We start from the raw sequence: 57,671 nt of genomic DNA, 5'->3' as shown, positions 1-57,671 counted from the left end.
CGCATAGAGCAGCGCCGCCATGCCCCAGCCCACGGCCCAGCCGGCCTGCACCATGCCCACCGCCTTGCCGCGGTCTTGCGCGCGGATGGCTTCGCCGATCAGCACCGCGCCGGCGGTCCATTCGCCGCCGAAGCCGAAGCCCATCAGCGCGCGCGCCACCAGCAGCTGTTCATAGCTCTGCGCCAGCCCGCACAGGAAGGTGAAGAAGGCGAACCACAGGATGGTCAGCTGCAGCGTGCGCACCCGCCCGATGCGGTCGGACAGGATGCCGGCGACCCAGCCGCCCGCGGCGGAAGTCAGCAGCGTGGCGGTGCCGATAAAGCCTGCGTCGGCGCGGCTGATGCCCCAGGTGGCGATCAGCGTGGGGATGACGAAGCTCAGGAACTGCGTGTCCATCGCGTCGAGCGCATAGCCGACCTTGCAGCTCCAGAAGGTGCGGCGCTCATTGGCGGTGATGTCGCGGTACCAGGAGAAAAAGCCGCGCGACGGTGCTGCCTCGGCGCTGGCGGGCGATGATGGCTGGGGGCTCTGGATACTGCCGATCTGCGTTTCCATGCATTCCTCTCGTGCGATGTCTGGCTCGGCCCTGGCAGCGCGCGTGGTACGCGGCGCTTGCCTTGATGTCCCGGCATGCGTTGCCGGCTACCGCTGGCGCGTTTCGGTTGCGTCTATCGTTGGCGCGGCGGTGCGCGGTTGCAGCGCCTCCTGCGGTGCGCCCGCTGACTGCATTCTTGAAAGGCACGGCAGTCCGCGTCCAACTAGTTTTTCGGGCGGCAGCCGATAAGAAAAATTGATTCCTGTGCTGAACGCCCGTCAATGCGCGGCTGGCGCCGGCCTGGCCCGTGGCGCCATCGCCACGGCCCGCGGGTTTTCCCCGATGCCGCGGCGGCGCGCGCGGGCCGGACCCGCGAGGGCATAAGCATACGGCGCGCCAGCGCATGCGGGTTGGCCATGGGCCTACGGAAACCCGTAGGCCAGGATCGCAAGCGCGGCCGCTACGAGCCTTCGGTAATGGCACGCAGCGCCGCGCTCGGCTAGGCTTGCACCCATTGCCCCGACCGTGCGCGTACCGCCTTGCCTATGTCAATTCTCGCCCGCCTGACCCTGCCCACGCTCCGGCTCGCCGTGCCTGCGCTGCTGCTGGCGTGGCAGGCGCCGGCGCACGCGCAGCTGATCCCCGTGGAGCGCTCGGTCGAGGTGCTGGCCGATCCGGCGCGGGTCTGGCAGCTGGCCGGCGGCTACTGCGCAGTGCCGCACTGGGACACCGTCTACAAGGACTGCCGCGTGGTGCTGGGCAGCGGCAGCCCGGGCACGGTACGCCGCATGGCCCACAAGGCCGGTGGCTTGCCGGCGGTCGACGTGCTGACCGACAAGGGGCCATTCTCCTACAGCTACCGCAAGCTCTCCAGCCATACGCGCGGGCGGCTGCAGGCCGCACCGGGGCAGGGCGTGGGCACCACGCGCGTGACCTGGCAGATGTGGCTGGACCCGTCGGCCGTGCCCGACGGCGCGCGCGCCGAGTACCCGGCGGCGCTGGGCGACGACATGCTGGCCGCGCTGCAGCGCATGAAGGCGCAGGCCGAAGCGGCCCAGCATGAGGCTGAAGAGGACGCCGCGCGCGGCCCGGCACTGATCCCGCCGCGCCAGCCGCCGACGCCGTCGCAGCCATCGCCGCTGGGGGCATGAGCGCTGCGCGCGGGCCATGCTTCGCGGCGTGCCGGCCATGCTGCGCGGCAGCATGGCACGCTCCCGAGCACCGCTGTCAAACGCTTGTTTGCCACCGTGTCATCGCGTAGATTCGGTGGCTCGGCTCCTGTCCTGATGCGCCGCCGCAGCGACCGTCCCTTGCGACCGACCCGCACCCATCGCCCATGAACCTGCGCTTTCTCGAAACCTTTGTCTGGGTGGCCCGCCTGCGCAGCTTCCGGCTGACCGCGGAGAAGCTGTTCAGCACGCAGGCCTCGATCTCCAGCCGCATCGCGGTGCTGGAAGAAGACCTGGGGGTCAAGCTGTTCCTGCGCGATTCGCGCGGCGTCACGCTGACGCCGGAGGGACAGCGCGTGCTGGAGTATGCCGAGAAAATGGTGAACACCATGCACCATATGCGGCAGTCGCTGGATCGTTCGCGCGCCATCGCGGGGCGCGTGCGCATCGGCGCAATGGACTCGGTGATCCATACCTGGCTCTCCACCGTGGTCAAGCGCGCGATGCAGGCCTACCCGGCGCTGGAGATCGAACTGACCGCCGATGCCGCGCTCAACCTGTGCGACCAGCTGCAGAAGGGCTATCTCGACGTGATCTTCCAGACCGACCTGCTGCGGCTGGAAACGGTGCGCAACGTCGAACTGGCGCGCTACCCGATCCGCTGGATCGTCGCCACCGGCTCCGCTTGTGACCGGCCTTATGCCTCGCTCGATGAGCTGGCCGCCGAGCGCGTCATCACCTTCGTCAAGAACTCGCGCCCGCACCAGGACATCCTGAGCCTGTTCCACCTGAACGGGGTGGCCTCGCCGCGCATCAACTGCGTGAACTCGGTGGCGGCGATGACACGGCTGATCGGCGACGGCTTCGGCATCGGCGCGGTGCCGCCGGCCCTGGTGCGCAAGGAGCTGGCCGACGGCACGCTGTCGGTGGTCGACGTGGAGAACCATCCGCCCGCGCTCGATATCGTCGCCTCGTGGCGCATCGGTGCGGGGCTGGAGGTCAACGAGTCGATCGTGGGGCTGGCCACCAGTGTGGTGGCGGAGTTCTGCGCCGAGGTCGGCGAGGACATGGCGGTGCCGGTGCAGGCGCCGGCGGCCGCGCCCCACGCGGGCTCGTAGTCATCGGATTCCTTTATCGCGCTCGATCCGAAAGATTTGTTGGACGCAGGCGCCGGCGGGCACCCAGAATCGGCAGGTCAACCCGACTTTTCGCGCCGCCCGGCGCCCGCCTGCCGACATGAACCAGCCGCTCCAGCACGCCGCCTCGCTCCTGCCCGAAGACCCCGCCGCACTGCGCCAGCTGATCCGCGAAGGCCGCTACCACGGCCATACCAGCGGCCTGGCGCGTGGCCACGTGCAGGCCAATATCGTGATCCTGACGCGCGACTGGGCCTATGACTTCCTGCAGTTCTGCGCGCTTAACCGCAAGGCCTGCCCGCTGATCGACGTGACCGACCCGGGCGACCCGGTGTTCCGCAACCTCGGGCGCGATGTCGATATCCGCACCGACGTGCCGATGTACCGGGTCTACCGCAACGGCAACGCCTACCACGAGACCACCGGCATCACCGAGCTGTGGCGCGACGACTTCGTCGCCTTTGCCATCGGCTGCTCGTTCTCGTTCGAGCAGGCGCTGCTGGCGGCCAATGTGCCGCTCAAGCACATCAACCTGGGCCGGAACGTAGCTATGTACCGCACCGCAATCGAGACCCGTCCGGCCGGCCGGCTGTCGGGCAAGCTGGTGGTGTCCATGCGCCCGCTCAAGGCCGCCGACGCGATCCTGGCCACCGAGATCACCGCGCGCTATCCCGACGTGCACGGCGCGCCGGTGCATATCGGCGACCCGCGGCTGATCGGCATCGAGGATATCGAATCGCCCGACTACGGCGACGCGGTGCCGCTCGACGCCGATGAAATCCCGGTGTTCTGGGCCTGCGGCGTCACGCCCCAGGCGGTGATCCGCGAGGCGCGGCCCGAGATCTGCATCACCCATGCGCCGGGCTGCATGCTGGTGACCGACCTCGACAACAACCGGCTGTAACCACCAATGCCGTTCAGTTTGCGACTGTCGTTCCCGCGAAGGCGGGAACCCAGTGACTTTATCCCCGAAGGGAACGTTAAAGACGCTGGATTCCCGCCTTCGCGGGAATGACGGTAGTGATTGATCCCTTAACTCAATGGCATTTGGCTGTAGCCATCGGTTCCCGCGGGCCTACGAATTCCCATAGTTGGCCTGCGCCGCAGACGCGCGCAGAATCGGCGCGCATGATGCCCGCGGCTTGCCCGCTGCTGGCGCGTGGCCCCGGCCGCGCGCCAGGGCATCGGCAACCGTCTGACCTGCCGGCACGCGCCGGCGTCGCCAGGAGACTTGCGTCATGCTGGATTTCATGGATGCCATCCGGGCTGCCGCGCGCGCGGCCGCCGAGGCCGCGGCCCGCGCCGCCGCCGAAGCCGCGCGCGAGGCCGCCGAACGGGCCGCCCGCGAAGCCGCCGAACGCGCCCAGCGCGCGGCCGAGGCGCGCGAGACCCAGCGCCAGCAAGACACCCAGAACACGCAACAGGCGCAACAGTCGCAACAAACCCAGCAAAATCAGCAGGCCAGACCCGCGGACCAGCCCGACAAGCCGCAGGCGGTCGTGGCGACGCCGGCGCTCTATACCGCCAATGCCACCGGCGCGCAGTCTCCCAAGGCCATGCAGGTCGATGCGCCCGCGCCGGAAAAGCCCAAGACCGATCCCGCCGAGGAAGCACGCAAGAAGAAGGCAAACGATGCGAAGGCGCTGACCGATGGCTGGCAGCAGGAAGCGCAGGACGCCTATGACAAGGTCGTGGCCGATCTCGACGGCCGCGCCATGACCGACAAGCAGTGGCAGCCGCTGGGGCTGAAGTACGGCAACGTGATGGGCGGCGCGCAGAACGAGCTGCGCGTAGCCGCCAACAACGCCGCGGCCACCGGCGGGGATGTCAAGGCCGCGGTCGAGGCCAAGGCCGAGGAGATCCGCAAGCGCTATGACGATCCCAATGTCGCGCTGAATATCGAAGAGACCAAGACGCAGTTCCTGAAGAACGAAAACACGCAGCAGGCGCGCGACACCCAGGGCGCGCGCTTCGACGTGGTGCTGGCGCAGGACAAGGAGCAGCAGGCCAAAGACAAGGTCGACGAGGAACAGGCCGCCTACCTGAAGATTCCGGGCGGCATCCGGCGCTTCGAGCTCGAGGCCGACGACGAACTCGTCGCCGCGCGCGACGCGCATGAGCAGGCACAGCAGGAACGGGTAAAGGCCGAGGAGACCTTCCTCGCCACCATGCAGAAAGAGATCGACACGGTCGCGGCGAATGCCTACAAGCAGGATGCCGACCAGGCGCTGAAGGACCTGCGCAACGATCCGCACGACCGCACCATCTCGATGGCGGACCGCTCGTACGACCTGACCCTGGCCAACGGCAAGGTCAGCGACGCCGACGCGCAGCTGCAGGCGCTGGCGTCGGGCCAGGGCGTCAAGGTGCCGGACAGCTATCGCCAGCAGGCGGTGCAGGACCTGAAGGCGCGCTACGGCACCGAGGGCGGCATGGGCCAGCTGATCGACCGGGTCGACCTGCGCGGGCGCATCGCCGGCGAGATGGAGCACCTGACGCCGTCCACCGACTTCGAGCGCAAGCTGGCGCAGAACGACCCCACCACGCTGGCGATGGCGCAGGCGCAGGGGCTGACGCTGGATCCCCAGGCCAAGACCGATCCCAACTCCACCACGCCGCGCGACCTGCCGCAGGCCGAGCGCGCGCTGATGGAGCACAACCCGGCCGGCTACGTCATGTTCAAGGCGCTGGGCGCGGACGGCCTGGTGCCGGCCGCCGACCTGCCGGCGACCGATCCCGCCCGGATCGCCTACGACAAGGGCGTCGCCGAGAAAGGCCTGCTCGGCTACACCGTCGAGCAGCTCAAGGCGCGCAGCCAGGATCCCAAGCTCAGCCAGGCGGAGCGCGACCAGGCCGCCAGCGGCCTGAACCGGATGCTCGGCTTCATGGAGGGCTCGGTGCCGCTGCGGGTGGATGCCATGACCCGGGGCATCGCGCAGAAGCTGGACAGCGGCGACGTCACCGGCGCGCTGCAGATCCGCAAGGCCGGTGCCGATGCCGCGCAGACGCCCGAGGAGCGCCAGCTCTACGTCGACGTGCACAATGACCGCTTCAGCAGCGACCTGTTCAAGGCGCAGATCGAAGCGTCGATGGACCAGGACCTGAAGAACAAGACCCACGACGACGAGGGCCGGCCCATCATCGGCCAGGAGAAGATGTATGCCGACAAGGTGGGCGTGTACCTGCAGGAAGTGGCGCCGCACCTGATCGAGGAGGACGCCGGCACGCTGCTCGATACGGTGAAGACCGAGTACAGCAACGACTGGACCGGGCGCAACAACAGCCAGTCGCCCGGATACAACGACTGGGACGACTTCTACCATGGCCTGTCGGCGGTGGTCGATGCGGCCGATGCCGGGTATTACGCGCGCAACCCGCAGGCCAAGCCCGGCACGGCCCCGGCCGCGACCAGCACGGCCAGCTGGCTGACCGATCGCGACAACGAGGTCAGCATGCTGATGATGATGAACCAGGGCGGCTCGTCGCGCCAGGGACGCATCTACGGCGGCGCCCAGGACGCGGCCGCCAAGGGCCACATCGGGCTGTCGGCGGCGTTCGAGCAGTCGCTGAAGTCGAGCAAGGACGCGCCGGTGATGTCCGACGTCTACCTGCGCAATGCGGTGCAGCGCGGCAGCGAGGACTACGCCGGCACTGACGAAGCGAAGGAAGCCAACCAGCGCTTCGAGCTCGACAAGGACGAGATCCTGCGACAGACCTTCGACAGCCTGGCAATGCGCAAGGAAGAACTCAGCGCGAAGGCCTCGGACGAGAAGGGGCTGTCCGAGGCCCTCGCCCTGGGCGCGCCGCAGGGGGACGCCAACGCGATCCGCGAACAGATCGCCGCCGACGCCAAGTCCGGCACCACGGTCAAGGCGATCCCGATGTACGTGGCCGGTCCCGGCGGCGTGCCGTACCAGACCGCGGTGTTCGAGTTCGAGGGCAAGGACGGCAAGACCCTGTGGGTGGACGACCAGGGCTCGGTCTACGGCAAGGAAGATCTGGACGCTAAGCGCGACTTCCAGGAGAACAACCTGCTCTCCGACAAGGGCACGGTCTACTTTGCCGAGAACCTGGAGCTGGGCCGCGACGGCCATGTCGACTACGCCGCGATGGACGCGCATATCGTCACCGACAGCGAGAAGAGGTGGGGCTGGGTCAACCTGGGCGCGGCTGCCGTGGGTGCGCTCGCGGGCGGGGTGCTGGTGGTGGCCTCGGGCGGCGCGCTGACGCCGCTGGTGGCGACGGCGTGGGTCGGCATGGTCGGCAGCATGGGGTATGGCATCGGCACCTCGTGGGCCGAGCTCGACAACATTGCCGACCACGGCCGCTCGATCAACCCGTTCAACAGCCAGGAGGCGATGTCGCAATGGCTGAACGTCGCCGGCTCGCTGGCGGGCATGGGCGGCATGGGCCTGGCCAAGAGCGGCGCGCTGGCGATGAACGCCGGCACCCGGCTGGCCGGCAGCACCAACCCGCTGCGCCAGATGGCGGGCGGCATGCTGACCCACAGCGCCGGCCACTACGGCAGCGCCAGCCGTGTGCTCAATGGCGTGGGCTTCGGCATCGGTGGCGTGCAGACGCTGCAGCAGGCCGCCATGTTCGCCGAGCATGGCAGCGAGATGAGCGTGTCGGAGAAGCTGCAGAACGGCGCCATGCTGCTGATGGGCGCGACGCAGATGCTGCCGTTCGCCATGCAGAAGCGCATCGGCGAATCGGTGCGCGACGGCTACCAGGCGATGCGCGGCCGCGGCGTCGGCGCGGGTGATCCGGCCGGCGTTGGCAGCCCCGGGCGTGGCGTAGCCCCGGAAGCGCTGGCCGAGTACAGCGCGGGCCATGGCGTGCCGGCCGCGGCGCGGCCCACTACCCGCCGTGGCCCGGCCGGCCGCGACGCCGAGGGCCAGCCGCTCGCGCGCACCGATGCCGACGGCCAGTCCGGCCGCTCCGGCAAGCAGGCCGATGGCGAACCCGCCCCGGGCGCGGCCCGGCCCGCTACCCCCGGGCCCGGCAACGGCGCCAGGCCGGCCACCGACGGCGGCGCCCCCGCGGCGCACGGCCCGCCCGCGCCGCAGCGGCTGACGCCCTGGCAAGCCACCAAGCGCGGTGCGGCGGCCGCCTTCGACCTGGCGGTCACGCGCGGCACGATCCTGCAGGAACGGGTGATCCACGGCATGATGGACCGCGCCATGGACCGGGCCATGGCGCGCTACCGGAGCGAATCGGCCGCGCGCAACGCGTCGGGCGAGCGCGGCGGCAGCAGCCGCGCCGACGCGCCGGTGCCGGCCTCGCGCCGCCGCCCGACCAGCGCCCATGGCACGCCGGCGCTGGCGCGCGCGCCGCGCCACCCGGCAGGCGAGGGCGAGGCGGGGGCGCAACGCCGCACGGTCAGCCACGGCCCGGCGCTGGCCGCGCATGCCGACGGCCCGGATGCCGCCGCGCGGATGTCCCTGCGGCAGAACGCGATCTCGCCGCTGGACAATGTGCTGTGGATCGACGGCAGCATGGAGAACATCGGCGTGCCCTACGGCGCCGAGATGGCCGCGCGCGCGCTGGCGGACCTGGACTCGGTGATGATCGTCACCGGCCCGCTGACCGCCCACGGCCGCGCCGAGACCAACGGGCCGGTCGGGGCGGCGTCGCTGGGCGCCTACCTGGCCTCGCTGGGCAAGGACGTGGTCTATGTCACCGACCGCGCCCATGCGCGCACGCTGCGCAAGATGCTGCGCCAGGACCTGAACCAGCCCAATGCGCGCGTCGAGACCTTCTCGGCGCGCGACTTTGCCAGCGCCGGGCGCCAGTCGCGCGCGCTGCTGGCGATGCACAAGCCGGAGGCGGTGGTGGCGGTGGAAGTGGCCGGGCGCAACACCAACAACGAATACCGGCTGCAGAGCGGCGAGCGGGTGCGCGGCAATGCCATGCTCGACCAGTTGCTGATCGACGCCAACGACATCGCCGACATGGTCACCATTGCCGTTGGCGACCACGGCAACGAGGCCGGCATGCGCGCCGCGCGCGACCGCCTGCTGCGCGACATGGCGGTGACCCAGCAACTGGCCGACAGCTGGTCCGACGTGGGCGCCGACTACCTGGTGACGGGCATGAACTCCAACCTGGCGGCGCAGGCGATCGGCTTCGGCGTGCAGCGCGCGCTGGGCCGCGACAGCGGCATGCCCAGCGTGGAAACGGTGGGCGCGCTGCTCGACACCATGGCGCGCCACAAGGCGCGCGACGGCGTCACGCTGGAAGTCGGCGCCACCAGCGTGCGCGGCTACGACAAGACCGTGCAGAAGGGCGTCTACGAGCTGCTGCAGAAGGCTGCCGAGCGCCTGCCCGCGGGCCTGGACCTGACGCAGCTGTTCGAAGGCATCCAGCGGCGCTTCCTGCCCGAAGGAATCGACCCGGCGGACTTCGGCATCCGCGTGCAGGACGATGCGATCGTCATCACCGCCTTCGATTCCAGCAACGGCGGCCTGCTGGCCGCGCAGAACATCGCGCGCCATACCTATGCCATGACCGGCAAGGCGGTGCAGGTGGTGGCCTTTACCGACCATGCCGCCGGCACCTACGGCGGGCGCGAGCGCGGCGACCTGGTCAACCTGGTCCACGCCGGCGTGGTCGCGGCGCAGAAGGCCAAGGGCGCGGTGGACCTGTTTGCCTGCAATACCGCCTGCACGGCGTTTCCCGAGGCGCTGGCCGGCACCCACCAGGCCAAGGTGGTGAACCTGATCATGCAGACCGCGCCCAAGATCGTCACCGAGGGCGGCGCGCGCCCGGTGGTGGTGGCCACGCCCGGCACGGTCAAGCTGCACGCCTACCTGCAGGCGGTGAGCGAGGCCAGCGGCGGCAGCGTCACCGTCAAGGAGATCGGCGCGACCGAGTGGGCCGATGCGGTCAACAACCTGATGCACCTGGCCGACGGCCCGCAGCTGGAGCAGCTCAAGGGGCTGGTGGCCAAGTACATCAACGCCGAGCAGATCCCGGCCGACGCCACCTCGCTGTGGTTCTGCTGCACCCACTATCCCGCGCTGGAGACGCTGGTGCGCCAGCAGCTCGATGCCATCGGCCGCAGCGACGTCAAATTGATCGACCCGATGCAGTACCAGGCGCGCAAGGGCGTGGAGATGCTGGTCGACCAGGGCCTGATCGACCGCAGCGCGCTGCGCGAGCAGCCGCTGGACCCGTCGGCCGTGCCCGACGACAAGACCTTGCCGACCATCGTCTTCACCACCGGCCAGCCGTCGCGGGTGTCCGGCCTGGCGCACGCGATGGGACGGCGCCCCGATATCCGCGTGTTCAAGACCGCCTTCGGCGAGGCCGCTGACGTGTCGCCGGCGCTGGCGCTGGTCGACGGCGGGCGCCACCTGTCGCCGGTCGACCGCATCAGCTTCAACTACATCGGCCGCGGCCTGCGCGAGTTCTACATGCCGGGCGGCGCCGAGCGCGCGGCGGCGTCGCTGGAAGACGCCAGCAATGTGATGCTGGTGACCGGCTTCTCGGTGGCCAAGGACATGCCGGAAACCGACGGCCCCCCGGGCACCGCGGAACTGGGGCGCGCGCTGCGGCTGCGCGGCAAGCAGGTGACCTACGTGGTGGATTCGGCCAACCGGCCGATCCTGGAAGGCATCCTGCGCGAAATGGGCGAGCCGCTCGACAATATCCGCGTGTTCGATGCCCCGGTGGACCGCGCCGCAGAACCGGCGCGCGCGCTGTTGCGCGAGGTCGGCCCGGACCGGGTGATGGCGATCGAGCTGCCGTCGCGCAGTGCGCGCGGCACCAAGCACAATATGCGCGGCATCGGCATCGACGACTTCAACCCGGCGCTGGACCAGATCGTGCTGGAAGCCAATGCCATCGACGGCATCGAGACCCTGGGCGTCGGCGACGGCGGCAACGAGGCCGGCATGGGCGGCGTGGGCGGGCTGATCCCGCGCGCGCTCGACGGCAGCGATATCGCCGCGGTGGTGCCGGTGGACCATGTGGTCACCGCCAGCGTGTCGAACTGGGGCGCGTATGCGGTGTCGGCGCTGCTGCTGCGCCGGGGCAATATGCCGGAACGCTTCCAGAGCCCCGAGGAACTGGGCCGCGTGCTGCAGGCCGCGGCCGATGCCGGCGCCGTCGACGGCGTCTCGCGCGAGCGGGTGGCAACGGTGGATGGCTTTTCGACCGAGGTGCACCAGGCGGTGATCACGCTGTACGGACGCGCCGCCGCCGGCGGCGAGCCGCGCGGGCCGGGTGCCGCGCGCGCACCGCTGCCGGGCGGGCCGGCGCTGGCGCGCACGCCGCTGGCGGACGCCGCCGAAGCGGTGGTCGCGCACGGCGGACAGCTGCCGCGCAAGGCCGCTTCCGCAAGCCGCGCCGACGACGCGGGCAGCCAGCCGGCGGCGATGCCCGCGGCGCGGCCGGAGATTCGCGACGGCAGCTGGTCGGTGCGCGACGGCGCGCCGAGCCGCGCCGCGATCGAGGCCACCGTCGACGGCATCCATGCCTCCGGCGGGCGCCTGGCCGGCGTGCACTACGTGGTGACCCATGGCGATGGGCTGTCGGTGCCGCTGCGCGCGGGGCTGCCGGAAGCGTCGTTCCTGTCGCTGCAGCAGGCCATGCGCGACTTGGGCCCGGCGCTGCAGGCGGGTGGCAACTTCCGCATCGCCATCGTGTCGCAGCGGGAGGCAGCGCGGCACGGGGCGGTCGACGCGCGCAGCGTGATCGGCACCGTGCCGCTGTCGCTGCGCGGGCACAAGCCGCACGCGGAAGGCTTTGCGCTCAATCCGGATTACCACGGCGAGATCCGCGCCGCGCTGCCCGACGACTTCCGTGCCGGCCAGCCGCTGGTGCGCCAGCAGGACGGCCGCCGCATCGACGTGCTGGCCCAGCTGGAGCAGTTTCCGCGCGGGCGCGCGGACCTGGACCTGGCGCAGCAGGCCGGGCAGAAGACCTTTGGCGACGAGGCGGTGGCAGTGTCGGTGCCGCAGATTCCCGGGCATTTCACCGTGCGCGCCGAGGGCCTGTTCGGCGGCATCGTGATGCGGGCCGGCGGCCGCGACGATGGCGCGCAGCCGTTGCTCGATGCGCCGGCGGTGATCGACCGCATCCGCGCGCATCCGGACTACCAGGAAGGCATGCCGGTGGTGCTGTACGGCTGCTATGGCCAGGACGGGGCGGTGTCGCTGGTGCAGGAACTGGCCACCGGGCTGAACGCGCGCGTCTACGGCGCCGACGGGCGGCTGGACGTCGACGCGTTCCGCGCGCCCGGCAGCGATCTGGCCCATGGCGCGCGCCTGCGCGTGGCCGCCGATCCCGCCACCATGGCGGCTTCCGGCGCGCCGGTACATGTGCAGGACGGCGGCCGCTTCCACGGCGCCATGCCGGCGCTGCCGCTGGTGGCGGTCACCCACCGCGGCAACCCGGTGCGCCAGCATGGCGCGCGCGCCGCGGGCGATCCGGTGCCGGCCAGCTGGGGGCAGACGCCGGACCGCTGGGCCGAACTGGCACTGGGCGAGCCGGCGGTGCGCGTCAACGCGCCCAGGGACCACCTGGTGGTGGTTGGCGCCGTGCGCCCGGAGGGTGGCCTGCGCGGCGAGGCGAGCGAAGGCATCGGCGCCCACGAGCTCGCCCTCCAGCTTGCGCACGACTGGGAGCCCGGCCAGCCCATCGTGCTGGCGCTGGACGGCGCGCATGCGCCGCAGGGCCGCATGCTGGCGCAGCAGGTGGCCGACGTGATGGGCACCGAGGTGCTGGTGCCGGAGTTCGCGCTGCGCCGCGGCGCCTACCCGCAGGATCCAGCCAGGAGCCAGATCGACCTGGCGCAGCCGGGCCGCTGGCGCCGCCTGTCGCCACAGCCCGATCCCTACGCCGGCCACAGCTTCAAGATCGACCACCACGGCAACGTGTTCCTGCGCCGGCCCGATGGCACCCGCGAACGGGTGCAGCTGGAGACCTACCTGGGCCCGCGGCTGGGCAGCGGCGGCGCCAAGACCGTGTTCGCGCTGGGCCAGGACCTGGCGGTCGGCATTGCCAACGAGGCCTGGCTGGGCGACATGGTGCACGGCGAGCGCGCCGCCATGGCCGAGGCCGCCGGCACGCACGGGCTCCAGACCGTGCGCAGCTTCGGGCCGGCGTCGTTCGAGGCGTTCGGGCGCCCGGCCATCGGCTATGAACGCTACGCGGCCAGCACCAAGGACCTGTTCGACGCCGCCGGGCAGTTGCGGCCCGAACATGCCGCGCTGCTCAACGACCACTCGGCGCGCGATATCGCCGCGCTGGCCGACACCATGAAGACGCGCAGCCTGCACCTGGGCGACGTGGAGTTCGCGCTGTTCCCGGACGGCGCGGTCAAGGTGGCCGACCTGACCCATGTCGAGACCGGATCGGACGCGTCCCAAGGGAGCGCGGTGTACCGCATGCTGGACGCGATGCAGGATGCGGCGCGCACCAGGGGGAACGACGCCATTCAGGGCCGCGAGGGCGGTGAGGGTGGGGTGGTGCGCGCCACCATCTCGCATGGCCCGGCTGGAAACACACCGCCGCCCGGCAGCAATGGCCCGCGTCCATGGAAGGTCCGCACCGCGCTGGCGGTGTCGGCGGCCGGCACCTTCGCCGCCGCCTCGGGCGCCGCGGCGATCTCGGCGCAGACCGGTGCCAACCTTGTGCTGACCAGCGCCAGCTGCTTCATCTACCGCGGCAGCGTGGCAATGGGGCGCACCGTGCATGCCAACAAGGTGATCCGGCGCGCCGGCACGCACACGCCCGCCGATATCGCCTGGCTGCGCCGCACACTGACCGAGAAACCCGGCACCACGGTGTGGGGCATCAACGAAGCGAACCAGCAGAAGTTTGCCAGGGCGCTCGACCAGCTCGACGCCTACGCCCACCATGCCGACAAGAAAGACCTGCCCGAGGCCGCGGACAAGATCCGCGAGGCGCAGGCGGTGATCGGCACTGTCGGCGCCTCACTGCTGACGCCCGATACCCGCGCCGGGCAGGTCAACGACGCGCTGCAGCTGACCACGCTGGCGATCAACAACGGCAACACCATGCTGTGGTTCGGCGAGCACGGCGTGACCCAGATCGGCGAGCCGCTGACCTACAGCAACGCGGTGTTCCTGGCCGCCAATTCGGTGCTGAGCACAGTCAATTTTGCCGCCCGCGCGGGCTATCACACCGGCCTGGCGCAGCCCGCGCTGCTGGGCGCGCGGCTGCGCAAGTTCGTGATGAACGCGTATTCAGTCGGCGCGGTGCCGCTGGCCGTGGCCGACATGATGCACACCGGCGGCGTGGTCGGCGCGATCGAGGCGGGCAGCCTGGCGGTGTTCGGCATCGGCGCGCACCTGCAGTCGCGCAACGAGCAGAAGCTGATCAATGCCGAGAAAAACCGGCTGGCAAAGGCCGCCGACCCCGACGCCGTGGACAAGCCGGTCACGCCATGGCTGGCGCAGAAATGGGATTTCTTCGGCCGTGCCATGCCCAAGGGGCTGGTGCTATTGGGCGGCGGCGTGATCGTCAACTTCGGCGCCAAGATTCTGGTGGAGCTGCTCAAGGACGAAGACAAGGGCGCGCCGCGGCCGACGCCGACGCCGACGCCCAGTGGCGGCCCGTCGACCCCGCCGGCGCCGCCGAAGGAGCCACCGAAAGAAACCCCGGCCGAACCGCCCACCGAGACCCCGAGGGAGCGCCCCGCATCCGGCTCGGTACGCGTGCAGCCTTACAGCCCGGACAACGTCGCCGATTCCACCCTATGGGGCATCGCCGGCGCGCATCTCGACACGCTGCTGTCCGACGGCCAGAAGGCCGAGGCGCAGGCCCAGGCGATGACGCCGGACCAGCTGGTGGCAAACTTCGCGCTGCGCGAACTGATCAACCTGAACCCGCGCTATCGGCTGGCCGACAACCCCGACCACCTGGAGCCAGGCTGGGAGCTCGACGTGACGCGATAGGGCAGCGGGGGCGCCGCGCTTCAGTTGCTGGCGTGGCGCTCCAGGTAGTCGGCGAACTCGTCGCGCACCACCGTTTCGATGCGGACGAGCTCGTCGTCGGTGATGTCCTCGAACAGCTTGCGCTTGCGCCGCGACAGCTCGCCGTGGTTCTGCACGATCAGGTCGATCAGGTTCGACAGCCGCGACTGGCGCAGGTCGAGCCAGCTTTCGAGCCGGCTCACGCTGGCGTCGTACGCGCGCAGGTACTGGATTTCCTGCGCCAGGTCCTGCTCGACGCATTGCTCGATGCACTCGAACACGAATTCGCACAGCGCGGTGGCGTCGAACGAGGCATAGAGCCACCGGGGCTGCGGCGACTTGATCAGGATGGTGTCGCTGTCCGCATCCAGTGCGTAATTGAGCAGCGCGGTACGCGGCGCGGAATAGGCCTTCAGCAGGCCGGCGTAGACGTCGAGCTGCTTGAGCATGCGCGCCGACACCGGCAGCACCACGCCCTCGGGCGTGACGCCGGCCTGGCGCAGCAGATGGTGGATCAGGAAACGATGCAGGCGGCCGTTGCCGTCATAGAACGGGTGCGCAAAGACAAAGCCGAACGACACGCACGCCGCCACCACGATCGGGTTTGCCGCATGGGATTCGACCAGCGCCGCGACCGCGGCAATGCCGTCCATCATCGCGCCCAGCTGCGCGGGCGGCGGCGGAATATAGTCCGCGATATTGCGCAGCCGCCCGCCGCGCGACAGCCAGTTCTGCTGGTCGCGGAAGCTGTATTCGGCGCGCAGGCCGGAGATGATCTCGTTCTGCCATTCGCACAGCTGGGATTCGGTCAGCGGCACGTGCTGGCCGGCATATTCCAGCAGCCGCCGGAACTTGGCGACGCGCTGGTTATCGGGAATCTCGTGCTCGATCGAATAGGTCGAGCGGGTCTCGGCGAGGTAAAGATAATCCACCGCGCGCGCCAGCAACTCGGGCTCCAGGCGCCGGATGGCACTGCCCACACGGCCGGGCAGGTCGGCGGCGATCCAGCGCGCCAGCTTCTCGGTGCGGCGCACTACCGGGCAGAATGCCGGCGGGCCGAGGTGATTGTTCTGGATGCCGAACTGCACGTCGGGTGTCGACGGGCCGGTCACGTATTCCGCCTCATCCAGCGCCAGCACCCGCGGTGCGCCGGCCGGCAGCTTGTAGTCGAACTGCGCCCCGGCCAGCCATTTGGCGTAGAAGGCGCTCAGCCGGGCATAGCGCGAGGTGGGCGTGGCGGCCAGCCATGCGCGCACGTCCTGCACCGCCTGCGGCTGTTCGAACAGCGCCGCCAGCACGGTCAGGTCCAGCTGTTCCTTCTTCAGCGCAAAGGTAAGGTGGTCCACCGTGGTGTCGCCGCCCCGATAGCGGTTGCGGGGATAGACCGTGCGCGTGGTGCCGTCCGGCCCGGTGTGCGTGCTGAGCACGCCGGTCTTGTCGCCAAGCGCCGAGGTGCAGCGCAACGGCGGCACGCGCAGGCCGAACTGGCGGATCAGGGCGTCGTAGCCTAGTGGTGCATGAGCCATGCGGAGGTCGGTGAAACGTAGGGCAGATTGCCCGCGGAGCTTACCATAGCTTCTACCGGGCTTACCAAAACATCTACTTCTCGCTGAGTTTTCATCAATTTCATCTATGAGACTGGCGCGCAGCGGGGCAAGTCAGCCAGCCGACGGGCCGGCTTTACGAGGCGCTCTACTGCGCTTGCTGTTTTATCTATTCCAGACGCCGGCGATGACGCTTTCGTCTACATGAGTCAGCCAGCGCCCCCAACAGCCAGGGTTTTTAAATGTCGGTCGAAAATGACAGCCTTGTCATAATCGAGGTACATTGCCGCATAATCGACGGCATGGAGGGAAGACCGGCTCAGGGTTTTCTCTGAGTTTGCCAATTAATCGGCGTAAAACCTATTTCCGCTATTTGACCGGCCGCATTTATCGCCTATAACTGCAACTACATGTTGCGGCCGATGTCACGCACCATGCCTCAGCCCGCCAGGTTCGCCTGCGGGCATTTTTTTTATCGCGGCACGGGTTTAATCGGAGGTATTTAGCCTGAATCTGCGTGTGCGGCAGTGGATAATCATGACAATTCTGTAATCATGACGCGTCTGTCATCATGACAATGTTGTAATGATAATGCGCCATTGTAACCGTGATGGATTCAGGAGAAATACTCATCGATGCCGCGGCGTGTGCCGGGTTTCCGCGCCAGCAAAGGGATCGGGGCCACCATTCGGTCCCGCTTCCAGGTTTTGCATACAGCTTCTGATGCGGTTTTGTCGTGAATATAAGGGTCCCATCCCGGGCCCGCATTAATTCAGTGAAAACCCTGCCCCGGCTTTCGCTTGACTTCGTTGATATATCACATACTGTGTATCCCATCGCCGCTCCAAAGTTTGAGAGAGAGGTGAGGGCGGAGACCTCAGGTCGCGTCGTAATAAGAGGCAAACAAATGCCAATGACATTAGGAGACATGAAATGCCAGCAGCCACCCCTAAGCTGAGGCGCAGCGCGACCGTATATTCCTCCGCCCTGTCGCGAGTTAATGGCCAATCTATTCAAGGAGCGCGCAATGAGTAATCCATCGGCAATGGGGATGGGCGTCAATCACCAGGTCCCGGAAGGCACACGCTGGATGCAGCTGATCGTGGGGGTGATCTGCATGATCGCCACCGCCAACATCCAGTACGCATGGACCCTGTTCGTCCCGGAGATCCAGGACACCTACGGCTGGTCCCGCGCCAGCATCCAGGTCGCGTTTACCGTCTTTGTGCTGGTCCAGACCTGGCTGGCACCGATCGAAGGCTACTTCATCGACAAGTTCGGGCCACGCATGATGGTGGCGTTCGGCGCGGTCTTCATCGGCGCGGCCTGGTGCATCAACTCGCAGGCAACCACGCTGATGGGCTTCTACGTCGGCGCGGCGGTGGGCGGGCTGGGCGTGGGCTCGATCTACGCCACCTGCATCAACAACGCCCTCAAGTGGTTCCCGGACCGCCGCGGCCTGGCCGTGGGCCTGACCGCCGGCGGCTACGGCGCGGGCTCGGCGGCGACCATCCTGCCGATCGCGGCGATGATCGAGTCGCAGGGCTTCCAGCACACCTTCCTGTTCTTCGGCCTGCTGCAGGGTTCGCTCGCCTTCGTCGCGGCGTGGTTCCTGCGTTCGCCCAAGTCGCATGAAGTCCGGGCGTCGGCCAAGCTGGCCCAGGCCACGCGCGACTACACGCTCAAGGAAGCGCTGTGCACCAAGCTGTTCTGGCTGATGCTGGTCATGTTCGTGCTGGTCGTCACCGGCGGCATGATGGCCGTGGCGCAGCTGGGCGTGATCGCCAAGGACCTCGGCGTGAAGGAGTTCCAGGTCGACCTGCACTTCTTCGTGATGGCCGCGCTGCCGCTGGCGCTGATGCTGGACCGGATCATGAACGGGATCTCGCGTCCGCTGTTCGGCTGGATCTCGGACAATATCGGCCGCGAAAAGACCATGGTGATCGCCTTCACGCTGGAAGGGCTGGGCATCATCGCGCTGGGCTACTTCGGCAGCAACCCGTACGCGTTCCTGATCCTGTCCGGGGTGGTGTTTCTGGCCTGGGGCGAGGTCTACTCGCTGTTCTCGGCGCTCGCCGGCGATGCCTTCGGCACCAAGCACATCGGCAAGATCTACGGCGTGCTCTACACCGCCAAGGGTATCGGCGCACTGTTCGTGCCGGTCGGGAACCTGATGATGGAAGCGACCGGCACCTGGTCCACCGTGCTCTACACGGTGGCCGCGATGGACCTGACCGCGGCCTTCCTGGCGATCATGGTGCTGCGGCCGGTGCTGAAGAGCCACGTCGCCACCGCCCGGAGCCTGTTCTCGAAGGAGACCGCGGCAGCCGGAACCCAGGTACCGGCCTGAGCGGGGATGACGGCGGCGACGCCGATCATTGCAGGGCTTACGTAGCAACACAGGTAGCAACAAAGGGCGGGCTTCTTCGGAAGCCCGCTTTTTTCATGGGGCCGGGTCTTTGCGACGGGGGCGGGGCGCCTGTGATAAAGGTATGCCCGTGCCCACCCCAGCGCCCCTCCGTCATGTTCCAGGTCCTCGCCCCGTGCCCATCCCTGTCGCCCTATGTCGACGGCTACTGGTTCGTGCAGGACCTGGAAGGCGCCTACGCCGGCAGCGATATCACCACCTGTCCATACCCGGGCGCGGTGCTGTCGGTCAACTTCGGCCGCCCGAACGCGATGGTGGGCGGCCCTACCGTGCCGACGGTATCGCTGCTGGGCTTCCAGTCGGCCAGCCGGCGCTGGCAGTCGTGGTCCGATACGTATTTCGTCATGGCGATGCTGAGCGGTGCCGGGCTGGCGCGGCTGTTTCCCGGCATCGGGCCCGAGTGCAGGGACCAGTTGCTGGACCTCGCGGGGTACCTGGGAGACCGGGACAGCCGCGCGCTCAGCGCCGACCTCAGTGCTGCCTGGGCGCCGGCGCGGATCGTTGCCCGGCTGGATGCCTGGCTGCTGCGGCGGCTGGCTGCGGTGCGGGAGCCGGCTGCGCTGCAATCGATGCGCGCGGCCCATGCGCTGTTGCGCCAGGGCCGGCAGGTACAGGAAGTCGCCAGCCTGATGGCGGTCAGCCGGCGCCAGCTAAACCGCTGGTTCGAGCAGCAGTTGGGGCTGGGCCCAAAGCCGCTGATGCAATTGGAGCGCCTGCAGCACAGCATCCAGGCGGTGCAGTGCGGTGCTGGCGATGCGCTGCACGGCTACAGCGACCAGGCCCACCAGATCCGCGCATGGCGCCGTCGCGTGGCGCAGACGCCGGGCGCGTATGCGCGCAATGGCCAGTCGCCGCTGGCATTGTCCTTCGGGCAGCGCCCGGCCGGCGCGCCGGCCTTCTACCTGTGAGTGGGCCACCCACGTCCCAAACGTTCAATACAGCGTTCCCGAGCGGCTGCATGCTGGCGGCCTGAACGGAGGGAACCATGAACGCTGCAAGCCTGCCGCCGGAGCGCGGCTTTATCACCTATACGGATGGCACCACGGTCTTCGAGGGCTATCTCGCCAGGCCAGCCGGCATGGCCGCGTCACGCACGCCGTGCGTGGTGCTGGCCCATGAATGGAGCGGCCTGAACGCGGCGATGCGCCGCTGCGCCGACCGCTTCGCGGCACTGGGCTATCCCTGCTTTGCCGCCGACGTGTACGGCAAGGGCGTGCGCGGCGACGAGCAGGGCGACAACGCGCACCTGATGGACCCGCTGCTGGCCGACCGCCGCTTGCTGCGGCGGCGGTTGCTGGCGGGGTTTGAAGCGGCCAGGCGGCTGCCCGGCGTGGACCCGCAGCGGATGGCGGCGGTGGGCTACTGCTTCGGCGGCCTGTGCGCGCTCGACCTGGCGCGTGCCGCTGCGCCCGGACTGGTGGCCGCGGTCAGCTTCCACGGCGTGTTGCAGCCGCCGCGCATCGGCACGCAAGGTCCGGTCGACGCCAGCGTGCTGCTGCTGCATGGCTGGGAAGATCCCGTGGCGCCGCCCGCGGATGTGCTCGCCATCGCCACCGAGCTGACGCAGGCCGGCGCCGACTGGCAGCTGCACGCCTATGGCCATGCGCGGCATGCGTTTACGTTCGAGGGCGCCAACTTGCCGGAGCGCGGCATCGTCCATGATGCCGCGGCCGACCGGCGCTCGTGGGCGGCATGCGCGGCGTTCCTCGCGGAGCGGTTCGCGGCGGCGTAGCGGCAGGACCGGCGCGGCACGCTCAGATCGCCTGCTGCCGTGTCAACCTGGCGCGGCAATGGATGCAGGCGTCGCGCACCATGAAATTCACCAGCGTCGGCGAGACCCCCAGCTCCGAGGCGATTTCCTTCTGCGTCATGCCCTGCAGCCGGCACATCTCGAACGCGCGCTGGGTGCGCTCGGGCAGTTCCGCCAGCGCGCCGGCCAGCGCGCACAGCGCCTGGCGGTCCATCGCGATGACGTCGGGCGTGGTGGTCGGCGACGGCGCGTTGATGCCTTCGTCTTCGGGCGCCATCCATTTCTGCTCGAGCGTCTGGCGGCGGTAGGTATCGATAGCCAGGTTGCGCACCACCTGGAACAGGTAGCTGAGCCGGCAGCGGATCGACGGCTCGTCGCCCATGCCGCGCAGGCGCAGGAAGGCGTCCTGCACCACGTCCTCGGCCTGGTCGCGGGTACCCACGATGCGCGCCGCGGCCCCCACCAGCGCGCGCCGGTTGGCTACGAATAGTCCGAGCAGGGAATCGCCTGCCAGGAGGGGAGCGGCGTGTAGGCCTGGGTCGGTCAGGGAAAGCATGGGGCGGCTCCTGGGGTTTGCTGCAGTGCGGAGTTGTACGTTAATACGAATGCGAATGATTCGCAATAAAGTAAAACGTAACGCAGGTGTTAGCAAGATTGAAATTAATGGCGCAATTTCGGCATATGAGAGAAATTAAATTTCTCGGCAGATGTTTCGTCTAGGGGCAAGCGCAGTTAGCGCTAGGCCGTTTCCCAGTCCGTCGGAGCCTCCCTGAATTTGCGTCGCCGCCATTCGTCATGACCTGGATGGACTGTCGAAACCTTCCCCATGCCGAATTTCCGCGCCGCCTCCCGGCGCCGGTGCCGCAGCTGTCGCTGTGGCAGGTGGATCTGGCCGATCCGGTGCATGCGGCGGCGATTGCGGTTGCCAGCTGCCTTGTCCCTGACGAGCAGGCGCACTGCGCCACGCTGCGGCAAGCCGCTGACCGCCGGCGCTTCACTGGCGCGCGCATGGCCTTGCGTACCGTGTTGGCGCGGCGGCTGGATTGCTTGCCGTCGACGCTACGTTTCCGCTTGGGCAGCCATGGCAAGCCATATCTCGACGGCATCGCGGCACCGCCATTCAACGTCGCGCATGCGGGGGACTACGCGTGGATCGCGCTGGCGGAGGCAGGCGGGGAGGTCGGCGTGGATATCGAGCGCATCGACCCGGCCCTGAGTCTGGCGGCAATGCGCGAGCTGGCCGCGCATTGCCTGACGCCGCGCGAGCGCGCATGGCTGGCGCCGCTGCCGGCCGACGCCTGGCCGCGCGCGTTCTTCCTGCTATGGACGGCTAAGGAGGCGCTGCTGAAGGCGCTGGGCCTGGGGATCGCCGACCACCTGCAGCATGTGTCGGTGGTGGCGGACGGGCAGGGCGGCGCGGGCCGCCTCGCCGTGGTGCCTGAATCCGGCCAGCTAGCTGGCCAGCTCGCCGGGCATGCGGCGGCGCTGGCGCGGATGCGGTTGTACCGGCTTGCCGCGCCGGACGGTTACGCGGCGGCGATCGCCTGGGTGCCGCCGGCCTGAGAGGGCTGCGCGATCCAGCGGCGTTCGCCGGCGAGCGAGTCGTGGATGTCGCCGGCGATTTCCTCGGCGCGCGCGGGCAGCACCGACAGCAGCGTGTCGCTGAGGCCGTGGCTGCTCTGGCAGAAACCCTGCAGGTACACCGGCACCGCCAGTTCCGGCGCGGCCTGCACGCGGTAGTTGCGGTCGACGCTGAAATCGCCCAGGTAGCGCGCCAGCGGCGCCAGCAGCCGGCGATGGCTTTCGCGCTCGTAGCCGGTGGCAAGCACCACCGCATCGTAGCGGCGCGTGTCGGTGTTTGCCGGCGCGCCCGGCGCAGTGGCGCCGATGGCCAGCTCGATGCCGCCGGCGCTGCATTGCGCGCTTTGCACCGCCTTGCAGGTCAGCAGGTTGACGCGGAACTGCCCGCTCACCTTCTGCCGGTACAGCATCGCGTAGATCTGGTCGATCAGGTTGGCGTCGATGACCGAGTAGTTGGTGTTCAGGTATTCGTCGATCAGGCGGTCGCGGCCCGCCTGCGCCTGCTCGAACACCACATCGGTGTAGGCCGGGGCGAAGATCTCGTTGACGAAGGGGCTGTCGTCGGCCGGCTTCAGCGCCGCGCCGCGGATGATCCAGTCTACCTTCACCGAAGGATAGTTGTCGTGCAGGTCGATAAAGGCCTCGGCGGCGCTCTGGCCGGCGCCGATCACGGCGATGCGCATCGGCTTGCCGCTGGCGCATGGCTGCGTGCCGATCCAGCTCAGGTAGCCGCTGTGGTGGGTCACGCGCGGATCGCCGCGCAGGCCGGCAAATGCCTCCGGAATGCGCGGCGTGCCGCCGGTCGACAACACGATGGCACGCGCCAGCCGCGTGCGCTCGCGGCCCTGCGCATCGACCGACACCACCCGCACGCGCCCGATGCGCCCGCCCTGGGCTTCCGGCTCGATCCGCGCCACTTCCTCGCCGTGGCTGCATTGCGCGGCAAAGTGGCTGGCGGCCCAGCGCAGGTAGTCGTTGTACTCCATGCGGCTGGGGTAGAAGGTGCGCAGGTTGATGAAATCGACCAGGCGCCCGTGGCGGTGCAGGTAGTTGATAAAGCTGTAGGGGCTGGTCGGGTTGCGCATCGACACCAGGTCTTTGAGGAACGAGATCTGCATCTCGCTCTGCGCCACCAGGGTATTGCCGTGCCACTGGTAGTCCTGCTGCTTCTCGATGAAGTGAGCGTCGAGCGGGCGGCCGGCCGCGGCCTGCTCCTGCAGCGCGATCGCCAGGGCCAGGTTGGACGGCCCGAAGCCGATGCCGACCAGGTCGTGGGCGGCCGGGGAAATCTCGCGTAGCGTCATGGGTTCGGTCCTTGCTGAGCAGTCGAAGGAGAGGCCGGGGAGGGGGCCAGGGAGGGAAGCAGCAGGTGTTCGCCAAAGAAGCGCTCGCGCAGCAGCATCACCAGCATGGCGCGCTTGTGCGGGAAGTCGAACTCCTTGACCTTGGAAAAACCGGCCTTGTCGAGGTTGGCGATCTGGCGCACATGGTCGGCGCGCGGCTCGCCCACGATGCGCTGGGTGCGCGGATCGTCGAGGAACTGGTAGTGCTGGATCGCTGGGAACCACGCGGTCAGGAAGGCCTTGCCGCGGAACGCCGGCTCGCCGATCAGCACATGCCAGCCACGGTCGTGGTCGTGCGCGTCGTAGAACGGCGCGATGCGGTTCTCCTTGGCCCAGTACACCTCGAAGTAGCCGAACGGCACGTCGTCGAAGGCGGCGATCAGCGGCAGCATGTGGGGGTCGTCGAGCAGCCCCTGCAGGTAGACGCGATGTTTCGCCTCGTCGCCTGCCTCGTTCCAGAAATGCGCCACGTCGGGGTCGTTCATCCAGCGGTGCAGCCAGGGCAGGTCGCGCTCGAGTTCGGCCGCGCGCAGCGTCAGCGTCCGGTCCAGCCACGGGATATGGCGCGCATAGACCACACCGTGCGGCTTGGGCGCGCGCTGCGGATGGCGCTTGCCGTCGGTCAGCGTAAAGCGCAGCGGATACGGCCCGGCCGACGGTGCAAGGTAAAGCTCGGGGCGTTGCCACAGCTGCCCGGCATGGGCCACGCTGGCGCGCGCGCCGGGCGCATCGCGCGCCAGCACGCCGAGCGCATGCAGCCGTCGCTCGGCGTCGCGGGACTCGAGCTGGACGCGCAGCGTGCGCGGCGCGCCGTGCGCGAACGCGGCGTCCAGTGCCGCCATCGCGGCGTGCGCCAGCGCGGCGGCATCGGCCCCGGTATCGAGCAGCCGCAACGCGTCGCCATCGAGCGCAAAGCGCACGGGCGCGGCGGCGGCTTGCGTGACGGTGAGCTGCGCGCCGTCGAAGCGGCTTTCGCAGCGCAGCGCGGGGTCGGCGGCGAAGGAAACGTGGCGAGGGAAGGGAGAGAGCGTAGTCGGCATCGAAGTCCTGTGCAGGCGAGGCGATGGTTGCGGGCACGCGCCAGGCGCTGCCCGTCTTGCCTATCGAGACGAGGCAGCGGCCGTCGAATTTAGGTTCGCCGCGAGCGGCTGCACGCGGCCCGGCACAGAGGCAAATGCCTGCGCCAGCGCCTCGGCGATGTCCTCGTGCGCCTGCGCGGCATCGGCAACGATATTGCCCATGCGCAGGAACTCGTGGACCATGCCCGCATACTCGCGCACCGTCACCGGCACCCCGGCATCGGCCAGCTTGCGCGCATAGGCATGCCCCTCGTCGCGCAGCGGATCGCACTCGGCCAGCACCAGCAGCGCCGGCGCCACGCCGCGATGATCGGGCGCCAGCAGCGGCGCGAAGCGCCAGTCGCCACGGTCGCCGGCGTCGCGCAGGTACTGGCGGTAGAACCACTCGATGGTCTCCGTATCCAGCAGGTAGCCCTGGCCGTAGCGCCGGTGCGACTCGGTGTCGGTACGCCCGCCCAGTCCCGCGTAGCAGAGCACCTGCAGGCACGGCTGCGGCAGCGCGGAGTCTTCGCGCGCGGCCAGCGCCAGCACCGCGCCGAGCGTACCGCCGGCGCTGTCGCCGCCCACGGCAATCCGCTCCGGATCCAGCCCCAGCGTGGCGGCGTGCGCGCCCAGCCATGCCAGCGCGTCGATGGCGTCGTGGGCCGCGGTGGGGAAGCGGTGTTCCGGCGCCAGCCGGTATGCCACCGACAGCACGGCGCAGGGCGTGCGCGACGCCAGCGCACTGCACAGCGCGGCATGCGAGTCCAGGCTGCCCACGGTAAAGCCGCCGCTGTGGAAATGCAGCAGCACCGGCAGCGGCGGCCCGTCGCCCTGCGCACGCGGCGCATAGAGGCGGGCATCGACCCGCTGGCCGTCGCGGGTCGGGACCAGCACGGCTTCGACCCGCGCCAGCGGCTCGGGCGGCAGGTCCAGCGCGGCCGAGGCGGCGTCGAATTCGCGCCGCGCCTGCTGCGGCGTGAGCTGGTGGATGACCGGGCGCTTGCCGGTCGCGGTGGCGATTTCCACCATGTCGAGCAGCGCTTCGAGATCGGGATGCAGTGCCATGATCGATGCGGATGGGGAAAAAGGGATCAGGCGGCGGAAGCTTCCGGCACCGGCGTGGCGGCGGGCCGCGCGGTGTCGCCGGCAAGCTGCCCGTTTTCGATCCGGACCACGCGGTCGGCCAGGCCGAAGTAGCGGTCGTCGTGCGAGATCACCAGCACCGCCTTGCCCTGCGCGCGCAGTTCCGGCAGCACCTCGCGATAGAAGATGTCCTTGAACAGCGGGTCCTGGTCGGCGGCCCATTCGTCGAGGATCAGCACCGGCCGGCGCTCCAGGCAGGCGACGATCAGCGCCAGCCGCTTGCGCTGGCCCTGCGACAGCGCCCGCGTGGTGAAGCGCCCCGCGCGCACGCTGACCTTGTGGCCGAGCTGGAAGCGCTCGATCAGACGGTTGGCCAGCGCTTCGTCCTGAGGATCGTGCGCCAGCAGCGTGTCGAACAGGTGGAAGTCCGAGAACACCGCCGAGAACAGCGCACGGTAGTCGGCCAGCCGCGCCGGGTCGGCCGCCTTGCCGTTATGGAGCAGGCGCCCCGACAGCGGCGGGTACAGCCCCGCGACCAGCTTGGCCAGCGTGGTCTTGCCGCTGCCGTTGCCGCCCACCAGGAACACGAGCTCGCCGGCACGCAGCACCAGGTCGACCGGCCCGAGCGCGAAGAAGCTGTTCTCGCCCTCGTGGAAGTAGCGGTGGCTGGCGCCGTCGAGTGCGACCGACGAGAACGGCGCGGCAGGCGGCGCGCCCGGCGGCGCCTCGGGGTCGGCATCGGCGCCGAGCGCCTCGATGCGCGCGTAGGCGACACGGCCCATGCTCAGCGCCGGCAGCGCGTTCAGCAGCGATTCCAGCGGCGACATGATGTACAGGAACATGATGGTGAAGCCCGTCATCACCGCCGGATCGAGCGGCGTCGCGCGCGGCGCGAACAGCACGCCGCCGATGACCGCGAAGAACAGGAAGCTGCCGAACCCCAGCGCCACGAAGAAGATCGACAGGCCGCGCGTGCGCGCCGCGCGCACTGCTTCGAGCGTGGTGCCGAGGCTGTCGCGCAGGAAGCCGCGCTGCTTGTCGTGATTGAGCTTGAGCTCGCGCGCGCCCGCCACCAGCGCCTTGAACTGGCCGTGCAGCGCGTCCTGGGCGACGCCGGCCTGCTTCAGGTGCACCAGCGCGCGGCGGTGGTTCAGGTGATAGATCCACGAACCCACGCCCAGGATCGCGCAGGCAATGGCGAAGGTCGGTAACGACAGCCAGGCCAGGTAGCCCAGGCAGCCCAGCACCACCATGGCGTTGGTCAGCACCACGGGGATCACCGACAGGCCGTTGGCGACATGGGTGCTGTCGTCCGCCAGCGCCGCCTGCACGCGCGCATTGCCGGTCTGCTCGATATGCGGATAGGGCGCGCCGATAAAGCGTTCGCAGATTTGCGCGCGGATGCGCGCCAGCGCGCTCTGGCTGACGCGCACGAACAACGTCGACGCCAGCGTGCGGCACGCCAGCACCGCAATCGCCAGCGCCGCGAACGGCAGCGCCAGCCGCGGCGCTTCAGCGCCCTGCGTTGCCAGCACGCGGTTGATCAGCGCCACCATGCCGACCGCGCACAGGCCGGCGGCCAGGCTGGCCGCGGCGGCCAGGACGATGGTAAGGCGCAGCGTGCGCGGCAGGGAGGAAAATAGCGTCATGCGGGCTTGGAGGCGGAGGGTCGTTACTGACCGGAAGACGTGCGGCGGCGCAGGAAAATTAGGTTCATCGCCGGATTCCGGGAGAGACGAGTGCGCGCGGATTGAGGCGTTTGGCCTCGTTGAAGCGCCGGCCCTGCGAAACAGCCACGCCCGCCAGGCAAGACCATCCAATCAAACCAACATCAGTGAACCAGCCGCGCCGGCGCCAGTAATTTCCCCTCCGGCCCATTCGTCATTCGTAAAGCACGCCCGCATACATCGCGGCCGTACGCACCAGGACCCCGATGATTCCCTTGCTTGCGCCATTCTTTGCCGGACCGCTGCGCCCGTTCGGCGAGCGCCTGTCCATTGCCGCGCAGTCATCGCAGCCGTCGCTCAACGCCGCGGCACTGGACCGCGGCTGGGCGGACACCTGCCTTGTCAAGTCGGCACAGGCGCTGGGGTGCGACGACCGGCGCGCGCTGGCGGCGGCATGGTTCCGTGACTACACGCTGGCTGTGCTGCCCGGCGCGCTGGTGGCCGCAACGCTGCATCGTCGCAGCCTGCCGTTCGATCATCCGGCGCTGGGATGGCAAGTCGCGGCCGATGGCCGTCTGGCCAGCGTGGCGCTGCCCGATGACGGTACGCCGGCCACAGGGACGCTGCCGCGATTGCTGTCGCCGCTGCTGGGGCGACACCTGCCGCAGGTGGTGGCGGCATTTGCCGCCGCGGCGCGTGTATCGCCGCGGCTGCTGTGGTGTACCGGTGGCGTTGCCGCCGCCGGCGTGGCGCGGCAACTGGCCGCACATCCCGCGCTTGTCGCGGCACAGCGCGCGGAAGTGCTGGCGTGGAGCGGCCATGCCGTGTCCGCCGACGGGTTCGGCAATCCGTTCCACGGTGCCTTCCGTCCGGAGGCGGAGCCCGGATTGCCCGGCGTAACGGCGGTGCGGCGCATCTGCTGCCTGAACCACCGCCTGCCGGGCGAAGGGTATTGCGGCACGTGCCCGCTGGTGGCGGATGCGCGGGCACGCGCGCGTTTCAGCGCCGTGGAGACTGCTCCCGCGCGCGCCACTGCCGCCACAGCCAGCCCGCGGTGACCGCCACCGGCACGCCCAGGCCGACCCAGCACAGCGCATCCCACGCGCCGTCGCCAAAAATGCCGGCCGCCAGGCCGCCCAGCGACAGCGCGCCCAGCACCACCGGCATCGGCCAGGTATCGTCGATCAGCTTCATGCCTGGTCTCCCGACAGTTGCGGCGGCAGCGGTGCGCGCGTCTCCTCGCGGCTGCGGCGCGGCCGCTTGAGCCAGAAGATCAGTCCCGTCACGGTGGCTCCCGCCGTGATCACGGTCAGCAGTGCCCACAGGATCTGCAGCGGCCTGCCGGCGTAGTCGCCGAAGTGGAAGGGGGCCGACAGCAGCAGCACCTGCAGGTACCACGGCATGCCGCGCACCGCGGCGACGCTGCCGTCGCCGGCATCGACCAGCACGATCGCATAGACGCGCTTCTGCAGCTCGGTATGGCCGCGCAGCACCACGCCGTAGTGGCGGCCGGTGGAGAACTCGGTGCCGGGATAGAACACGAAGGCCGGATCCTTGCCCGGCACGGCCTGGTGGGCGGCCTCCAGCGCGCGGTCGACCGGCACCAGCCTGGGCGGCGTCGGCCCCGGCAGGGTGGCGATCAGGTGCTGCAGCTCGGTCTTCTGCCACAGCCCGATGATCAGCGGCGAAAACGACAGGAAGGTACCGGTCAGCCCGACCACCAGCGCCCACACCATCACCACGATGCCGAACAGGTTGTGCAGGTCCGCCTGCACCACGCGCACCGGCTTGCCGAAACGCACCAGCCCGAAGGCCAGCTTGCGCATGAAGGGCCCGTAGAGCACCAGGCCGCTGATCAGGCTGAGCGCGAACAGCACGCCGATAAAGCCGATGAAGAACTGCCCGGGCAGGCCCAGGAACAGGTTCAGGTGCAGCTTGAGGATAAAGCCGCTGACGGTCTCGCCGGCCGGGCCCGGCTTGCGCTGCGCGCCGGTGGCGGCATCGAACGGCACCGTGGTGCCGTGGCGCAATCTGGGCTCGCCGGGCGGGCCGACGCGCACGCCGACGGCATCGGCGTCGTCCTCGGCAAAGGCGATCGACTTGGGCGCCTGGCCCGGATGCGCGGCGCGCGCCGCGTCGACCATGCCCTGCAGCGGCGGGCGCTGCGCCGGCACGGGCCGGGTGCGTTCGGCGGAGACCAGGCCGTGGTGTTCCTGGCCCGCCAGCGCATCGATGTCTTCGTGGAAGATCAGCAGCAGGCCGGTAACGCACAGCACCAGCAGGTTCAGGGTGCAGAGCAGGCTGGTCCAGCGGTGGATCGCGTACCAGATGCGCAGCGTGGGGGCTTTCATGTTATGGGGCTCCTGCAAGGCCACGGCCCCGCACCCGTGCGGGGTGCGGGGCCGTGCCTGCCGCTAGGGGTTGCCAGGTACGGCCATGCCGTGCTTACCAGCGGTACGTCACCGTGCCGATGATGGTGCGGCGGCGCCCGTAGTAGCAGTTGGTGGCGCTGTCGCAGGCGGCGACGTAGGTCTTGTCGAACAGGTTGTTGACGTTCAGCCGCAGCGTGTAGTGCCGGGCAAACGAATAGCTCGCGGCCAGGTCGACCAGCGTGAAGCCCGGCACCTCGGTCACGTTGGTCTGGTCGTAGGTCTTGCTGACGTAGCGCACGCCGCCGCCCAGCCAGACCCCGGCGAGGAAGCCGCGGGACAGTCGGTAGTCGGCCCACAGCGAGGCCATGTGGCGCGGCACGTATTGCGGCGTCTTGCCGGCGTTGGGGGCGTTCGGGCCGGCCTTGGTGACCTCGGCGTCGGTGTAGGTGTACGACGCCAGGATGTTGAAATTGGGCGTGACCGACCACGTGCCTTCCAGCTCCACGCCGCGCGAGCGGACTTCACCCAGCTGCGACGAGAAGCCGTTCACCGGCGACGTGGTCAGCACGTTGGCCTGGGTCAGGTCGAACAGCGACAGCTGGGCAAAACTGCGGCTGCCCGTCGGCTGCCACTTCAGCCCGGCCTCGTATTGCTTGCCGGTGGTCGGCTGCGGCGTGCCGCCGCCGAACAGCGGCACCGCCGTGGCCGGCTCGAACGAGGTCGAGTAGCTGACGTAGGGCGAGAGGCCGTACGGCCCTTCCCATAGCAGGCCGGCACGCCCGGTGAACTTGCCGTCGTCGCTGCCGGTGCGGGTGACCGCGTTGGTCGACAGGGCGCGCGTGTCGGTGCTGACCTTGGCCTTGTCATAGCGCCCGGCCAGCTGCAGCATGAAGCGGTCGGAGATCCGCACCATGTCCTGCAGGTAGAAGCCGATCTGGCTGCGCGTGGTGTCCTCGTCGGTCTGGTAGTTCGGCGCGACGAAGTTGCCGTAGACCGGGTTGAAGATATTAAGCGGTGGCTGCGCGGCCGGCGTGTTGCCGGTCAGGCCGCGCAGGCGGTTGAAGGTCGAGCGCGAGTAGTCGATGCCGGTCAGGATGGTATGGTCGAAGATGCCATGCCTGACCTTGATCTGCGCCTGGTTGTCGACTGTGAACAGGTCGAACGACTCGTTCGAGCGCAAGCCGATGCGCCGCATCAGGTAGGGGCCGTTGGGCGGATTCGCCACCAGCCCGCCGTTGCCGCCGATGTTCTCGTAGCTGACGTACATGTGGCCGTAGCGCAGATTCTGGCGCAGTGTCACGGTATCGTTCAGGCGATGCGAGAACTCATAGCCGGCCAGGTACTGCTCGCGCTTGAAGCGGTCGAAGCCGGGCTCGCCGGTGAACAGGTCGGTCGGGATCTTCGAGCCGTTGGCCAGCGGCGTGACCGTGCCCAGCGCCGGCAGGAAGTTGGCGCTGTTGCCGGCGTTGTCCTGGTAGATCTGGGCGTACGCCGTGAAGCTGGTGGCATCGGTGGGGCGCCACGTGATCTGCGGCGCGATGAAGAAGCGGTCGTCGCCGGCCATATTGGTCTGCGTGCCGCTGTCGCGCGCCAGCGCGGTCAGGCGGTAAAGCACCTTGCCGTCCTTGTCGAGCGCGCCGGTGAAGTCGCCGGAGATTTCCTTGCGGTCATAGTTGCCGAAGCTGAGATTGATCTCGTTGGCGGTTTCCGCCTGCGGCCGCTTGCTGATCTGGTTGATCAGGCCACCCGGCGAGGTCTGCCCGTACAGCACCGACGACGGACCGCGCACCACGTCGACGCGCTCAAGGCTGTACGGCTCCAGCTCCCAGCCGCCGTAGCCCCCGGAGGCCGGCAGTTTCAGTCCGTCCCAGTACTGGCTGTTCTGAGACACGGTGAAGCCGCGGATCATGTACGTGCTGCGCCGCGTATCGACGATCGGCTCGGTGCGCACGCCGGCGCTGTAGCGCAGCGCTTCCTCGACCCGCTGGGCGCCCTGGGCGCGCATCTGGTCGGCGGTGATGACGCTGATCGACTGGGGCGTATCGGCGATCGGCACATCGGACTTGGTGGCGGACACCGACTTCTTATTCGCCGGGCCGTAGTTCTCCACGCTGTCGGCGCGCACGCTCACGGTTGGCAACTGCACCTCCGCCGCCGTACCCGCCTGCGCCGTGCCGCTGTCCTGCGCCTGCGCGCACTGCATGGAGACTGCCAGCGCCAGCGCCGTCAGCGCCAATGGTGGCTGGCTTGGCCGACCCCGGCCCGGGCGACCCGTTCTACCCCTGTACATATACCTCCTGGATTTCGGCTTTCTTGATTTCGGTCGTATTGTAAATGCAAATCATTGTTATTAGCGTTAAGAAATTTCATTCGCAGCCTCCTACGTCGGGAGGGTGGCCGTGCCGGTAGCCGGGTGCCGCACTTCGGTTTCGCGCTCAGGGCGGGCCTCGACGCTGCCTCGCAGTTGCGCCAGCAAACGCGGGTCGCGCACGATGGCGTGGTGGTCCACGCCGTCCAGCACGGCCTCTTCACGCGGTGCGCCGAGCCAGCCGGCCAGCCGCGCGGCAGCGCCGTCACGGCCGACGCGCCACCAGACCGCGCGCGGCGCCCTTACTACGGGCAGCGTGCGCTGCGCCGCGGCCAGCAAGCCCAGCCGGTGCGCGGCCAGGAACATGTGCGCCAGCTCGTCCGCGCCCAGCGCTGCCTGCGGTGCCGTGGACGTGGCGATGCGCGGCGCGAGCAGGGCGCGCACGGCTTCGGCGTCAGGCTCGGGCGTGGCATCGCGCGGCAGCGCTAGCGGTTCCGCGCCGGGCAGCAGGCGTTCGGCAAACGCCGCCAGGGTCGCGGGCCATCCGGGCGCCGCGCTGGCGTGCGAACGCGGCTCCGGCACGAACGGATCGACCAGGCCCAGCCACTGGACCGTCTGCCCCTGTGCCTCCAGCTCGCGCGCCATCAGCGTGGCCAGCGCCGCGCCGAGCGACCAGCCCAGCAGCAGGTAAGGCCCTTGCGGCTGCGCCGCGCGCCATTCCCGCACATAGTCCGCTGCGATCGATGCCAGCGAGGCGTCGCGCCATGCCGGATCGGCCAGTGCGCGCGCCTGGAAGCCATAGACCGTGCGCTGCGCGCCCAGCTGCGCGACGATGGGGTCGTAGTCGAATAGCGTGCCCAGTGCCGCGTGGACGCAGGCCACCGGCGGCAGCGTGGCGCCAGCCGGACCAGGCGCGAGCACGCGCAGCGCGGCGGCGGCGGGCGTGGCATCGGGCAAGGCAGCAGCAGACACGCCGTCCGGCAGCAACTGCCCGATGGTCGGCGTGCGCATCAGGTCGCGCAGTTTCAGGTCCAGCCCCAGCGCCCGGTTGGCGCGGACGCGGGAAATGACCTTCAGGCTCAGCAGCGAATCGCCGCCGAGCGCGAAGAAGTTGTCGTCCAGCCCCACGCGCGGCACGCCAAGCACGTCCTGCCATACCTGCGCGAGCCAGCGTTGCGCTTCGGTTCGCGGGGCCACGTGCTGGTCGGCGCTTTCCGCACCCGGTACAGGCAACGCACGGCGGTCGAGCTTGCCGTTGGGCGTCAGCGGCAGGGTGTCGAGGACGACGAAGGCGGCCGGGACCATGTAGTCGGGCAGCTCGTCACTGAGTGCGCTCCGCAGTTGCGCGCCGTCGACCGTCGCGCCTGCAGCGGGCACGACATACGCCACCAACCGCGCACCGGACGGCCCCTCGGCAGCGATCACCGCCGCATTGCCGACACCGGGCTGCGCCAGGATGCGCGCCTCGATCTCGCCCGGCTCGATGCGGAAGCCGCGGATCTTCAGCTGCTGGTCGATGCGTCCCAGGTATTCCAGCTGACCATCAGGCAGCCAGCGCGCCAGGTCGCCGGTACGGTAGAGCCGCGCGCCATCGCCGGCAAACGGATCCGGTACGAAACGCTCGGCGGTCATGCCGCCCTTGTTCAGGTAGCCCCGTGCCAGCCCTTGGCCACCGATGTAAAGCTCGCCGGCCGCGCCCGGCGGCACCAGGTTCAGCTCGGCATCGAGCAGGTAGCAGCGGCGTGCACCGACCGGACGCCCGATCGGCGCATAGGTGCCGGCAAACTCGGCTTCGGGCGCATCGGCGCGTACCTTCCAGACCATCGGCGTGACCACCGTCTCGGTCGGGCCATAGCCGTTGATGAAGGTCCGCGGCGCCAGCGCACGCCGTGCCTGCGCAAACGCGGCACGCGGCATGGCTTCGCCGCCGAAGGAGTAGAGCGCCACCGGCGGACGCTCGCCGCTCTGTTCGCAATGCTCGGCCAGCTGCCGCAGATAGGCGGGCGGGAAGCCGGCGTTGGTGACGCCGTGGCGGGTCATGGCCGCGGCGGTCTGCTCCGGTGTCCACAGCGCGTCGTCGCGCAGCAGCAGCGAGCCGCCGCAGGCGAGCGCGCACAGGCAGCGCTCGTGGGCGCCGTCAAAGGCGAACGAGAGGAAGTGCAGTTCGCGCGAATGGGGGCCCATCTCGTAGGCGTCGATGGTCGCGGCCACGTGCATGGCGAGCGGCCCGTGCGCAACGCAGACGCCCTTGGGCCGGCCGGTCGAGCCGGAGGTGTAGATCACGTAGGCGAGCTGGCCGGGGTGGATCGGCTGCTCCGCCAGCGGCGCGATGCCATCGTCGACCGTATCCATCGTCAGCACCGGCAGCGCCGCCGGCGCGGGCAGCGCATCGAGCAGCGCGGGCTCGGTGACGAGCAGCCGGATCGCGCTGTCGTCGAACAAATAGGCAAGCCGGTCTTTCGGATAGGTGGGATCGAATGGCACATAGGCCGCCCCGCTGCGCATCACCGCCAGCAGCGCGACGATCAAATCTGGCGAGCGCGACAGCGCGATGCCGACGCGATCCTCGGCGCCGATGCCGCGCGCGCGCAGCACGGCGGCGAGGCGGTCGGCGCGGGCGAGCAGCTCGCCGTAGCGCAGCACCTGGTCGCCGCAGATCACGGCCACGGCGTCGGGGCGGGCCGCAGCGTGGCGGGCGATATGCGCGTGCACCGGCAGGGTCTCGCCGGCAGGCGCCTCGCCCTGGCCCAGCGCCAGCAGCGCCGCCTGCTCGTCCTGCGTCAGCAGGCTGAGCGCGCCAACGGTCTGCCCGGGCACGGTGCCGATGGCTGCCAGCAGCCCCGTCATCTGCGCACAGATGCGCGCCACCTGTGCGGCGTCGAACGCGCGCCGCATGTAGGTAAAGCCCAGCCGCAGGGTCTGGCGCAGGCTGACCTCGACGTCCATCTCGTATTCGGTCAGGCCCGTGCTGCCCTGCGTGGCCAGGCGCAGGCCGCTGCGGCCGGCGGATGCCAGCGCGTCTTCGAGCGGGAAGTTCTCGAACACCAGGATGCTGTCGAACAGCCGCTGCCCGGCCTGGCCGCCCCAGCGCTGGATATCGGACAGCGGCGTGTGGCCGTGCTCGCGCGCGGCCAGGTTGAAGCCTTGCAGTTCGCGCAGCCAGTCTCCCACCGCTTGCTCTGGCCGCGGCGCGGCCAGCACCGGCAGCGTGTTGATGAACAGCCCCAGCATCTGCTCGCTGCCCGGCACGTCCGCGGGGCGTCCGGCCACGGTGGCGCCGAAGGCCACGCGGCGCTGGCCGGTGTAGCGCTGCAACAGCAGCAGCCACGCCGCCTGCACTACGGTATTGAGCGTCACCTTTTGTGCGCGGGCGTAGGCCGACAGCCGTTCGGTCAGCGCCGTGCCGCAGTCGTGCTGCAACAGCCCGTAGCCTTCGCCGCCGGCCGGCGCCGACAGCGCCTGCGCCAGCCGCGTGGGGGTGTCGAAGCCATCGAGCTGGCCGGCCCAGAACGCCTGCGCCGCGCCGGCGTCGCGCTGCTGCAGCCAGCGGATGTAGTCGGCAAAGCGGCCTTGCGTCTGCGCCACTGCCTCGCCTGCATAGCGCTTCAGCACCTCGCCCAGCAGCTGCGACGTGCTCCAGCCATCGAGCAGCAGGTGGTGCACGGTCCAGACGAGGTGATGCCGGTACGGGCCAATGCGCACCAGCGTCAGCCGCATCAGCGGCGGGCGTTCCAGGTCGAAACCCTGGGCTAGGTCCGCCGCGGCAAGCTGGTCCAGCACGGCCGGAAGCCCCTCGGGCGGCTGCGTCGACCAGTCGTGTTCGGCCAGCGGCAGCTCTACCTCGTGCGCCACCCATTGCAGCGGCTGCTCGCCGCGCTGCAGGAAGCCGGTGCGCAAGGCATCGTGGCAGCCCAGCGCCGCGCGCCAGGCCCGGGCGAAGCGGGCGGGGTCGAGCCCTTCGACCTCGACCCGCAACTGGTTGATATAGGCGCTGCCGGCATCCGCGCGCGCCACGCTGTGATACAGCATGCCTGCCTGCATCGGCGACAGCGGATACAGGTCCTTTACCCGGGCAGGGTCGAGGCCGAGGCGGTCGAGCTGGCCTTGCGACAGCTGGGCCAGCGCAAAGTCCTCGCTGCGCAGGCTGGCCCGGCGCGGCGTTGCCTCGGCATGCACCGGCTCAGCCTTGCGATCCAGCGGCGACAACGCCTCGGTCACCGCCGCCAGCGTCTGCCGCTCGAACAGCTGTCTGGGCGTCAGCAGCCAGCCCAGCGCGCGCAGCCGCGCGACGATCTGCAGGCTCAGGATCGAATCGCCGCCCAGTTCGAAGAAGTTGTCATGGCGGCCCACGCGCGCCACTTTCAGCACCGCGGCCCAGATGTCCGCCAGCACCGCTTCCACGCCGGGCTGCGGCGCCTCGTAGGCGCTCGACCCGGCCAACTCCGGCGACGGCAGCGCGCGGCGGTCCAGCTTGCCATTGGGCGTGACCGGCATGCGCTCCAGTCCCACAATGGCGCCAGGCACCATGTAGTCGGGCAACGCCTGCGCCAGCCAGCCGCGCAGCGCGTCGGTGTCGATCGCCGCGCCGGCGGCGGGCACGGCATAGGCCACGAGCCGCGCCGGTCCGTCGCCGCTCAGCGCAATGGCGACGGCCTCGCGCACGCTGCCGTGCGCGAGCAGGCGGGCCTCGATCTCGCCCAGCTCGATGCGCAGGCCGCGGACCTTGACCTGGTGGTCGAGCCGCCCGAGGTATTCGATCTGGCCGTCGGCGCGGCGCCGCGCCAGGTCGCCGGTGCGATAGAGCCGTTCGCCCTGCGCGCCGTGCGGATTGGCGACAAAGCGTTCGGCGGTCAGCGCGGCGCGGCCGAGATAGCCGCGTGCCAGGCCCGCGCCGCCGAGATACAGTTCGCCGGCGATGCCGGCGGGCACCGGATGCATGGCGCCGTCGAGCACATGCGCGCAGACGTTGGCGATCGGGCGTCCGATCGGCACCGCATGCCCGCCGTCGTCGCGACAGGTCCAGTGAGTGACGTCGATGGCCGCCTCGGTGGGGCCGTACAGGTTGTGCAGGGCCGCCCGCGGCAGCAGGGCCATGGTGCGCCGGGCCAGGTCCGCCGGCAGCGCCTCGCCGCTGCAGACGATGTGGCGCAGGCTCGCGCACACGGCGGCCACGGCACCATCGGCCACAAACGCCTGCAGCATCGCCGGCACGAAGTGCAGCGTGGTGACCCGATGCTGCGCGATCAACGCGGCGATCCGCTGCGGGTCGCGATGGTCGCCCGGCGCCGCCAGTGCCAGCCGCGCACCCGTCATCAGCGGCCAGAAGAACTCCCAGACCGAGACGTCGAAGCTGAACGGGGTCTTCTGCAGCACGGTGTCGCCGCCACCCAGCCGGTACTGCGCCTGCATCCACCAGAGCCGGTTATGCAGCGCGCCGTGCCGGTTGCCGGCCCCCTTGGGCCGGCCGGTGGAGCCGGAGGTGTAGATCACGTAGGCCAGGTTTTCCGGCGACAGCGCGGGCGACGGGTTATGCTCGCCGCGCTGCGCATAGAGCGCCGGATCGGCCAGGTCGACGGCGGCCACGGAACGGGACAGCGCCGGCATCGCATCCGGGCGCTGTACCAGCAGCATCGCCACGCCGCTGTCCTCGATCATGTAGGCCAGGCGGTCGGCGGGATAGTCGGGATCGAACGGCACGTAGGCGCCGCCGGCCTTGAGGATGGCGAGCAGGGCGACGACCATTTCGACGGAGCGCTCGGCCAGCACGCCGACCGGCACGTCAGGGCCCACCCCTTGCGCGATCAGTCGATGCGCCAGCGCGTTGGCGCGGCGGTTCAGTGCCGCATAGGTCAGGCGCTCATCGCCGAAGCACAGCGCAATCGCGTCGGGATGGGCGGCGGCACGGGCTTCAAACAGACGGTGCACCGGTTCCGCGGCGGGATAGGGCTCCGGCTCGGCGCCCAGCGCCAGCGCGGCGCGTGCCTCGGGCGGCGCCATCAGCGCGATCTCCGCCAGCGGGCACGCCGCGTCGGCGGCCAACTGGCGCAGCACCGCAAACAGGCTCCGCGCCAGCTGGGCGGCATGCGGCTCGGCCAACTGTGCGCGGTCGAAGCGGCAGGTCAGGTGCAGCGTGTCGGTGTGCGCGAACAGCAGCGTCAGTGGATAGTTGGTTTCGGCACGGTTGCGCACACCGGAGAACGACAGCCCGGCCGGCGTGCGCCGCAGCGCGGCATCGACCGGGTAGTTCTCGAACACCACGATCGAATCGAACAGCGCCTGGCCGCTGTGTCCGGCCCAGCGCTGGATGTCATAGAGCGGGGTGTGCTCGTGCTCGCGAAGCGCCAGGTTCAGCGCCTGTACCTCGCGTAGCCAGTCGCCCACCGCTTGCTGCGGACGCGGCGCGGCGATCACAGGCAGCGTATTGATGAACAGCCCCAGCATCTGCTGTGCGGCCGGCAGCTCGGCCGGGCGGCCGGCCACGGTCGCACCGAAGGCCACGCACGGCTGGCCGGTGCAGCGCTGCAGCAGCAACAGCCAGGCTGCCTGCACCAGCGTGTTCAGCGTGACCTTCTGCGCGCGGGCGAAGGTGGCCAGTGCCGCGGTCTCGGCGGCGTCGAGTTCGTGGTGATGCTCGCCCTGGCCTTGGCCCTGTTCGGGGGCCGGCAATGCCGCAAGCAGTCGGGTCGGCGCATCGAGCGGTGCCAGCTGCGCCTTCCAGAAGGCTTCGCCGGCGGCGGCGTCGCGCGACTGCAGCCAGCCGATATAGTCGGCAAAGCGGCCGCCGGTAGCGGGCAGCGCTTCGCCGGCATAGTGGCGCAGCACTTCACCCAGCAACTGCGCGGTGCTCCAGCCGTCGAGCAGCAGGTGGTGCACGGTCCAGACCAGATGGTGGCGGTGTGCACCGGTGCGCAGCAGCGCCAGTCGCATCAGCGGCGGGCGCTCGAGGTCGAAGCCCTGTGCGCGCTGGCGGTCCGCGAAGGCGTCGATCTCGTCCTCACCGCGCCCGCGCCAGTCCTCGACCAGCACCGACAGCGCCGCCTGCCTGGCGACCCACTGCAGCGGCGGGTCGGCCCGGTGCAGAAAGCCACTGCGCAGGGTGTCGTGGCGCGCCAGCACCGCCTGCCATGCCGCGCGGAAGCGCTCGGGCTCGATGCCGTCGACATCGACGCGCAACTGGTTGGTATAGGCGCTGCCGTGCTCGCCAAACACGCTGTGGAACAGCATGCCTGCCTGCATCGGCGCCAAGGGGTAGAGGTCCTGCACCTGCTGCGGCGCAAGGCCAAGCGCATCCAGCCTGGCCTGCGAAAGGCAGGCGAGCGGGAAGTCGGATGGCGTCAGGCCCACAGCCCCGGCGGTGCAATGCGCGACAACCGCCTCCAGTTCCGCGCGCAACGCCGCCGCGAGCGCTTCGATCGTCGCGCTGCGATAGCGGCGGCGGGCATAGGCCACGGACAGCTTGAGCTGACCGTCCTGCACCTGTCCACTCACCGAGAGCGGATGCGACAGCGGCGTGGCGGGGTCCTGGTTGGCGCCCGCGCTGTCGGCAGAGAGCCGCCACGGGCTGTCGTCGGCAAAGCTCGCGTCGAGCTGGCCCAGGTAGTTGAACACCACTTCTGGCCCGGGCACATCGGCCAGCGCCGCCTGTTGCGCGGGCGAGCCGAAGCGGCGCAGCAGGCCGAAGCCGATGCCATCACCCGGCACCGCGCGCAATTGCTCCTTGACTGTCTTGATCGCATCATCGAGTGCGCCACTGCCGTCGAGCGCGACCGGGAACAGCGTCGTGAACCAGCCGACGGTGCGGCTCAGATCCAGCGTGTCGTCGACACCGGCGACGCGTCCATGGCTTTCGAGGTCGATCAGCACCTGCGGGCGGCCACTCCAGTTGGACAGCGCCCGGGTCAGCGCAGTCAGCAGCAGGTCGTTGACGCGCGTGCGGTACGCCGCCGGCGCGCGCTGCAGCAGGGCCTGGGTCAGTTCGGCGGGCAGTGTCAGCGTGACGGCATCGCGTTCGGCGATGGTCAGGGCGCCCGCCGGATCGTCGCAAGGCAGGCTGGCGTCAACCTGAGCCAGCGCCTGCCAGTGCGCCATTTCGTCACAGCGCTCTTTGGCATTGGCGTGCAGCGCCTGCGACCAGCGCTGGTACGACGCGGTGCGAGCCGGCAGCACGGCCGGCTGGCCTTGCCGGCGTTGCTGGTAAGCGTCGCGCAGGTCCTCGATCAGCACGCGCCACGACACGCCATCGACCACCAGGTGATGGATCACCAGCAGCAATTGCCAGCGCTCGCCGGCTTGCAGCGCGACGGCACGCAGTAGCGGCCCTTCGGACAGATTGAGACTGCACTGAGCACTTTCGCAGTGGGCTAGCCGCTCGGCTTCGGACGCGGCGTGGCGCATCCACAGCAAGTCCGGACAGGCTTCGGCGTCGGCATACGCTTGCTGCCAGACGCCGTCGCGCTCGGCGAAGCGCAGGCGCAGCGCATCGTGATGCGCTACCACATCGGCAAGCGCCGCGGCCAGTGCAGGAAGTTCGGGCGTCTCGCGGCAATCGAGCAGTACCGACTGGTTCCAGTGGTGGCGCCGGGCCATCGGTGTGTCGAAGAAGTCCGCCTGGATCGGCAGCAGCGGCACTGTGCCAACTGGCACGGCGTTGCCATCGATCGTGTCGGGCGCGACCGGCGTCGCAACCGCCGCGAGTTCGGCAAGCGTCTGGCGCTCGAACAGTTGCCGCGGCGTCAGCACCCAGCCGGCGGCGCGGGCACGCGCGACTATCTGCAGGCTCAGGATCGAATCGCCGCCGAGCTCGAAGAAATTGTCGGCGCGGCTGACGCGCGGCAGGCCAAGGACTTCCGACCAGATCGCGGCGAGCGCGGTTTCGGCGTCGCCCTCGGGCGCGATGAAGTCCTGGGCACTGTCGAAAGCCGGCGCGGGCAGCGCGCGGCGGTCGAGCTTGCCGTTGGGGGTCAGCGGCAGCGTGTCGAGCACGACGAAGGCCGCCGGCACCATGTAGTCGGGCAGTTCCGCGGCCAGCGCGGTGCGCAGCGTGGCGCCATCCAAGGTCGCGCCCGCAGCGGGCACCACATACGCCACCAGCCGCGCACCGGACGGCCCCTCGGCAGCGATCACCGCCGCATTGCCGACACCGGGCTGCGCGAGAATGCGCGCCTCGATCTCGCCCGGCTCGATGCGGAAGCCGCGGATCTTCAGCTGCTGGTCGATGCGTCCCAGGTATTCCAGCTGACCATCAGGCAGCCAGCGCGCCAGGTCGCCGGTACGGTAGAGCCGCGCGCCATCGCTGGCAAACGGATCCGGCACGAAACGCTCGGCGGTCATGCCGCCCTTGTTCAGGTACCCCCGCGCCAGGCCCTCGCCACCGATGTAAAGCTCGCCGGCCACGCCCGGCGGCACCAGGTTCAGTTCTGGGTCGAGCAGGTAGCAGCGGCGCGCGCCCACCGGGCGGCCGATGGGCGCGTAAGTGCCGGCAAACTCGGCTTCGGGCGCATCGGCGCGCACCTTCCAGACCATCGGCGTCACCACCGTTTCGGTCGGGCCATAGCCGTTGATGAAGGTACGCGGCGCCAGCGCACAGCGTGCCTGGGCAAACGCGGCACGCGGCATGGCCTCGCCGCCGAACGAGTAGAGCGCCACCGGCGGGCGCTGGCCGCTCTGTTCGCAATGCTCGGCCAGCTGGCGCAGATAGGCCGGCGGGAAGCCGGCGTTGGTGACGTCGTGGCGGCTCATCGCCGCGGCGGTCTGCTCCGGTGTCCACAACGCATCGTCGCGCAGCAGCAGCGAGCCGCCGCAGGCGAGCGCGCACAGGCAGCGCTCGTGGGCGCCGTCAAAGGCGAACGAGAGGAAGTGCAGTTCGCGCGAATGCGGACCCATCTCATAGACGTCGATGGTCGCGGCCACGTGCATGGCGAGCGGCCCGTGCGCAACGCAGACCCCCTTGGGCCGGCCGGTGGAGCCGGAGGTGTAGATCACGTAGGCGAGCTGGCCGGGGTGTACGGGCTGCTCCGCCAGCGGTGCGATGCCCTCATTGACCGCATCCAGCGTCAGCACCGGCAGCGCCGCCGGCGCGGGCAGCGCATCGAGCAGCGCGGGCTCGGTGACAAGCAGCCGGATCGCGCTGTCCTCGAACAGGTAGGCCAGCCGGTCCTTGGGATAGGCGGGATCGAACGGCACATAGGCGGCGCCGCTGCGCATCACCGCCAGCAGCGCGACGATCAGGTCGGGCGAGCGCGACAGCGCGATGCCGACGCGATCCTCGGCGCCGATGCCGCGCGAGTTCAGCACGGCGGCGAGGCGGTCGGCGCGGGCCAGCAGCTCGCCGTAGCGCAGCACCTGGTCGCCGCAGATCACGGCGACGGCGTCGGGGCGGGCCGCGGCGTGGCGGGCGATGTGCGCGTGCACCGGCAGGGTCTCGCCGGCAGGCGCCTCGCCCTGGCCCAGCGCCAGCAGGCTGCGGTGTTCGGACTCGTCAAGCAGATCCACCGTATCGAGCGATTGCTCCGGAGCGTCGGCCAGGCGGGTCAGCAGCCGCACGTAATGGCGTGCGAGCCGTTCCGCCGTGCTGGCGTCGAACAGTTCCTCGGCATAGTGGAAGCAGGCATGGACCTGGCCGTCGCTGTCCTCGCGCGTATCGAGCGTCAGCTCCAGCGCTGTGGTGCGCTCGCCCACCGGCGCGCTTTCGATTTCCAGGTCCGGCAGCGACACGCGCGCCGCGCGGTCGCTGCGGCGGTGGTTGTGTACCACCTGGAACAGCGGGTGGTAGCTGACGCTGCGCTCGGGCTGCAGCGCTTCCACCAGTTGCTCGAACGGCAGGTCCTGGTGCGCCTGCGCGCCCAGCACGGCTTCGCGGGTCTGCCCGAGCAGCGCGGACAGCGGCTGGCTGCCGTCAAGTCGTGCGCGCACGACCTGCGTGTTGACGAACAGGCCTACCACGCGCTCGGTTTCCAGGCGGTTGCGGCCGGCCACCGGCACCCCCACGCACAGGTCGCGGCTGCCGGTATAGCGGTACAGCAGTGCCTGGAAGCCGGCCAGCAAGGCCATGAACAGCGTCCCGCCACTGGCTTGCGCGCGTTGGCGCAGCGCATCGGCGAGCGTGACCGGGATGGCGATCTCGCAGCGCTGCGCGCGGTAAGCCGCCACGGCGGGGCGCGGACGGTCCGTCGGCAGCGCCAGCACGCCGGGCGCGCCCTCCAGGGTTGCGCGCCACCAGGCCAGTTGCCGTGCCTGTTCGCCAGCCTCGAGCCAGTTGCGCTGCCACACCGCATAGTCGGTATAGCCGATCGCGGGCGCGGCCTCGGGCAGCGGCTGGCCGAGCCGCTGCGCGCGGTAGGCCGCTGCCAGCTCGTCGATCAGCAACTGCATCGACCAGCCGTCCGAGACGATATGGTGCATCGCCAGCACCAGCCGATGGTGCCGCGCGCCCAGGCGCAGCAGGTGCACGCGCAGCAACGGCGCGCGGCCCAGGTCGAACGGCGCCTCGGCGATCGCGGCGGCGCGTGCATCGGCGCTGCCGGGGTCGGCCGACAAGTCGGTCAGCGGCAGTTCGATGCTGATTGCGGGTTGCACATGTTGACGCACCTTGCCATCGGCGTCCGCCAGGAACACCGTGCGCAGGGCTTCATGGCGCTGCGCCAGCGTGGCGAACGCCGCCTGCAGCGCGCCCGCGTCGAGTTCGCCGTGCAGCTCTACGCGGCTGCTGATATGGTAGGCCGCGCTGTCCGGCGCGAAGCGGTGCAGGAACCACTGGCGCTGCTGCGCATACGACAGCGGCGCATCGTAGCCGGCGGCGGCGTCGGGCCGCGGCAGCGCGGGGATCGGCAATTGCGAGAATGCGATGCCTTGCCCGGCCATCTTGTCGAGAAAGGCGCGGCGCTGGGCCGGCGCCAGCGTGGCAAAGCGCGCGGCCAGACGGGCCGCGGTGTTGGCTTCGATCATTCAGACTGACTCCAGGGTATTGGCGAACGCTTCCAGTTCCAGCAGGGCGGCTTCGTCGGCATGGCGTTGCTGCGCCGGCAGCGCCGCGGCCAGTTCGGCCAGCGTGGCGGCGCCGAACAGCAGGGCCAGCGGCACCTCGATGCCAAGTTCGCCCTGGATCCGGGACAGGAGCTGGACAGCCAGCAGCGAATGGCCGCCCAGTGCGAAGAAGTTGTCGTGGCGGCCCACCGCGGGCACCTGCAGAAGCGCTTGCCAGATGCCGGCAAGACGAATCTCGAGGTCTCCTTGCGGTGCTTCCCGCTCCGCCGCGACGGAGGCCGCGGTGGCGTCCGGCGCCGGCAGCGCGCGGCGATCCAGCTTGCCGTTGGCGGTGAGCGGCAGCGCGTCGAGCAGCACGATGGTGGCCGGCACCATATGCGGCGGCAGCGTCGCGGCCAGCGCGCGGCACAGCGCAGCGGGATCGGGCCGCGCATCCGCTTGCGGCACCGCGTAGCCGACCAGTTGCATGCCGCCGGCGGCGGGCGCGGCGACCACCGCGGCCTGGCGCACCTGCGGCAGCGCTGCCAGCTGCGCCGCGACTTCGCCCGGTTCGACGCGGAAACCGCGGATCTTGACCTGGTCGTCGACGCGGCCCAGGTACTCGAACACGCCGTCGGCGCGGCGCCGCACGCGGTCGCCGGTGCGGTACAGCCGCGCGCCGTCGCGGGCGCAGGGATCGGGGATGAAGCGGTCTGCCGTCAACGCCGCGCGGCCGAGGTAGCCGCGCGCCAGCGCGGGCCCGCCGACATAGAGCTCACCGGCGATGCTGTCGGGCAGCGGGCACAGGTTGGCGTCCAGCACGTACGCGCCGGTGCCGGTCAGCGGCTGCCCCAGCGGCAAGCCTGCCCCGGGCTGCGGCACGGTGCCGGCCGCGTGCACGAGCACGCCGACGGTGGTCTCGGTCGGCCCGTAGTGGTTGACCAGCCGGCACGCCGGCTGGGCCGCGTGGAGGCGCGCCCGCAGCGCCGCGTCGGTGGCTTCGCCGCCCAGCACCAGGGTGTGTTCGGGCAGCACGTCGGCCAGCGGCACCCCGGCTGCTTGCGCGCCGTCGAGCAATGCGCGCAGGTGGCCGGGAACGATCTTGAGTACGCCGATGCGGTGCTGCGCCATGTAGCGCGCGAACGCCGCGGCATCGAACAAGCAGCGGCGCGCCGGCAGGTGCAGCGCGCCACCGCTGGCCAGCGCGCCGAACAGCACCGTATGGCCGAGATCCGCCGCGGGCGTCGACACCATCGCCATGCGCGATGGGGGCGCCAGCGCCAGTCGCGCCAGCACGCCGTGCAGGTAATGCGCCAGCGCCGCGTGCGAGACGCCCACGCCCTTGGGCCGTCCGGTGGAGCCCGAGGTGTAGATCACATAGGCCAGGTGGTGCGGATGCAGCGCCGGGGACGGGTTGGCGTGCTCGCCTTCATACAGGGAAGGCGCGTTCAGGCCGATCACCGGCACGGCCGCCGGCAACGGCGCGATGGCGTCGGGCCGCTGCGCCAGCAGCATCGCCACGCCGCTGTCCTCGACCATGTAGGCCAGGCGGTCGGCGGGATAATCGGGATCGAACGGCACGTAGGCGCCGCCGGCCTTGAGGATGGCGAGCAGGGCGACGATCAGTTCGACCGAGCGTTCGGCCAGCACGCCAACCGGCACGTCCGGGCCTACCCCTTGTGCGACCAGACGATGCGCGAGGGCGTTGGCGCGGCCATTGAGTTCGCGGTAGGTGAGTTGCACGTCGTCCGTCGCCAGCGCCACGGCATCCGGCGCAGACGCCGCATGGGCTTCGAAGCGATGGTGGGCAAGCTGGGCCGCAGTTGCTGCGGCCGTCAGGGGCGCGTCAGCCGTGGCGAGGCTGATCCGCCCCAACGGGCGCGCCGCGTCCGCGGCCAGCTGGCGCAGCACCGCAAACAGGCTGTGCGCCAGCAGTCGCGCCTGCGGTTCGCCGAGCACGGCGCGGTCGAAGCGGCAGGTCAGGCGCAGCGTGTCGGTGTGCGCGAACACCAGCGCCAGCGGATAGTTGGTCTCGGCGCGGTTGCGCACGCCGGAGAACGACAGCCCGGCCGGCGCGCGGCGCAGCGCCGCATCGACCGGGTAGTTCTCGAACACCACGATCGAATCGAACAGCGCCTGGCCGCTGTGTCCGGCCCAGCGCTGGATGTCATAGAGCGGGGTGTGCTCGTGCTCGCGAAGCGCGAGGTTCAGCGCCTGTACCTCGCGTAGCCAGTCGCCCACCGCTTGCTGCGGACGCGGCGCGGCGATCACAGGCAGCGTATTGATGAACAGCCCCAGCATCTGCTGCGCGGCCGGCAGCTCCGCCGGGCGGCCGGCCACGGTGGCGCCGAAGGCCACGCACGGCTGGCCGGTGCAGCGCTGCAGCAGCAACAGCCAGGCCGCCTGCACCAGCGTGTTCAGCGTGACCTTCTGCGCGCGGGCGAAGGTGGCCAGCGCGGTGGTCTCGGCGGCGTCGAGTTCGTGGTGATGCTCGCCCTGGCCTTGTCCTTGTTCCGGGGCCGGCAGTGCCGCCAGCAGGCGGGTCGGCGCATCGAGCGGTGCCAGCTGCGCCTTCCAGAAGGCTTCGTCCGCGGCGGCGTCGCGCGACTGCAGCCAGCCGATATAGTCGGCAAAGCGCCCGCCGCTCGCGGGCAGCGTTTCGCCGGCATAGTGGCGCAGCACTTCACTCAGCAGCTGCGCGGTGCTCCAGCCGTCGAGCAACAGGTGGTGCACGGTCCAGACCAGATGGTGGCGATGCGCACCGGTGCGCAGCAGCGCCACGCGCATCAGCGGCGGGCGCTCGAGGTCGAAGCCCTGGCCCAGTTCGGCGGCGGCAAATCGGTCCAGCTCGGCGGCGTCCCGGCCGGTCCAGTCTTCGGTGGTCACCGGCAGCCGCACCGAACGAGCCACCCACTGCAGCGGCTGTTCGCCGCGATGCAGGAAACCGCAGCGCAGGCTGTCGTGGCGCGCCAGCGCGGCATGCCACGCCGCGATAAAGCGTGCCGGATCGAGTCCGTCGATATCGACGCGCAACTGGTTGGTATAGGCGCTGCCCTCTGGCGCCAGCACGCTGTGGAACAGCATGCCGGCCTGCATTGGCGACAGCGGGTAGAGGTCCTGCACCTGCGCGGGGTCGAGCTTCAGGGCATCCAGCCCGCCCTGCGTCAGCCGCGCCAGCGGGAAGTCGCTCGGGGTGAAGCCCGCGGCGCCCGCATTGCAGTGGGCAATCAGCGCTTCGAGTTCGTCGCGCAAGGCTTCGCTGAGTCGGCGGACCGTCTCCGCCCGATGGCGTGCCCGGCTGAAGGCCAGCGTCAGGCGTAGTTCGCTCTCCAGCACCTGTCCATTGACCGACAGCGGATGCGACAGCGGTGCCGAGGGATCCTGGTTGGCGCCCGCGCTGTCGGCAGAGAGCCGCCACGGGCTGTCGTCGGCAAAGCTCGCGTCGAGCTGGCCCAGGTAGTTGAACACCACCTCTGGCCTGGGCACATCGGCCAGCGCCGCCTGTTGCGCGGGCGAGCCGAAGCGGCGCAGCAGGCCGAAGCCGATGCCATCACCCGGCACCGCGCGCAATTGCTCCTTGACTGTCTTGATCGCATCATCGAATGCGCCACTGCCGTCGAGCGCGACCGGGAACAGCGTCGTGAACCAGCCGACGGTGCGGCTCAGATCCAGCGTGTCGTCGACACCGGCGACGCGTCCATGGCTTTCGAGGTCGATCAGCACCTGCGGGCGGCCGCTCCAGTTGGACAGCGCCCGGGCCAGCGCAGTCAGCAGCAGGTCGTTGACGCGCGTGCGGTACGCCGCCGGCGCGCGCTGCAGCAGGGCCTGGGTCAGTTCGGCGGGCAGTGTCAGCGTGACGGCATCGCGTTCGGCGATGGTCAGGGCGCCCGCCGGATCGTCGCAAGGCAGGCTGGCGTCAACCTGAGCCAGCGCCTGCCAATGCGGCAGTTCAGCGTCGCGCGTGGCGGCGTTGGCGCGCAGCGCCTGCGACCAGCGCTGGTACGACGCGGTGCGAGCCGGCAGCACGGCCCGCTGGACTTGTCGGCGTTGCTGGTAGGCGTCGCGCAGGTCCTCGACCAGCACGCGCCATGACACGCCGTCGACCACCAGGTGATGGATTACCAGCAGCAATTGCCAGCGCTCGCCGGCTTGCAGCGCGACGGCACGCAGCAGCGGCCCCTCGGCCAGGTCGAGGCTGCGTTGGGCGGCTTCGCAGTGCGCCAGCCGCTCGGCTTCCGACGCCGCGTGTCGCACCCACAGCAAGTCCGGACAGACTTCTCTGTCGGCATACGCCTGCTGCCAGACGCCGTCGCGCTCGGCAAAGCGCAGGCGCAGCGCATCGTGATGCGCTACCACATCGGCAAGCGCCGCGGCCAGTGCAGGAAGTTCGGGCGTCTCGCGGCAATCGAGCAGTACCGACTGGTTCCAGTGGTGGCGCCGGGCCATCGGTGTGTCGAAGAAGTCCGCCTGGATCGGCAGCAGCGGCACCGGTCCTGCCGGCACGGCGTTGCCATCGATCGCGTCTTGTACCACCGGCGCGGCGACTGCTGCCAGTTCGGCCAGAGTCTGGCGTTCGAACAGTTGCCGCGGCGTCAGCACCCAGCCGGCGCCGCGGGCACGGGCGACGATCTGCAGGCTCAGGATCGAATCGCCGCCGAGCTCGAAGAAGTTGTCGGCGCGGCCGACGCGCGGCAGGCCAAGGACTTCCGACCAGATCGCGGCGAGCGCGGTTTCGGCGTCGCCCTCGGGCGCGATGAAGTCCTGGGCGCTGTCGAAGGCCGGCGCCGGCAGTGCGCGGCGGTCGAGCTTGCCGTTGGGCGTCAGCGGCAGGGTATCCAGCACGACGAACGCGGCCGGCACCATGTAGTCGGGCAGTTCCGCGGCCAGCGCGGTGCGTAGTGTCGCGCCATCAATCCTCGCCCCTGCAACGGGCACCACATACGCGACCAACCGCGCACCGGACGGCCCCTCGGCAGCGATCACCGCCGCGTTGCCGACACCGGGCTGCGCCAGGATGCGCGCCTCGATCTCGCCCGGCTCGATGCGGAAGCCGCGGATCTTCAGTTGCTGGTCGATGCGACCCAGGTATTCCAGCTGACCGTCGGGCAGCCAGCGCGCCAGGTCGCCGGTGCGGTAGAGCCGCGCGCCATCGCCGGCAAACGGGTCGGGCACGAAGCGTTCGGCGGTCAGCCCCGGACGATTCAGGTAGCCGCGCGCCAGGCCGGCGCCTGCAATGTAGAGTTCACCGGCCACGCCGGGCGCCACCGGGTTCAGTCCGGGATCCAGCACGCGCACGCCCAGGTCCGGAATGCGTTCGCCGATCGGGCTGCGCGTGCGGCTGGACGGGTCCAGGTCGGCGCGCTTGATCGGACGGTAGGTCACATGCACCGTGGTTTCAGTGATGCCATACATATTGACCAGTTGCGGCGAGGCATCGCCGAAGTGGTCGATCCACGGCCGCAGTGCCTGCGGATCGAGCGCCTCGCCGCCGAAGATCACATGGCGCAGCGCCAGCGGCGCGCCGTACAGCTGGGGCTGGGCCAGCAGCGCGCGGAATGCCGACGGGGTCTGGTTCAGCACGGTGACGCGTTCGTGCCGGAGCAGCGCGATAAATTCCTGCGGCGCGCGGCTGACGTGGAACGGCACGATCACGAGTTGCCCACCATGGCACAGCGCGCCAAAGATCTCCCAGACCGAGAAATCGAACGCGTACGAATGGAACAGCGTCCAGACATCGGCGGGGCCGAAACCAAACCAGTGCTGCGTCGCCGCCAGCAGGCGCGACAAATTGCCGTGCTGCAACTGGGCGCCCTTGGGCCGGCCGGTGGAGCCGGAGGTGTAGATCACGTAGGCGAGGTGTTCGGGACGGACCTCGACCATGGGCGCGTATTCCGGCCAGGCACCGTCATCGTCTTGCGTGTCGGGTTCCAACACCGGCAGGCCATCGCGCTGCGGCAGCAGGGCGCGCAGCGCGGGCTGGGTCAGCAAGGCGGCAATGCCGCTGTCCTCGAACAGGTAGGCCAGGCGCTCGGCGGGATAGGCCGGGTCGAACGGCACGTAGGCGCCGCCGGCCTTCAGGATGGCGAGCAGGCCGACGATCATCTCCGGCGAGCGCTCCATGGCAACGCCGACGCGCACTTCCGGGCCGACGCCGAGCGCGATCAGCCGGTGCGCCAGCCGGTTCGCGCGCCGCTCCAGTTCACCGTAGGTCAGCGTGGTCTCGCCATGGCGCAGGGCGATGGCCTGCGGCTGTTGCTCGGCGTGGCGCTGGATGCGGCGGTGGGCGAGCTCGGCGGCAACGTGCCGCGCCGGCTGGCCGGCAGCGTGCTGGTGCGCCAGCGTGGCAGCGTCGTCGTCGCCGAGCAGGGGCATGGCCGCCAGCGGCAGTTCGGGCTGGTGCAACAGCCCGCACAGCTGGGCCAGGTAGTGGCGCAGCATGCGCTGCGCCGTGGCGGCATCGAACAGCGCGCAGTCGTACTCCAGGCTCAGGGCGAGGCCGTCGCCACGGTCTTCGGCGTCGAGGATCAGGTCGAACTTGGCGCCGGTCTGGCGCGCTTCCACGGCCTGCACCTGCAGCCCCGGCAGCGCCAGCGCCGCAGGTGCCGTTGCTGTGCGCAGGTTGAACATGACCTGGAACAGCGGACTGCGGCCGGCGACGCGCGGCACCTGCATGCCGTCGAGCAGGACTTCCAACGGCAGGTCGGCGTGGCCGAGCGCCCCCAGCGTGTCGGCGCGCAGCTGTTCGCACAGCGCGCGGCCGCTGATGCCGGGTGCGGTGCGCGAGCGGTAGACATGGGTGTTGACGAAGAAGCCGACCACATCGTCCAGGCCGTCGCCGTCGCGGCCCGCGTGCGGCACGCCGACCGCGAAATCGTCCTGGCCGGCATAGCGGCTCAGCAGTGCCTGCCACGCGGCAAGCAGCGCCACGAATGGCGTGCAGCGCTGCGCGGTGCAGAAGCGGCGCAATGCGCCGAGCAGGGTCGGGTCCAGTGCCGCATCGATGCGCCGCGCCACGCGCGTGACCTCGCTACCGTAAGGGCGGTCGGCGGGCAACTGCAGGGCCGGCACGTGATTGTCCAGCTGGCGCTGCCACCACGCGCGCTGGGCGTCCAGGTCACCGCTGGCCAGGCGTTCGCGCTGGCGGCTGGCATGGGCGGCGAAGGTCGTGGGGGGGGCGGGCAGTGCGATCTCGCCGTCGTGCGCGAGCGCCTGCGCATAGGCCGTGCCCAGGTCGCGCGCGATTATCGCGTTGGAAACCGCATCGGAGACGATATGGTGCAGCGACAGCAGCAGCACGTGGTCGTCATGGGCGCGCGCCAGCAGCGTGGCGCGCAGCAGCGGCGCCTGGCCGAGGTCGAACGGCCGCGCGGCTTCGGCGTCGAGGCATGCTTGCAGTGCATCGGGGCCGGCGGGCAGCGTGGCTTCGGCCAGCGCAAAGGCGGATGCGGACTCGACCATCTGCCGGGGCAAGCTGCCGGGCGCGGCCTCGTCCGCGACGAAACGGGTGCGCAGCGCGGGATGGCGTGCGATCACGGCGCGCAGCGCGACCTCCAGCGCGCGGCGGTCGAGCGCGCCGCGCAGCACGAAGGCTCGGGTCTGGTTGTAGGCCGTGCTGCCGGGCTCGTACTGCAGCAGGAACCAGAGGCGTTGCTGCGAGAAAGACAGCGGCGCCGCGGCGGGCGCGGGACTGGCCGGCGCGGCGGCCGGCTCCGCGTCCTGCGCCAGCAGCAACGCCAGCAGCGCCGCCTGCCGGGCAGGGGTCGAGGATTGCGTCATGGATGCGTTCCAGGGAAAAGACGTTATGCGGTGGCGGTGGCGTTGACCGGGGCCGAGGCACGCAGCGCGGCGCGCGCCTCGGGCGACATCGCCGCCAGCTGGCGCTGCAGGCCGGCCAATGTCTCGAGACCGTCGGGATCGGGACTGGCGCCGCGCAGCGCCTGCGCCAGCGCGGCCGCGTCCGGGGCGTCGAAGACCACGGCCGGGGCGATCTCCAGCTTCAGCAGCTTGCGGATGCGCGCCACCAGCTTGATCACCAGCAGCGAATGGCCGCCGGCTTCGAACAGGTCGTCGTGCACCGCCAGGCCCGGCGCGCCGAGGAGGTCGCGCAGCTGGTCCAGCAGCAGCGCTTCCAGTTCGCTTGCCGGCTCGCGCAGCGGTCTGGCAGACGAGGGTGCCGGGCCCGCGGCGGCAGCTTGCGCCAGCGCGCGGCGGTCCACCTTGCCGTTCGGCAGCCGGGGCAGCGCCGCCATGGCGAACCACAGCGCGGGGATCATCGCTTCGGGCAGGCGCTCGGCCAGCTCGTGGCGCAGCGCATTGCGCAGGGCGGTGGCGTCTGTGGCCGTGGCGTCGTCGGATACGATCCACGCGGCGAGCTGGGACGCGCCGCCGGCCGGGGCGGCCAGCATGACCACCGCCTGCCGTACCCCGCGCAGCGCCGCCAGCGCCTGTTCCACTTCGCCGCATTCGATACGGAAGCCGCGCACCTTGACCTGGTGGTCGGCACGCCCGACCAGCTCGATGCCGCCGCGCGGCAGGTAGCGGGCGAGGTCGCCGCTGCGGTACAGGCGCTGGCCCGGGCGGTCGGGGTGCGCAACGAAGGTCGTCCCGGCCACGGCGCCGCCCAGATAGCCGGCGCACAGCTGCGCGCCGCCGAGATAAAGCTCGCCGGTTTCGCCCACGGCGGCCAGCTGGCCCGTGGCGGTGCGCACATAGGCCTCGCAGTTGGCCAGCACCTGCGTCAGCGGCAGCGGCGCGTCCACCGCGTCCACCGCGCGGCCGGCATCGTGGACCAGGATGCCCACCGTGGTTTCGGTGGGCCCGTAGTGGTTGCACACGCGGGCCTGCGGCATGCGCGCGCGCAGCCGCTGCCGCAGCGCCGCGGAGGCGGCCTCGCCGCCCAGCACGATGGTGGCATGCGGCGGCAGCGGCAGCGGCGCGGTGTCGCCGTCGAGCAAGGCGTCCAGGTGCGAGGGCACGATCTTCAGGCAATCGACATGCTCGCGCGCCAGGAAGGCGGTGAACGCGGCGGCGTGCTGCATGTCGGCCTCGTCTGCGACGCACAGGCAGGCGCCATGCCACAGCGCGCCGAACAGGGTGGTGTTGCCCAGGTCGGCGGCGACGGTGGAGGTCAGGCCGAAACGCTGGCAGCGGTCGAGGCGCAGCGCCTGCCCGGAGGCAGCCGCGTAGTTCAGCAACTGGCCATGGTTGATGGCAACGCCCTTGGGCGTGCCGGTCGAGCCAGAGGTGTAGAGCACATAGGCGGGCTGCGCGGCGTCCACCGCTGGCAGCGTGTGGGTGGCGTCGGCGGCGATGTCGGCCGCCAGCAGTGCCGCGATCGCGGCATGCGGCAGCGGCCCGGCGGAAGGCGCATGGGCCGCGTCGGTCAGCATCAGCGTGGCACCGGCGTCGGCCAGGATCTGCGCGCGCCGCTGCGGCGGCCACGCCGGATCGAGCGGCAGGTACGGCGCACCGGCACGCATCACCGCCAGCAATGCCACCACCAGTTCGCCCGAACGCGGCAGCAGCAGGCCGACCGGCTGGCCCGCGCGCAAACCCAGTGCCGGCAACTGCCGCGCCACCGTGTCCACGGCGCGGGCGAGGCCGGCGTAGCTCAGCTGCAGGCCAGGGGCCGACAACGCCGGCGCATGCGGGCGCTCGTTGGCCCAGTGAGCCAACCGCTGCGGCAGCATCTGCGCGCCGACATGCAGCGCCGGCGCGTGCATGGCGTCGGCGCGCGCGCGCTCGGCTGCGGTGGCGAGCGGCAATGCGCCGACGGCGGTGTGCGGCGCCGCGCGCAGCGTTTGCAGCAGCGTGCGGTACTGGTCAAGCAGGCATGCCATCGCATCCGCGCCATGGACACTGTCGGCGTGGTGCAATACCAGCTGGCATGGCAGGCCGTCTTCCACCTGGACCTGCAACGCCAGCGCCAGGCCCGGCAGCAGCGCCGGCGGTGTGTTGGCGTGCCAATGCAGGTCGCCATGCCGCCACTGCATGCTGGCAGGGCCGCGGCAGCAGAAGCCGACTCGTGCAGGTGCGCCGGCGCTGGCGTCCGCCGGGCAATGCTCGCGCCAGTCGAGGTGCTGCTGCAACTGGGCGCCGACCGCGGCAAGCCAGTCGGCAAACGGCGCAGCCATGTCCGGCTGCACCGCGAGCGGCAGCAGCGCTTCATAACGCCCCACCGCGCCGGCCAGTACGTCGAAGTCATCGCGGCAGTCGTGCTGCCAGCCGGCGCAGAACGCCGCGGCCGGATCGAGGCGTGCCAGCAGCAGCCACCATGCCGCCTGCAGCGCGTGCGCAAGCGGCTGGCCCAGCGCCGCGGCCCAGGCGGCCACCGCAGCGGCTTCCGCCGTGGGAAGCTCCACACACTGCGCCGCCAGCGCTTCGTTTGCATTGCCGGCGCGTTGCCAGGGCAGCCTCGGCGCATCGAGGCCGGCAATCCGTTCGCACACGGCTTGCCAGTAGCCCGCGCCGGCTTCGGTGTTCTCCTGTGCCAGCCCTTCGGTCCAGTCGAGGTAGTCCGCATAGGGCAGTGGCGCTTCCGCGTACGGGGCGGCTTCGTCGGCGTAGGCCTGGGCCAGTTCGCTTAGCAGCGTGACCAGGCTGGGGCCATCGGCCGCCAGCGGATGGGCCGTCAGCGTCAGCTGTGCGCGATTGTCGTCGAGCACCTGCAGTGCGGCCTGCAAGGCTGTGTCGGGCGTGGGTGGGTCCCGGCGCGTCCCCGACCACGCGGGCAAGGCACCCGCAAAGTGCTGGCGCAAGCCGCGCAGCCCTTCGACACGGCCGAACACTAGCCCCGTGGCCGGATGGCGTGCGGCGACCCGGCACAGTGCCCGCTGCAGGCGCTGCGCGTCCAGCGGCCCCTCGATGGTTGCCGACAGCGTAACCGGCATGGTCGCGTGCGCCGCCAACGCGCGCTGTTCGCGCCCGAGCGCGCGGGCGTGGCGCGCAAAATCCTGGGTGATGGCGTCCATCGGCTCAGCCCTCCAGCGCGGTGTCGGCCGCCACGGCGACGTCCCGCGCGTCGGCGCGTGCCGCTAGCGGCGGCAAGTCCTTGCGCTCGAACATGTCGCCCATCGCCACCACGATCTTGCGCGGGCCCTGGAAGGGGTCGCGTGCGTGCGCGGCCAGCATGTTGTCCAGCATCACCACGTCGCCCTGGCGCCAGGCAAAGCGCACGGCGCAGGCTTCATAAAGGTCGCCGATCAGGGCCATGACGTCGTCGGCGATCGGGCTGCCGTCGCCGAAGGTCACCTGGCGCGGCATCCGCTGCGGGCCGACGATGTCCAGCAGGTCGCGCCGCACCTCCGGGTCCAGGCAGGCGGTGTGGTGCAGCTGGACCTGGTTGAAGAAGCTGCGCTCGCCGGTGACCGGGTGCGCGATCACCGCCGGGCAGTGTTCGCGAGTCTGCAGCGTGTCGGCGTCCAGCCACGCAAAGTCGGTGCCGGAGGCGCGCAGCCGCGCTTCGACCTCGTCGCGCGAATCGGTCTTGAAGAAGTCGCGCCAGCTCACGTCGAGCTTGTCGTTGAAGGTGCGCACGTAGCGCAGGCCCTTGCGCTCGAAGCGCTCGGCCAGTTCGCGCGGCAGCCGGCGGTACATCTCGCGGCAGTCGACGATCGGCGTTGCGCCGCCCACCGGCGACGGCAGCTCGCAGAAGAACCATTGCTTGCGCGGCCAGCGCGGCAGGTGCGCGCTTTCGTTGTGGAACAGGATCATCTCGCGCTCGGGGTACGGCGTGGAGCGGTACGTGTTGCGGCCGCCTTCCTTCTTCGGCAGGTCGCCGTAGGCGCCATACAGCCCGGGCTCGATCGATTCGGCGAACTGCTCGAACTCCTGCGGCGTGCGCAGGCCAAAGCCGCGCAGCAGGATGCCGCCGTGGCGACACAGCGTGGCCTCGATCTGCGCGCGGTGCGCCAGCGCCCACGCGACCGGATCGAGATCGGGCGAGGCAGGTTCCATTACGATCGGGAAGGCCTGGCCCGGTGCCAGGAACGAGGTCCGAACCAGCGGGGCGGCTGGCGCGGCAGGAGTTGCCTCGGCGGCGCGCCGGGGCAGGCTGGCGAGCTTGCCAAGTTTGTCGAGCTTGCTGGGGCGGGGCGCTGTGGTGGCGGTCATGGCGGGCAGTTCCGGAGCGGGTTCGCAAAGGCCGGCCGGTACCTGGAAGCCGGCCAGCGGAGAGTCAGGGTGGGCCAGCGCCTGCGCCAGCACGGCACCGTAGGCATCGGCGAGGCGTTGCATCGCGGCGCGCGGGAACAGCGCGGTGGCATAGACCCATTCGGCGCGCAGGCCGTCGTCGCACGGTTCAAGAAACACGGCCAGGTCGAACTTGGCCGCGTGCACGGGCGTGGGCAGCCGCGCCGCGTGCAGGCCGTCGAAGCCACGTGCCTGGCCGGGCGTGTTCTGCAGCACGAACAGCACCTGCACCAGCGGATGCCAGGCGCGCTCGCGCGGCACGCCGGCGGCTTCGACGATGCGCTCGAACGGCAGGGACTGGTGGTCGAACGCGGCCAGCGTGCGCGTGCGCACCTGCGCCAGCAGCTCGGCAAAGCGCAGCCCGCCGTGGCAGTGCGCGCGCAGCGGCAGCACGTTGACGAAAAACCCGACCAGTTCCTCCAGCTCGCGGCGCGGGCGGCCGGCCACGTCGATGCCGACGAGCTGGTCTTCGGCGCCGCTGACCTGGTGCAGCAAGGCGTGGAAGGCGGCCAGCAGCACCATGTAGCGCGATGCACCGTGGGCCTGCGCCAGCGCGTCGGCCTGCGCCAGCAGCGCGGGGGACAGGGTGGTGTAGCACGCGGCGCCGTCGCTCGATGCCACCGGCGGGCGCCGGTTGGGCGTGGGCAGGGTCGGCCGCTTTGGCGCGTCACGCAGCGCGGCGCGCCAGTAGTCGGCCTCGGCCTGCCGTTGCGGGCCGGTGTCGGCGCCGCGCTGGTGCGCCGCGTAGTCGGCGTACTGGATCCACAGCGGCTTCCAGTCGACCGCGACGCCGGCCCGTGCCGCGTTGTAGGCGACGGCGAGCGTGTCGAGCAGGATGCCCACGGACCAGCCATCGCCGACGATATGGTGCAGCGTCAGCAGCAGCGCATGGTCGTCGGCGGCGATTCGGACCAGGCGGGCGCGCAGCAATGGCGCCTGGGCCAGGTCGAAGGGCTCGCGCGCCTGGCCCTCGGCCAGTTCCCGCAGCGCGGATTCGCGTTGCGCCACGCCCAGCGCCGACAGGTCGCTGAAGGGCAGGTCGAGCGCCAGTTCGGCTTCGATCCGCGCATACGGCGTGCCCTGCGCATCGGCGGGGTAGCTGGTACGCAGGATTTCATGGCGCGCGACCAGTGCGTTGAGCGCGCCGCGCAGCGCTGCCGTGTCCAGCGTGCCGCTCAGGCGCAGCCCGCCGGCCATGTTGTAGGTCCAGCGATCCGCTTCGGCGGCAATGCGGTCGGTCAGCCAGAGCCGCTGCTGCGCCGGCGCCAGCGGCATTTGCGGCAGGCGCGGCACCGAGGCAAGCGGCGCTTCCGCGGCCTCGCCCGGCAGCTGGTCGAGCGCGGCGGCACAGGCTTGCAGCGTGGGATGCTCGAACAGCAGACGCATCGGCACCGCGGCGCCGAATTGCTCGCGCAGCCGCGCCACCAGCCGCGCCGCGCTCAGCGAGTTGCCTCCGCTGGCAAAGAAATGCGCGTCGCGGCCGGCCGGCGCGGTGCCCAGCAATTGCTGCCACAGCGCGGCCAGCGCGAGTTCGGTGGCGCTGCGCGGGGCATCGGCCGGCGCGGCGGCCGGGTCCGCGGCTGCGGTGCCGCCGCGCGC

General features: G+C 70.4%; 23 protein-coding genes (2 of these 23 only partly in view). 9 read left to right on the top strand and 14 right to left on the bottom strand.

All coding sequences use genetic code 11. The annotated features are described in order from the left end of the window. Positions 1–534, bottom strand: partial view of an MFS transporter gene (locus tag ACEI37_RS00845; RefSeq protein ID WP_373377693.1) — the 5' end (the start) only. 759 nt of this gene lie to the left of the window's left edge; the window shows 534 of its 1,293 coding nt (coding positions 1–534); the start codon lies at positions 532–534; the stop codon falls past the left edge of the window. Positions 535–1,080: 546 nt separating this feature from the next. Between ACEI37_RS00845 and ACEI37_RS00840 the strand changes: the two genes are divergently transcribed. The 4 genes from ACEI37_RS00840 (at position 1,081) to ACEI37_RS00825 (ending at position 14,767) form a co-directional block, all read left to right on the top strand. After that, entirely contained in the window at positions 1,081–1,686 is a 606-nt protein-coding gene (locus tag ACEI37_RS00840; protein WP_373376881.1) for an SRPBCC family protein, read from the top strand. 185 nt (positions 1,687–1,871) lie between these two features. Then, positions 1,872–2,822, top strand: a complete 951-nt coding sequence (locus tag ACEI37_RS00835) for a LysR family transcriptional regulator (RefSeq protein ID WP_373376880.1) — start codon at positions 1,872–1,874, stop codon at positions 2,820–2,822. 118 nt (positions 2,823–2,940) lie between these two features. Continuing rightward, positions 2,941–3,744 (top strand): putative hydro-lyase, encoded by an 804-nt coding sequence (locus tag ACEI37_RS00830; protein WP_373376879.1) that lies wholly within the window; start codon positions 2,941–2,943, stop codon positions 3,742–3,744. Between the two features lie 334 nt (positions 3,745–4,078). Continuing rightward, on the top strand, positions 4,079–14,767 hold the full coding sequence (locus ACEI37_RS00825; protein ID WP_373376878.1) for an LWXIA domain-containing protein: 10,689 nt from the start codon (positions 4,079–4,081) through the stop codon (positions 14,765–14,767). 20 nt (positions 14,768–14,787) lie between these two features. Here the strand turns inward: ACEI37_RS00825 and ACEI37_RS00820 are convergent, their stop codons facing one another. Next, positions 14,788–16,311, bottom strand: coding sequence for a Fic family protein (locus ACEI37_RS00820; protein WP_373376877.1), 1,524 nt, complete (start codon positions 16,309–16,311; stop codon positions 14,788–14,790). A gap of 1,045 nt (positions 16,312–17,356) precedes the next feature. Here ACEI37_RS00820 and oxlT point away from each other — a divergent pair. The 3 genes from oxlT (at position 17,357) to ACEI37_RS00805 (ending at position 20,489) form a co-directional block, all read left to right on the top strand. After that, the gene (gene oxlT / locus ACEI37_RS00815) at positions 17,357–18,679 is read left to right on the top strand and encodes an oxalate/formate MFS antiporter (RefSeq protein WP_373376876.1); all 1,323 of its coding nucleotides are present in this window, start codon (positions 17,357–17,359) and stop codon (positions 18,677–18,679) included. A gap of 173 nt (positions 18,680–18,852) precedes the next feature. Further along, a complete protein-coding gene (locus tag ACEI37_RS00810) occupies positions 18,853–19,665 on the top strand; it encodes a helix-turn-helix domain-containing protein (RefSeq protein WP_373376875.1) in 813 nt (270 codons plus the stop codon). Between the two features lie 77 nt (positions 19,666–19,742). Beyond that, on the top strand, positions 19,743–20,489 hold the full coding sequence (locus tag ACEI37_RS00805) for a dienelactone hydrolase family protein (RefSeq protein ID WP_373376874.1): 747 nt from the start codon (positions 19,743–19,745) through the stop codon (positions 20,487–20,489). A gap of 22 nt (positions 20,490–20,511) precedes the next feature. Here ACEI37_RS00805 and ACEI37_RS00800 read toward each other — a convergent pair whose 3' ends face one another. Then, positions 20,512–21,063 carry an RNA polymerase factor sigma-70 gene (locus ACEI37_RS00800; protein WP_373376873.1) on the bottom strand — a complete coding sequence of 184 codons (552 nt, stop codon included), beginning with the start codon at positions 21,061–21,063 and terminating at the stop codon, positions 20,512–20,514. Positions 21,064–21,311: 248 nt separating this feature from the next. Between ACEI37_RS00800 and ACEI37_RS00795 the strand changes: the two genes are divergently transcribed. Then, the gene (locus ACEI37_RS00795; RefSeq protein WP_373376872.1) at positions 21,312–22,070 is read left to right on the top strand and encodes a 4'-phosphopantetheinyl transferase superfamily protein; all 759 of its coding nucleotides are present in this window, start codon (positions 21,312–21,314) and stop codon (positions 22,068–22,070) included. Here the strand turns inward: ACEI37_RS00795 and ACEI37_RS00790 are convergent. From ACEI37_RS00790 to ACEI37_RS00775, 4 genes are read right to left on the bottom strand one after another with little or no spacing between them, the layout of a single operon-like run. Then, complete coding sequence (locus tag ACEI37_RS00790) at positions 22,034–23,392, bottom strand: lysine N(6)-hydroxylase/L-ornithine N(5)-oxygenase family protein (protein WP_373376871.1); 1,359 nt, start codon at positions 23,390–23,392, stop codon at positions 22,034–22,036. The two genes, ACEI37_RS00795 and ACEI37_RS00790, sit on opposite strands and share 37 nt — an antisense overlap. Beyond that, a complete protein-coding gene (locus ACEI37_RS00785; RefSeq protein ID WP_373376870.1) occupies positions 23,389–24,471 on the bottom strand; it encodes a GNAT family N-acetyltransferase in 1,083 nt (360 codons plus the stop codon). Before ACEI37_RS00785 ends, ACEI37_RS00790 begins: the two co-directional genes overlap by 4 nt. A 60-nt stretch (positions 24,472–24,531) precedes the next feature. Continuing rightward, positions 24,532–25,557 carry an alpha/beta hydrolase gene (locus tag ACEI37_RS00780; RefSeq protein WP_373376869.1) on the bottom strand — a complete coding sequence of 342 codons (1,026 nt, stop codon included), beginning with the start codon at positions 25,555–25,557 and terminating at the stop codon, positions 24,532–24,534. A gap of 26 nt (positions 25,558–25,583) precedes the next feature. Next, on the bottom strand, positions 25,584–27,224 hold the full coding sequence (locus ACEI37_RS00775; protein WP_373376868.1) for a cyclic peptide export ABC transporter: 1,641 nt from the start codon (positions 27,222–27,224) through the stop codon (positions 25,584–25,586). A 284-nt stretch (positions 27,225–27,508) separates the two neighbouring features. On the opposite strand from ACEI37_RS00775, the gene fhuF reads away from it, so the two are divergent. Next, positions 27,509–28,300, top strand: coding sequence for a siderophore-iron reductase FhuF (gene fhuF, locus ACEI37_RS00770; RefSeq protein WP_373376867.1), 792 nt, complete (start codon positions 27,509–27,511; stop codon positions 28,298–28,300). Here fhuF and ACEI37_RS00765 read toward each other — a convergent pair. The 7 genes from ACEI37_RS00765 to ACEI37_RS00735 form a co-directional block, all read right to left on the bottom strand. After that, on the bottom strand, positions 28,242–28,436 hold the full coding sequence (locus tag ACEI37_RS00765; RefSeq protein ID WP_373376866.1) for a hypothetical protein: 195 nt from the start codon (positions 28,434–28,436) through the stop codon (positions 28,242–28,244). The two genes, fhuF and ACEI37_RS00765, sit on opposite strands and share 59 nt — an antisense overlap. Continuing rightward, complete coding sequence (locus ACEI37_RS00760; RefSeq protein ID WP_373376865.1) at positions 28,433–29,593, bottom strand: PepSY-associated TM helix domain-containing protein; 1,161 nt, start codon at positions 29,591–29,593, stop codon at positions 28,433–28,435. The genes ACEI37_RS00765 and ACEI37_RS00760 overlap by 4 nt, the downstream gene beginning before the upstream one ends. A gap of 94 nt (positions 29,594–29,687) precedes the next feature. Next, positions 29,688–31,817, bottom strand: a complete 2,130-nt coding sequence (locus tag ACEI37_RS00755) for a TonB-dependent siderophore receptor (protein WP_373376864.1) — start codon at positions 31,815–31,817, stop codon at positions 29,688–29,690. A gap of 177 nt (positions 31,818–31,994) precedes the next feature. Then, positions 31,995–43,865: an amino acid adenylation domain-containing protein gene (locus ACEI37_RS00750; RefSeq protein WP_373376863.1), complete on the bottom strand. Its 11,871-nt coding sequence runs from the start codon at positions 43,863–43,865 to the stop codon at positions 31,995–31,997. Beyond that, complete coding sequence (locus ACEI37_RS00745; protein ID WP_373376862.1) at positions 43,866–51,659, bottom strand: amino acid adenylation domain-containing protein; 7,794 nt, start codon at positions 51,657–51,659, stop codon at positions 43,866–43,868. Between the two features lie 23 nt (positions 51,660–51,682). Beyond that, complete coding sequence (locus tag ACEI37_RS00740) at positions 51,683–54,853, bottom strand: amino acid adenylation domain-containing protein (protein ID WP_373376861.1); 3,171 nt, start codon at positions 54,851–54,853, stop codon at positions 51,683–51,685. A 4-nt stretch (positions 54,854–54,857) separates the two neighbouring features. Beyond that, on the bottom strand, positions 54,858–57,671 hold the 3' portion of the coding sequence (locus ACEI37_RS00735) for a condensation domain-containing protein (protein WP_373376860.1). Its footprint extends 1,710 nt past the window's final position; 2,814 of the gene's 4,524 nt are visible here — the last part of the coding sequence; its start codon lies off the right edge, out of view; its stop codon occupies positions 54,858–54,860.

Origin of the sequence: Cupriavidus nantongensis, assembly GCF_041726985.1 — a bacterium.
Taxonomy (GTDB): domain Bacteria; phylum Pseudomonadota; class Gammaproteobacteria; order Burkholderiales; family Burkholderiaceae; genus Cupriavidus; species Cupriavidus nantongensis_A.
Note: the sequence above shows the minus strand (reverse complement) of the source record. Positions and strands in the feature narration are given on the sequence as shown.

Bases quoted from the DNA above. Each gene is read 5' to 3' on its own strand.
- ACEI37_RS00745 (WP_373376862.1), bottom strand. From the start codon at position 51,659: ATGACGCAATCCTCGACCCCTGCCCGGCAGGCGGCGCTGCTGGCGTTG.
- ACEI37_RS00780 (WP_373376869.1), bottom strand. From the start codon at position 25,557: ATGGCACTGCATCCCGATCTCGAAGCGCTGCTCGACATGGTGGAAATC.
- ACEI37_RS00820 (WP_373376877.1), bottom strand. From the start codon at position 16,311: ATGGCTCATGCACCACTAGGCTACGACGCCCTGATCCGCCAGTTCGGC.
- ACEI37_RS00750 (WP_373376863.1), bottom strand. From the start codon at position 43,865: ATGATCGAAGCCAACACCGCGGCCCGTCTGGCCGCGCGCTTTGCCACG.
- ACEI37_RS00805 (WP_373376874.1), top strand. From the start codon at position 19,743: ATGAACGCTGCAAGCCTGCCGCCGGAGCGCGGCTTTATCACCTATACG.
- fhuF (WP_373376867.1), top strand. From the start codon at position 27,509: ATGATTCCCTTGCTTGCGCCATTCTTTGCCGGACCGCTGCGCCCGTTC.
- ACEI37_RS00760 (WP_373376865.1), bottom strand. From the start codon at position 29,593: ATGAAAGCCCCCACGCTGCGCATCTGGTACGCGATCCACCGCTGGACC.
- ACEI37_RS00775 (WP_373376868.1), bottom strand. From the start codon at position 27,224: ATGACGCTATTTTCCTCCCTGCCGCGCACGCTGCGCCTTACCATCGTC.
- ACEI37_RS00830 (WP_373376879.1), top strand. From the start codon at position 2,941: ATGAACCAGCCGCTCCAGCACGCCGCCTCGCTCCTGCCCGAAGACCCC.
- ACEI37_RS00765 (WP_373376866.1), bottom strand. From the start codon at position 28,436: ATGAAGCTGATCGACGATACCTGGCCGATGCCGGTGGTGCTGGGCGCG.
- ACEI37_RS00740 (WP_373376861.1), bottom strand. From the start codon at position 54,853: ATGGACGCCATCACCCAGGATTTTGCGCGCCACGCCCGCGCGCTCGGG.
- ACEI37_RS00790 (WP_373376871.1), bottom strand. From the start codon at position 23,392: ATGACGCTACGCGAGATTTCCCCGGCCGCCCACGACCTGGTCGGCATC.
- ACEI37_RS00795 (WP_373376872.1), top strand. From the start codon at position 21,312: ATGGACTGTCGAAACCTTCCCCATGCCGAATTTCCGCGCCGCCTCCCG.
- ACEI37_RS00840 (WP_373376881.1), top strand. From the start codon at position 1,081: ATGTCAATTCTCGCCCGCCTGACCCTGCCCACGCTCCGGCTCGCCGTG.
- ACEI37_RS00825 (WP_373376878.1), top strand. From the start codon at position 4,079: ATGCTGGATTTCATGGATGCCATCCGGGCTGCCGCGCGCGCGGCCGCC.
- ACEI37_RS00785 (WP_373376870.1), bottom strand. From the start codon at position 24,471: ATGCCGACTACGCTCTCTCCCTTCCCTCGCCACGTTTCCTTCGCCGCC.
- ACEI37_RS00810 (WP_373376875.1), top strand. From the start codon at position 18,853: ATGTTCCAGGTCCTCGCCCCGTGCCCATCCCTGTCGCCCTATGTCGAC.
- ACEI37_RS00755 (WP_373376864.1), bottom strand. From the start codon at position 31,817: ATGCAGTGCGCGCAGGCGCAGGACAGCGGCACGGCGCAGGCGGGTACG.
- ACEI37_RS00800 (WP_373376873.1), bottom strand. From the start codon at position 21,063: ATGCTTTCCCTGACCGACCCAGGCCTACACGCCGCTCCCCTCCTGGCA.
- ACEI37_RS00835 (WP_373376880.1), top strand. From the start codon at position 1,872: ATGAACCTGCGCTTTCTCGAAACCTTTGTCTGGGTGGCCCGCCTGCGC.
- oxlT (WP_373376876.1), top strand. From the start codon at position 17,357: ATGAGTAATCCATCGGCAATGGGGATGGGCGTCAATCACCAGGTCCCG.